At 39.4% G+C, this 57,671-nt stretch carries 50 protein-coding genes (1 of these 50 running past the window's edge); 35 read left to right on the forward strand and 15 right to left on the reverse strand.

Annotated elements, in window-relative coordinates; translation table 11 throughout:
• Positions 1 to 248 precede the first annotated feature (248 nt).
• Entirely contained in the window at positions 249 to 1,439 is a 1,191-nt protein-coding gene (locus AB4128_RS17610) for an amino acid aminotransferase (RefSeq protein WP_372038458.1), read from the reverse strand.
• A gap of 394 nt (positions 1,440 to 1,833) precedes the next feature.
• Between AB4128_RS17610 and aroA the strand changes: the two genes are divergently transcribed.
• The 11 genes from aroA (at position 1,834) to AB4128_RS17665 (ending at position 12,910) form a co-directional block, all read left to right on the forward strand.
• A complete protein-coding gene (gene aroA / locus AB4128_RS17615) occupies positions 1,834 to 3,114 on the forward strand; it encodes a 3-phosphoshikimate 1-carboxyvinyltransferase (RefSeq protein WP_119969203.1) in 1,281 nt (426 codons plus the stop codon).
• 180 nt (positions 3,115 to 3,294) lie between these two features.
• Positions 3,295 to 3,972 carry a (d)CMP kinase gene (cmk, locus tag AB4128_RS17620; protein ID WP_055024572.1) on the forward strand — a complete coding sequence of 226 codons (678 nt, stop codon included), beginning with the start codon at positions 3,295 to 3,297 and terminating at the stop codon, positions 3,970 to 3,972.
• A gap of 92 nt (positions 3,973 to 4,064) precedes the next feature.
• Positions 4,065 to 5,753, forward strand: coding sequence for a 30S ribosomal protein S1 (rpsA, locus tag AB4128_RS17625; RefSeq protein WP_263863673.1), 1,689 nt, complete (start codon positions 4,065 to 4,067; stop codon positions 5,751 to 5,753).
• A gap of 78 nt (positions 5,754 to 5,831) precedes the next feature.
• On the forward strand, positions 5,832 to 6,119 hold the full coding sequence (ihfB, locus tag AB4128_RS17630; RefSeq protein WP_055024570.1) for an integration host factor subunit beta: 288 nt from the start codon (positions 5,832 to 5,834) through the stop codon (positions 6,117 to 6,119).
• A 133-nt stretch (positions 6,120 to 6,252) separates the two neighbouring features.
• Positions 6,253 to 6,552, forward strand: coding sequence for a LapA family protein (locus AB4128_RS17635; protein ID WP_247663178.1), 300 nt, complete (start codon positions 6,253 to 6,255; stop codon positions 6,550 to 6,552).
• 1 nt (position 6,553) lies between these two features.
• Positions 6,554 to 7,714, forward strand: coding sequence for a lipopolysaccharide assembly protein LapB (gene lapB, locus AB4128_RS17640; protein ID WP_055024568.1), 1,161 nt, complete (start codon positions 6,554 to 6,556; stop codon positions 7,712 to 7,714).
• 96 nt (positions 7,715 to 7,810) lie between these two features.
• On the forward strand, positions 7,811 to 8,506 hold the full coding sequence (gene pyrF, locus AB4128_RS17645) for an orotidine-5'-phosphate decarboxylase (RefSeq protein WP_372038460.1): 696 nt from the start codon (positions 7,811 to 7,813) through the stop codon (positions 8,504 to 8,506).
• A 94-nt stretch (positions 8,507 to 8,600) separates the two neighbouring features.
• Positions 8,601 to 9,428: an SDR family oxidoreductase gene (locus AB4128_RS17650; protein ID WP_372038461.1), complete on the forward strand. Its 828-nt coding sequence runs from the start codon at positions 8,601 to 8,603 to the stop codon at positions 9,426 to 9,428.
• A gap of 23 nt (positions 9,429 to 9,451) precedes the next feature.
• Positions 9,452 to 10,003: a DUF2058 domain-containing protein gene (locus AB4128_RS17655; protein ID WP_065108039.1), complete on the forward strand. Its 552-nt coding sequence runs from the start codon at positions 9,452 to 9,454 to the stop codon at positions 10,001 to 10,003.
• 89 nt (positions 10,004 to 10,092) lie between these two features.
• Positions 10,093 to 10,881, forward strand: coding sequence for a CLCA_X family protein (locus tag AB4128_RS17660; protein WP_080915755.1), 789 nt, complete (start codon positions 10,093 to 10,095; stop codon positions 10,879 to 10,881).
• 271 nt (positions 10,882 to 11,152) lie between these two features.
• Positions 11,153 to 12,910, forward strand: coding sequence for an acyl-CoA dehydrogenase family protein (locus AB4128_RS17665; protein WP_372038463.1), 1,758 nt, complete (start codon positions 11,153 to 11,155; stop codon positions 12,908 to 12,910).
• Positions 12,911 to 13,029: 119 nt separating this feature from the next.
• On the opposite strand, the gene dacB is transcribed toward AB4128_RS17665, so the two are convergent.
• Complete coding sequence (gene dacB / locus AB4128_RS17670) at positions 13,030 to 14,472, reverse strand: D-alanyl-D-alanine carboxypeptidase/D-alanyl-D-alanine-endopeptidase (RefSeq protein WP_372038464.1); 1,443 nt, start codon at positions 14,470 to 14,472, stop codon at positions 13,030 to 13,032.
• 469 nt (positions 14,473 to 14,941) lie between these two features.
• On the opposite strand from dacB, the gene pssA reads away from it, so the two are divergent.
• The 5 genes from pssA (at position 14,942) to AB4128_RS17695 (ending at position 19,953) form a co-directional block, all read left to right on the forward strand.
• The gene (pssA, locus tag AB4128_RS17675; protein ID WP_119969210.1) at positions 14,942 to 16,255 is read left to right on the forward strand and encodes a CDP-diacylglycerol--serine O-phosphatidyltransferase; all 1,314 of its coding nucleotides are present in this window, start codon (positions 14,942 to 14,944) and stop codon (positions 16,253 to 16,255) included.
• 171 nt (positions 16,256 to 16,426) lie between these two features.
• Entirely contained in the window at positions 16,427 to 17,245 is an 819-nt protein-coding gene (locus AB4128_RS17680; protein ID WP_282166269.1) for a tRNA-uridine aminocarboxypropyltransferase, read from the forward strand.
• Positions 17,246 to 17,313: 68 nt separating this feature from the next.
• Positions 17,314 to 17,637 carry a hypothetical protein gene (locus AB4128_RS17685; protein ID WP_055024559.1) on the forward strand — a complete coding sequence of 108 codons (324 nt, stop codon included), beginning with the start codon at positions 17,314 to 17,316 and terminating at the stop codon, positions 17,635 to 17,637.
• 49 nt (positions 17,638 to 17,686) lie between these two features.
• Complete coding sequence (locus AB4128_RS17690; RefSeq protein WP_372038528.1) at positions 17,687 to 19,657, forward strand: ATP-dependent DNA helicase RecQ; 1,971 nt, start codon at positions 17,687 to 17,689, stop codon at positions 19,655 to 19,657.
• Between the two features lie 17 nt (positions 19,658 to 19,674).
• Positions 19,675 to 19,953 carry a hypothetical protein gene (locus AB4128_RS17695; protein ID WP_055024558.1) on the forward strand — a complete coding sequence of 93 codons (279 nt, stop codon included), beginning with the start codon at positions 19,675 to 19,677 and terminating at the stop codon, positions 19,951 to 19,953.
• A gap of 92 nt (positions 19,954 to 20,045) precedes the next feature.
• Here the strand turns inward: AB4128_RS17695 and eco are convergent, their stop codons facing one another.
• Positions 20,046 to 20,594: a serine protease inhibitor ecotin gene (gene eco / locus AB4128_RS17700; RefSeq protein ID WP_372038530.1), complete on the reverse strand. Its 549-nt coding sequence runs from the start codon at positions 20,592 to 20,594 to the stop codon at positions 20,046 to 20,048.
• Positions 20,595 to 20,962: 368 nt separating this feature from the next.
• Here eco and AB4128_RS17705 point away from each other — a divergent pair, with 368 nt between their 5' ends.
• A complete protein-coding gene (locus tag AB4128_RS17705; RefSeq protein ID WP_119969267.1) occupies positions 20,963 to 21,937 on the forward strand; it encodes a GGDEF domain-containing protein in 975 nt (324 codons plus the stop codon).
• A 175-nt stretch (positions 21,938 to 22,112) separates the two neighbouring features.
• Here AB4128_RS17705 and AB4128_RS17710 read toward each other — a convergent pair whose 3' ends face one another.
• Together AB4128_RS17710 and AB4128_RS17715 are read right to left on the reverse strand one after the other, a co-directional pair.
• Positions 22,113 to 24,821, reverse strand: coding sequence for a bifunctional acetate--CoA ligase family protein/GNAT family N-acetyltransferase (locus AB4128_RS17710; RefSeq protein WP_055024556.1), 2,709 nt, complete (start codon positions 24,819 to 24,821; stop codon positions 22,113 to 22,115).
• 60 nt (positions 24,822 to 24,881) lie between these two features.
• Entirely contained in the window at positions 24,882 to 25,688 is an 807-nt protein-coding gene (locus AB4128_RS17715) for a LysR family transcriptional regulator (RefSeq protein ID WP_055024555.1), read from the reverse strand.
• A 167-nt stretch (positions 25,689 to 25,855) separates the two neighbouring features.
• Here AB4128_RS17715 and AB4128_RS17720 point away from each other — a divergent pair, with 167 nt between their 5' ends.
• Entirely contained in the window at positions 25,856 to 26,338 is a 483-nt protein-coding gene (locus AB4128_RS17720) for a hypothetical protein (RefSeq protein WP_055024554.1), read from the forward strand.
• Positions 26,339 to 27,412 (forward strand): HlyD family secretion protein, encoded by a 1,074-nt coding sequence (locus AB4128_RS17725; RefSeq protein WP_372038468.1) that lies wholly within the window; start codon positions 26,339 to 26,341, stop codon positions 27,410 to 27,412.
• 124 nt (positions 27,413 to 27,536) lie between these two features.
• On the opposite strand, the gene AB4128_RS17730 is transcribed toward AB4128_RS17725, so the two are convergent.
• The 3 genes from AB4128_RS17730 to AB4128_RS17740 form a co-directional block, all read right to left on the reverse strand.
• Positions 27,537 to 28,118 carry a YgjV family protein gene (locus AB4128_RS17730; protein WP_225442233.1) on the reverse strand — a complete coding sequence of 194 codons (582 nt, stop codon included), beginning with the start codon at positions 28,116 to 28,118 and terminating at the stop codon, positions 27,537 to 27,539.
• Positions 28,119 to 28,402: 284 nt separating this feature from the next.
• The gene (locus AB4128_RS17735) at positions 28,403 to 29,659 is read right to left on the reverse strand and encodes a Y-family DNA polymerase (protein WP_080915747.1); all 1,257 of its coding nucleotides are present in this window, start codon (positions 29,657 to 29,659) and stop codon (positions 28,403 to 28,405) included.
• A 3-nt stretch (positions 29,660 to 29,662) separates the two neighbouring features.
• Positions 29,663 to 30,070 (reverse strand): LexA family transcriptional regulator, encoded by a 408-nt coding sequence (locus tag AB4128_RS17740; RefSeq protein ID WP_055024550.1) that lies wholly within the window; start codon positions 30,068 to 30,070, stop codon positions 29,663 to 29,665.
• 433 nt (positions 30,071 to 30,503) lie between these two features.
• Here AB4128_RS17740 and AB4128_RS17745 point away from each other — a divergent pair, with 433 nt between their 5' ends.
• Positions 30,504 to 30,923, forward strand: a complete 420-nt coding sequence (locus tag AB4128_RS17745; protein WP_055024549.1) for a hypothetical protein — start codon at positions 30,504 to 30,506, stop codon at positions 30,921 to 30,923.
• Positions 30,924 to 31,049: 126 nt separating this feature from the next.
• Here the strand turns inward: AB4128_RS17745 and AB4128_RS17750 are convergent, their stop codons facing one another.
• The gene (locus AB4128_RS17750) at positions 31,050 to 31,370 is read right to left on the reverse strand and encodes a glutaredoxin family protein (RefSeq protein ID WP_055024548.1); all 321 of its coding nucleotides are present in this window, start codon (positions 31,368 to 31,370) and stop codon (positions 31,050 to 31,052) included.
• A gap of 352 nt (positions 31,371 to 31,722) precedes the next feature.
• Here AB4128_RS17750 and AB4128_RS17755 point away from each other — a divergent pair, with 352 nt between their 5' ends.
• A complete protein-coding gene (locus AB4128_RS17755) occupies positions 31,723 to 33,717 on the forward strand; it encodes a TonB-dependent copper receptor (RefSeq protein ID WP_372038471.1) in 1,995 nt (664 codons plus the stop codon).
• 83 nt (positions 33,718 to 33,800) lie between these two features.
• Here AB4128_RS17755 and AB4128_RS17760 read toward each other — a convergent pair whose 3' ends face one another.
• A complete protein-coding gene (locus AB4128_RS17760; RefSeq protein WP_372038473.1) occupies positions 33,801 to 34,649 on the reverse strand; it encodes an enoyl-CoA hydratase/isomerase family protein in 849 nt (282 codons plus the stop codon).
• A gap of 268 nt (positions 34,650 to 34,917) precedes the next feature.
• Here AB4128_RS17760 and AB4128_RS17765 point away from each other — a divergent pair, with 268 nt between their 5' ends.
• A complete protein-coding gene (locus AB4128_RS17765) occupies positions 34,918 to 35,832 on the forward strand; it encodes a LysR family transcriptional regulator (RefSeq protein ID WP_372038475.1) in 915 nt (304 codons plus the stop codon).
• Between the two features lie 170 nt (positions 35,833 to 36,002).
• Here AB4128_RS17765 and AB4128_RS17770 read toward each other — a convergent pair whose 3' ends face one another.
• Positions 36,003 to 37,085, reverse strand: coding sequence for a 6-bladed beta-propeller (locus AB4128_RS17770; protein ID WP_372038477.1), 1,083 nt, complete (start codon positions 37,083 to 37,085; stop codon positions 36,003 to 36,005).
• Between the two features lie 151 nt (positions 37,086 to 37,236).
• On the opposite strand from AB4128_RS17770, the gene AB4128_RS17775 reads away from it, so the two are divergent.
• The 6 genes from AB4128_RS17775 (at position 37,237) to AB4128_RS17800 (ending at position 43,700) form a co-directional block, all read left to right on the forward strand.
• Positions 37,237 to 38,106, forward strand: coding sequence for a helix-turn-helix domain-containing protein (locus AB4128_RS17775; RefSeq protein WP_372038479.1), 870 nt, complete (start codon positions 37,237 to 37,239; stop codon positions 38,104 to 38,106).
• A gap of 239 nt (positions 38,107 to 38,345) precedes the next feature.
• On the forward strand, positions 38,346 to 39,455 hold the full coding sequence (locus tag AB4128_RS17780) for a mandelate racemase/muconate lactonizing enzyme family protein (protein ID WP_055024542.1): 1,110 nt from the start codon (positions 38,346 to 38,348) through the stop codon (positions 39,453 to 39,455).
• A gap of 10 nt (positions 39,456 to 39,465) precedes the next feature.
• On the forward strand, positions 39,466 to 40,488 hold the full coding sequence (locus AB4128_RS17785; RefSeq protein WP_372038481.1) for a zinc-binding dehydrogenase: 1,023 nt from the start codon (positions 39,466 to 39,468) through the stop codon (positions 40,486 to 40,488).
• Positions 40,489 to 40,503: 15 nt separating this feature from the next.
• Positions 40,504 to 41,280: an SDR family oxidoreductase gene (locus tag AB4128_RS17790; protein ID WP_055024540.1), complete on the forward strand. Its 777-nt coding sequence runs from the start codon at positions 40,504 to 40,506 to the stop codon at positions 41,278 to 41,280.
• A gap of 4 nt (positions 41,281 to 41,284) precedes the next feature.
• Positions 41,285 to 42,733, forward strand: coding sequence for an aldehyde dehydrogenase (gene aldA, locus AB4128_RS17795; protein ID WP_372038483.1), 1,449 nt, complete (start codon positions 41,285 to 41,287; stop codon positions 42,731 to 42,733).
• 331 nt (positions 42,734 to 43,064) lie between these two features.
• Positions 43,065 to 43,700: an HAD family hydrolase gene (locus AB4128_RS17800; protein WP_372038485.1), complete on the forward strand. Its 636-nt coding sequence runs from the start codon at positions 43,065 to 43,067 to the stop codon at positions 43,698 to 43,700.
• A gap of 84 nt (positions 43,701 to 43,784) precedes the next feature.
• Here the strand turns inward: AB4128_RS17800 and AB4128_RS17805 are convergent, their stop codons facing one another.
• The gene (locus AB4128_RS17805; protein WP_372038486.1) at positions 43,785 to 46,142 is read right to left on the reverse strand and encodes a CRTAC1 family protein; all 2,358 of its coding nucleotides are present in this window, start codon (positions 46,140 to 46,142) and stop codon (positions 43,785 to 43,787) included.
• A gap of 465 nt (positions 46,143 to 46,607) precedes the next feature.
• On the opposite strand from AB4128_RS17805, the gene AB4128_RS17810 reads away from it, so the two are divergent.
• The 3 genes from AB4128_RS17810 to AB4128_RS17820 all read left to right on the forward strand — a co-directional run bounded on the left by AB4128_RS17810 (position 46,608) and on the right by AB4128_RS17820 (position 51,967).
• Positions 46,608 to 49,382 carry a TonB-dependent receptor gene (locus AB4128_RS17810; protein WP_055024536.1) on the forward strand — a complete coding sequence of 925 codons (2,775 nt, stop codon included), beginning with the start codon at positions 46,608 to 46,610 and terminating at the stop codon, positions 49,380 to 49,382.
• A 206-nt stretch (positions 49,383 to 49,588) separates the two neighbouring features.
• Positions 49,589 to 51,190 (forward strand): tryptophan halogenase family protein, encoded by a 1,602-nt coding sequence (locus AB4128_RS17815; RefSeq protein WP_372038488.1) that lies wholly within the window; start codon positions 49,589 to 49,591, stop codon positions 51,188 to 51,190.
• 18 nt (positions 51,191 to 51,208) lie between these two features.
• Positions 51,209 to 51,967: a SapC family protein gene (locus tag AB4128_RS17820; protein WP_372038489.1), complete on the forward strand. Its 759-nt coding sequence runs from the start codon at positions 51,209 to 51,211 to the stop codon at positions 51,965 to 51,967.
• Positions 51,968 to 52,069: 102 nt separating this feature from the next.
• Here the strand turns inward: AB4128_RS17820 and AB4128_RS17825 are convergent, their stop codons facing one another.
• Complete coding sequence (locus AB4128_RS17825) at positions 52,070 to 52,498, reverse strand: hypothetical protein (RefSeq protein WP_080915734.1); 429 nt, start codon at positions 52,496 to 52,498, stop codon at positions 52,070 to 52,072.
• 364 nt (positions 52,499 to 52,862) lie between these two features.
• On the opposite strand from AB4128_RS17825, the gene AB4128_RS17830 reads away from it, so the two are divergent.
• The 4 genes from AB4128_RS17830 to AB4128_RS17845 all read left to right on the forward strand — a co-directional run bounded on the left by AB4128_RS17830 (position 52,863) and on the right by AB4128_RS17845 (position 55,475).
• A complete protein-coding gene (locus tag AB4128_RS17830; protein ID WP_192022716.1) occupies positions 52,863 to 53,609 on the forward strand; it encodes a hypothetical protein in 747 nt (248 codons plus the stop codon).
• Positions 53,610 to 53,705: 96 nt separating this feature from the next.
• Complete coding sequence (locus tag AB4128_RS17835; RefSeq protein ID WP_372038491.1) at positions 53,706 to 54,410, forward strand: pseudouridine synthase; 705 nt, start codon at positions 53,706 to 53,708, stop codon at positions 54,408 to 54,410.
• A gap of 109 nt (positions 54,411 to 54,519) precedes the next feature.
• Complete coding sequence (locus AB4128_RS17840) at positions 54,520 to 54,840, forward strand: YkgJ family cysteine cluster protein (RefSeq protein WP_055024530.1); 321 nt, start codon at positions 54,520 to 54,522, stop codon at positions 54,838 to 54,840.
• A gap of 68 nt (positions 54,841 to 54,908) precedes the next feature.
• The gene (locus AB4128_RS17845; protein ID WP_372038492.1) at positions 54,909 to 55,475 is read left to right on the forward strand and encodes a HEPN domain-containing protein; all 567 of its coding nucleotides are present in this window, start codon (positions 54,909 to 54,911) and stop codon (positions 55,473 to 55,475) included.
• Between the two features lie 136 nt (positions 55,476 to 55,611).
• Here AB4128_RS17845 and AB4128_RS17850 read toward each other — a convergent pair whose 3' ends face one another.
• Complete coding sequence (locus AB4128_RS17850) at positions 55,612 to 56,985, reverse strand: RICIN domain-containing protein (RefSeq protein ID WP_372038493.1); 1,374 nt, start codon at positions 56,983 to 56,985, stop codon at positions 55,612 to 55,614.
• A gap of 196 nt (positions 56,986 to 57,181) precedes the next feature.
• On the reverse strand, positions 57,182 to 57,671 hold the end of the coding sequence (locus AB4128_RS17855; RefSeq protein WP_372038494.1) for a hypothetical protein. It continues 1,910 nt past the right edge of the window; 490 of the gene's 2,400 nt are visible here — the last part of the coding sequence; its start codon lies beyond the right edge, outside the window; it ends in the stop codon at positions 57,182 to 57,184.

The raw sequence follows: 57,671 nt of genomic DNA on the forward strand, positions 1-57,671 counted from the left end.
TATCTCAGGACGGGACAAACCATTGCCTTAAAAAAGCCACTTTTATGAGTGGCTTTTTTATTATTGTTAGTTCGTTTGAGATGCAATCAAGTTGTAAGATTTAACCTTACGCTAGCTGATTAAAAACATGACTCATAATGCTAAGTTAACAAGTAAGGCTAACCAAATGTAAAACCCAAAAGTTTAAACTTAAAAAAAAGCGAATTGATGAAAACAATTCGCTTTTACATTTTTGAATAAGAGAAAGCTTACAGAATTTTAGCAATAGATTTAGCCAGATAATCTACATTTGATTCGCTAATACCAGCGATACTCATTCTGCTTGAATCGACCATATAGATACTGTGCTCTTGTTTCAATTGCTCCACTTGTGCAGGATTAATACCCAAGAATGAAAACATCCCTTTTTGTTTGGCAATGAAGCTAAAGTCCTGTGTTACGCCATTTTCAATTAGTTTATCCACTAACATTTGACGATTACCGTTTATGCGATCACGCATTACGGTCAGTTCATTTAGCCATTGCTGTTTAAGCTCTGCAGTCCCGAGAATGGTTTCAACTAGCGCTGCACCATGGGCAGGCGGCATTGAGTATATACAGCGAACTACATACAAAAGCACAGAAAAAGCGATGTTTGCAGTTTGGCTATTGTCAGCAACAAGCGTACACGCCCCAATTCTTTCGCGGTAAAGACCAAAGTTCTTAGAGCAAGAGCTACATAAAATCATTTCCTCTACTGCAGCAGCCATTTGGCGTACACCATAAGCGTCTTCTTCAACGCCATCCCCAAAACCTTGATATGCCATATCAATTAATGGAGTAAATCCTTGTTTTGCAGTAATTGAAATGACTTCATCCCACTGCTCGGTGGATAAATCCATACCACTAGGGTTATGGCAACAGGCATGAAGTAAAACGACATCATCCGGACCAATTTGACTAAGTGCTGCCTTCATTTCATCAAATTTTAAGGTTTTAGTATCGTAATCGTAATAAGGATAAGTGTTAACTGTTAAGCCTGCAGCTTCAAACAATCCAGTATGATTTGCCCATGTTGGGTCGCTTACCCAAATAACAGCATTTGGTTTACAGCTTTTAATAAACTCAGCTGCAACTCTTAATGCGCCTGTGCCACCTGGTGTGGAAACCGTTTTTACACGATTAGCGAGTAAAGCGGGGTGGGTTTGTCCGAATGCAAGTTCAGACATTAACTGATTAAAATCTTCAGAGCCTGTAGGGCCGATATAGACTTTGGTTGTTTCGGTGTCTGTGCGTTGTTGCTCTGCTATTTTTACGCAGTCTAAAATGGGCGTATGGCCAGCAGGATCTTTATAAACGCCAACACCTAAGTCGATTTTTTGTGGGTGAGAGTCTTGTCGATATTGTGTCAGCAAACCAAGAATTGGATCTGCTGGCATGGCTGTTAATGTTTTGAACATGGTCATTGACCTTATAAATATCAAATAATGGTAGGATTCGCTTTAGGATAACGTGGTTTAATTGCGGATTGAAATGTAAAAAAATAACTAATTTTAAAATTAACTGTTTTTTTAAATGAAGGTTTACAGTGCAAGGTTAATTTTTGTTAATTAAGCTAAATTAGTAAGCAAAATAGTGGTTTTTTCATTCATTTTATTCAAGTTCGACATAAATCCGTCTTTTTTTTATTAAAAGCCCTTGTATCGTGGGCTGCAATGAGTAAATTTGTAGTCAAGAATAATTATTATCTAACTATCAATCAGAATCGTATAGATAAATTGACATAGACGTCGCTTTGTCTTTAATCATATCCATTCTTGCATTTTGCTAGAACTCATTTAAGAAGAATTTTTCATGAAACAGTTGCGTCTTGAACCCGTAGAAAAAGTCAGTGGTGTTGTTAACATTCCAGGCTCAAAAAGTATCTCTAACAGAGCCTTACTATTGGCGACTCTTGCTAAAGGTAAAACAACCTTAACGAATTTACTGGACTCAGATGATATTCGATACATGTTAGCCTCGCTTAAACAGCTAGGCGTTCAATATGAGTTATCAGATAATAATACCGTTTGCGAACTTGAAGGTTTAGGAAACCCTATCACTGCAAAGCAAGCTGAAACGCTATTTTTAGGTAATGCTGGTACAGCAATGAGACCGCTTTGCGCAGCGTTAACACTTGGTTCAGGGGAATTTACATTAACAGGTGAGCCGAGAATGGAAGAAAGACCAATTGGCGATTTGGTTGATTCTCTGCGTCAGTTAGGCGCTAATGTGACTTACTTAAAAAACGATGGTTTTCCACCTTTAACCATTAATGCTGATGGATTAAATGGTGGAGAAGTTGAGATAGCTGGCGACTTGTCGAGCCAGTTCTTAACTGCATTACTCATGGTTGCGCCATTAACTAAAGACTCAGTCAATATTAATATTAAAGGTGAGTTAGTTTCTAAACCTTATATTGATATCACTATAGCCTTAATGGCTCAATTTGGGGTTGAAGTCATAAACCACGACTACCGCAGATTTGAAATTAAATCCGGCCAGCAATATGTATCACCAGGTAAAGTGTTAGTTGAAGGTGACGCTTCATCGGCATCTTATTTTCTTGCTGCAGGTGCGATTCAAGGCGGTGAAGTCAAAGTAACAGGTGTTGGTAAATTAAGCATACAAGGTGATGTCAAATTTGCAGATGTCCTTGAGAAAATGGGCGCTGATATCGAGTGGGGTGATGATTATATTATTTCACGTCAAGCGAAACTAACTGCGGTTGATTTAGATATGAATCATATTCCTGATGCTGCAATGACAATTGCAACAGCGGCATTATTTGCAGAAGGTACAACCAAAATAACCAATATTTACAATTGGCGTATTAAAGAAACCGATCGTTTAGCAGCTATGGCTACAGAACTTAGAAAGGTTGGAGCAACAGTAGAAGAGGGTCATGATTATATTTCAGTGACGCCTCCTGCTGTATTGAATACTGCTGATATCGATACCTATAACGACCATCGTATGGCGATGTGTTTTTCAATGATGGCCTTTGCGCCTTGTGGAATTACGATTAACGATCCTGATTGTACTTCTAAAACCTTCCCGACTTATTTCAGTGAGTTCGCACGTTTAGCTTGCTAATTTAATCTTACCAAGCATAAAAATAATGACGGCAGTCAATTAACTGCCGTTGTTATGATCTTCTTTATGAACTTACAAAATTCTCCAGTTTTTTGGTTCAAATTGTTATACAATGCCGCCCGCTCATTTTGATGAACCTTTTTTACATTCATGGAAGATTGTTTTTTTTCGGAGGAATTTATGTCTGAACGTGCTCCAGTAGTCACAATCGACGGACCAAGCGGTGCAGGAAAAGGGACAATATGCCAACTCGTTGCTGAACGATTAGATTGGCATTTACTAGATAGCGGCGCTATTTATCGTGTTTTAGCCCTTGCAGCCATTCATCACGATGTTGAATTAGAAAATGAAGAAGCCATTACCTTGTTAGCTTCTCATTTAGACGTGCAGTTTTTAGCCGGAAATGATTTAGTGAAAGTCATTTTAGAAGGCGAAGATGTATCAACCAGTATTCGTACTCAAGAATGTGGTAATGCAGCTTCTAAAATAGCCGCTTTTCCACGTGTTAGAGAAGCACTACTTAGACGCCAACGTGCTTTTAGTGCTGAACCTGGATTAGTAGCTGATGGCCGTGACATGGGAACCGTCGTTTTTCCTAATGCACCAGCTAAAATCTTCCTTACTGCATCAGCAGAGGAAAGGGCGCAGCGACGCTATAAACAGTTGCAGGACAAGGGGTTCGATGTTAATATCGATCGCCTTTTATCTGAAATCATTGAACGTGATGACCGCGATATTAATCGTTCAGTCTCGCCTTTAGTGCCTGCGGATGATGCGCTAGTGATTGATACTAGTGGCATAGGTATTAATGAAGTGCTTGAGCTAGTGCTTGAACACATCAATAAAAACTTAACGTAATTTCTTAATTCTGAGAAGTTATGAAACAACATTTATATCACGGATGATGTAAATAAATTAATTGACTCCACATCTAGGATGGATGGTGGTTTATAAAAGAAAGTAATCATAAAATGACTGAATCTTTTGCTGATCTATTTGAACAATCCCTAAATGAACTTGAGTTCCGTCCTGGTTCTATCGTACGTGGTGTAGTTGTTCGCATCGAAAACGGTACTGTACTAGTTGACGCTGGTCTTAAGTCTGAAAGCCCAATTTCTGCTGACGAATTCAAAAACGCTCAAGGTGTTTTAGAAATCGCTGTTGGCGACGAAGTTGATGTTGCACTTGACTCTGTTGAAGACGGTTTCGGTGAAACTCAATTATCTCGTGAGAAAGCGAAACGTCACGAAGCTTGGATTGTTCTAGAAAAAGCTTATGAAGATGCTGAAACTGTAATCGGTATCATCAATGGTAAAGTTAAAGGTGGTTTCACTGTTGAATTAAACGGTATCCGTGCCTTCTTACCAGGTTCTCTAGTAGACGTTCGCCCAGTTCGCGATACTGCTCACCTAGAGTACAAAGAATTAGAATTCAAAGTTATCAAACTTGACCAGAAGCGTAACAACGTTGTTGTTTCTCGTCGTGCTGTTATCGAATCAGAAAGCAGTGCAGAACGTGATGCTCTTCTTGAGAACCTTCAAGAAGGTCAAGCAGTTAAAGGTATCGTTAAGAACCTTACTGACTACGGTGCATTCGTAGACTTAGGTGGCGTTGACGGTCTTCTACATATCACTGATATGGCTTGGAAGCGCGTTAAGCACCCATCTGAAATCGTTAATGTTGGTGACGAAATCAACGTTAAAGTTCTTAAGTATGACCGTGAGCGTACTCGCGTATCACTAGGTCTTAAGCAACTTGGCGAAGATCCATGGTTAGAAATCAGCAAGCGCTACCCAGAAAACACACGTTTAACTGGTCGCGTAACGAACTTAACTGACTACGGTTGTTTCGTTGAAATCGAAGAAGGCGTTGAAGGTCTTGTTCACGTTTCTGAAATGGATTGGACTAACAAGAACATCCACCCATCTAAAGTTGTTAACTTAGGTGATGAAGTAGAAGTTCTAGTTCTAGACATCGATGAAGAACGTCGTCGTATTTCTCTAGGTCTTAAGCAATGTAAGACTAACCCATGGGATGATTTCGCTACTCGTTTCAACAAGGGCGATAAAGTTTCTGGTAAGATCAAGTCTATCACTGACTTCGGTATCTTCATTGGTCTTGACGGTGGCATCGACGGTCTTGTTCACTTATCTGACATTTCTTGGAACGGTACTGGCGAAGACGCTGTATCTGAGTACAAGAAAGGTGACGAAATCCACGCAGTAGTTCTTTCTGTTGACCCTGAGCGTGAGCGTATCAGCTTAGGCGTTAAGCAAACTGAAGACGATCCTTTCAATGCTTACTTGGCAGACAAGAAGAAAGGTACTATTGTAAATGGTGTAGTTACTGCTGTTGACGCTAAAGGCGTTACAATTGAACTAGCTGAAACTGTTGAAGGTTACCTTCGCGTTGCAGATATCTCTCGCGAGCGTATCGAAGACGCATCTACAGTATTCTCTGTAGGTGACAAAGTTGAATCTAAGTTCATGGGCGTAGATCGTAAGAACCGTTCTATCAGCTTATCTATCCGTGCGAAAGATGAAGCAGATGAGAAAGAAGCAATGGCAACTATTAACAAGCAAGATGATGCTGTTATTAGTAATGCTATGGCTGAAGCGTTTAAAGCAGCTCGTAAGTAATAAATCGCCTGTAGTGTGGGAAACACTTGGTGTTTCCCTTTAGGCGACTGTGTTTGGCTTGATAATAGAGGGTATAGGATGACAAAATCCGAACTGATCGAAAAACTTGCCACTAGGCAGTCGCAGTTGTCGGCAAAAGAAGTGGAAAGTGCTATTAAAGAAATGTTGGAGCAAATGGCAACAACATTAGAAGGCGGTGATCGTATTGAGATCCGTGGATTTGGTAGTTTTTCTCTTCACTATCGTGCACCGCGTGTTGGCCGTAATCCTAAAACTGGTACCTCAGTTGAATTGGAAGGCAAATACGTACCGCACTTTAAGCCTGGCAAAGAACTGCGCGAACGTGTCGATGCGGTTAATCATTGATTAACGCTTGATTAAAAAGCCTCCTTTTGGAGGCTTTTTTGTATCTATTGCTTTTCAAAGCTGGTTACTTGGCTAAATATCTTGGATAATCAGTTGTATTGATAAGATTGAATTTTTATCACTCACAGATTGAATGGAGCTGCATGTGAAATCGTTTATTGCCATTATCATTGTTGGATTATTTTTTGTTCTCGCCTTATTGTTTGGTGCCAAAAACGAACAAATTGTGACGGTCAGCTATTTTGTTGCAGAAGGCCAATATCGTTTACCTGTTGTTTTGGCCATTGTGTTTTTAGCAGGTTTTTTGATTAGCTGGTTATTTGCCGGTTACTATATTCTCAAAATGAAAATGGTCATTCGTAAGCGCAACAAAACCATTGCTCAGTTAACTGATAAAGTGTCTGATCCAATAGCACAGGATACCACTGCATAATATGCTAGAAATCCTCTTTCTGTTGTTACCTATAGCAGCCGGTTACGGTTGGTATATGGGGCGTAGAAGTATACGACAGAATCAAAAGCAACAAAGTAAGAAACTCAGTAGAGACTATTTCACTGGGCTTAATTTTTTGCTTTCAAATGAATCAGACAAAGCGGTTGATCTCTTTATTACTATGCTAGATGTCGATGATGAAACAATCGACACACATTTATCTTTAGGTTCATTATTTCGTAAACGTGGTGAAGTTGATCGCTCAATTCGTATCCATCAAAACCTCATCGCAAGGCCGAGTCTCACCACCGAGCAACGTGACATTGCCATGATGGAACTGGGAAAAGATTATTTAGCAGCGGGCTTTTATGATCGAGCAGAAGAAATTTTTCTCAATCTCGTTAGTCAAGATGAACATAGCGAAGAAGCAGAAAGTGAACTAATCTCGATTTACCAAGTGACCAAAGAATGGCAAAACGCCATTAACATCACTAAAGGCTTAAGTCGCAAACGTCAGCAAGCACTCAAATCCATCACTGCACATTTTTATTGCCAGTTATCTGATGAAGCGACTGAAAGCGATGAGAAAATCAAATTACTTCAACAAGCCATTAAGCTTGATGAGCATTGTGGCAGAGCTTGGTTAACCCTCGCAAAGATCTATCTTGATTCAAATCAAGTCTCCCAATGTAAAAAAGCCATCTTAGAATTAAAGCTTGCAGATATCGAATTGTTTGCCGACGCTATTGGTGTTGCTAGACAAGTTTACCGAGACAGTAATGACTTAGAAGGCTATCAATCTCTTTTACAGCAAGCACTGGAGTCCGGCGGTGGAGCCAGTGTTATTATTGCCCTTGCTAAACACAAAATTGAGCAAGGGAATACTAAGAATGCTGAAAAAATGGTGCTAGACCACTTGTATCGACATCCTACGATGAAGGGGTTTCAACATCTAATGCAGTTACATATCAAGCAGGCTGAAGATGGACAAGCAAAACAAAGCTTATCGATGCTTGAAAAGTTAGTAGAGCAACAAATTAAATTTAGACCAAGTTACCGCTGTTGTTCATGTGGGTTCCCTGCGCATAGCTTGTATTGGCATTGTCCATCTTGCAAAGAGTGGGGCAGCATTAAGCGTGTCAAAGGACTTGATGGTGAGTAAACCAAGACATCAACAATCTAGCGTTACAAAACGAACACCCATACGTCATTACGTATTCATTGTGAGTATGTTTAATGATTATCTTACGGAGTAAACATGACTGATAAACCAATTGTAGTAGCCTTAGATTACGATAATAAAAATGAAGCGTTATCGTTAATCGACAAGCTTGATCCAACGATGTGCCGTTTAAAAGTGGGTAAAGAAATGTTCACTTTATTTGGGCCTCAATTGGTTAAAGACATACATGACCGTGACTTTGATTTATTTCTAGATTTAAAATTTCATGATATTCCAAATACCGTTGCTAAGGCAGTGTCAGCTGCTGCAGATTTAGGGGTATGGATGACCAACGTTCATGCAAGTGGTGGGCTAGCCATGATGGAAGCTGCCAAGAAAGCACTTGTTAACTACGGCAATGATGCGCCATTACTTATCGCCGTAACCGTTTTAACATCGATGAGCGATGAAGATTTAGCGCTTTTGGGCATTAATGTGCCTGCACAAGAGCACGTTAAACGCTTAGCAGCGCTTACACATAGAGCTGGCCTTGACGGGGTTGTTTGTTCAGCCCAAGAAGCGACGATGTTAAAGTCATCTTTTGGCCAATCGTTTAATTTAGTGACTCCAGGTATTAGGCCTGTTGGCGCTGATGTAGGCGATCAGCATCGAGTGATGACACCACCTAAAGCAGTAGCGGCAGGCTCTGACTTTTTAGTGATTGGAAGGCCGATCACTAAAGCGGCAGATCCACTGGCTTCATTGCACCAAATTGTGGAATCACTTAAATAGAGTCGATTACAGCTGAGAGTAAAAGTAAACCTGTGATGCGTTTAGCTAGTGTCAATACGGTTTACTTTACAACACAACAAATCAGGAGCGTTTAATGTTTGATTATCAAGGAAAGAATGTTGTTGTTATAGGCGGAACTAGTGGAATTAACCTTAGCATAGCATGCGCTTTTGCTAAACAAGGAGCCAATGTTGCTGTAGCGAGTCGTAGTGTTGAAAAAGTTAACTCAGCTGTAAATGAACTTAAATTAGTAAACCCAAAAGGAAAGCATCTTGGGGTCAGTTTTGATGTCCGTGACATTGAGGCTGTTAGTCAAGGTTTTGCCAATATAGAACAAGCATTTGGCCATATAGATGTTCTGGTAAGCGGCGCCGCAGGGAATTTTCCTTCGCGCGCTAAAGATCTATCAGCGAATGGATTTAAATCAGTAATGGACATTGACCTGCTTGGAAGTTTCCAAGTTATTAAGCAAGCTTATCCACTGCTGAGAAAAGCAGTTAGTCAAGCTGACGGTAAAACCAGTGCCAATGTTATTCAGATTTCTGCGCCACAAGCTTATGTACCAATGGCGCTGCAAGTACATGTTTGTGCAGCCAAAGCCGGTGTAGATATGCTAACTCGCACGTTAGCAATAGAATGGGGCGTAGATGGAATTAGAGTCAATTCGATAGTACCAGGACCTATTGACGAAACAGAAGGTTTTGATCGCTTAGCACCAAGTAAAGCATTAAAATCAATGATAGCTGATAGTGTGCCATTGAAACGCAATGGAGTTAAATCAGATATTGCAAACGCAGCATTATTTTTAGCATCGGATATGGCGTCTTACATCACTGGAACAATCTTACCCGTTGATGGTGGTTGGTCATTAGGTGGTGCAGGCGCGGCAATGGATGCACTAGCGAAACACATGCCAGAATAGTAAATAATTTTAAGGTGATTTAAATGGCAAACGCATTACAAGAGCAATTGCTTAAAGCAGGATTAGCGAGCAAACAAAAAGCGCGTGATGTTAAAACTCAAAAACGTAAGCAGAAGAAAGCCAAGATAGATGATGGTAGTGCAGATTTAAAGCAACAAATTGCACAGCAAAAACTTGAGCAAGCTGAGAAAGATCGTGCATTAAATGAAAAACGTTTTGCAGAAGCTGAAGAAAAAGGCCAAGTGCGTGGACTCATCACTGAGTTTACCAAGTTCGCTATTTCAATTCCTACTGATGCTGAAATCAAATTTAACTTCACGGTTAATAATAAAATCTTATCAGTTTATGTGAATGAGAAATTACAAGGTCAGTTACTTTCTGGTGCAGTTGGTATTATCCGTTACGAAGATAAAAGCTATTTAGTACCGCATAAATTAGCTGAACGCGTCAATTTATTGGTTCCAGAATGGTGTGGTTATCTTTGGACTGATACTGATGATAACCAAACTGAGCAAGTGACTAAAGAAGATGATCCATATGCGGATTATGCTATCCCTGATGACCTTATGTGGTAATTCATTATCTTAAAAAATGCCTCATATTGAGGCATTTTTTATGACTGTTTTATCGTTTGTAAATTTAGCCACGAATAGGTTATTCAGTTTTGCTGCAACATACACAATATTTTCGCAATGGACTAGATTATCGCCTTGGCGAGCAAGCCAATTTCAATGATATCAAACAAACGTTTGGCTTAAGGCATATCAGTGTGGGTAAATGGGTGACTGCTGATGAGTCAAAAATTGCAGCAAATTTAGTTTTTGATTCTTTAGCAGATCTTTCTCAGATACTGAATGTTCCCGCTGAACTTATTGGTCTTAGAAAGACATTAAATATGCTATTTGGTCGTGGTGGCCAAAAAGGTGTGCAAGCACATTATTCCCCAAGCACAAGAGAGTTAGCATTAGCTAAAAATGCCGGTGCTGGTGCGTTAGCGCATGAGTTTTGGCATGCATTTGATCATTATATAGTGGCAAAAGCCTTTGAAGATCGTCACAGCAAGTATGCTTGTGCATCAGATTTATGGCTTAATGATCATCTATTAAAACCACATGCGCTTAACGATAAGCTATCTAACTTGTTTAAACTTGTTTTATTAAGTGAAGATGGTCAGTCTGCTAGTGAGTTTGTAACCAATGCAATTAAGGTTGATAAGGTACAAGGTAGTTATTATTTCTCTAAGCCTACAGAACTAATGGCACGTGCTTTTGAATCTTCAATAGAATCGTTTGGTTCATTAAGAAATAATTATCTTGTGTCAGGGACGACTAAATCAGATCAAGCCACTCGGTTAATATATCCAAATGTCGGCCATAGAGAGCAAATTATGGCTGCTATTTTAGATTACTTTTCTCTACTTGGTGCAGCATTCGAACGTTCATCGGCTCAATAACATGTTTAAGCCGTTATCTCACTCAACTGCGTTTTTAATTTCTTTAGCTAGTATGTAGTAGTTCTTTTATACTCACTTCGAATTCAAAACCTTGTCTAATTCCCGCTATTTTTAGGCGTATTTATGCGACTCATAACCAAGTAGTGAGTGGGTTGTTTATTTGTAAAATTTATTCATTATTTATGCTTTTTACTACAGATACAGCTTGTGTTTCATAGTCCTTTTGTATAAATTGAAACAACTGTTTTAATTATCTGTTTAAGAGTGTGATATGAATCCTTACCAAGCTCCTTTGAAAGACATGCAATTCTTATTAGAAAACGTCTTTGATGCCAATACCACATGGCAAAACATGCCAGCTATGGCTGAAATGGTCGATATGGACACCGCAGTCGCTATTCTAGATGAAGCTAGCAAGATTAGCCGTGACTTGATTCAACCTATTAACAGAAATGGTGATGAGCAAGAAGTAAGGCACGAAGGTAGCAAGGTTATTACGCCAGATGGATTTAAAGAAGCTTATCAACAATTTTCCGATGGTGGCTGGGTTGGCTTATGTGGTGAGCCGGATTTTGGCGGTATGGGTATGCCAAAAATGTTAGGCGTTTTAGTTGATGAAATGAACTACAGCGCATGTAACTCTTTCACTTTATACAGCTCACTGACTGCTGGTGCTGCTTTATGTATCAATGCTCATGCTACAGAAGAATTAAAAGAGAAATATTTACCAAACCTATATTCAGGGCAATGGTCTGGTGCCATGGACATGACAGAACCGCAAGCCGGTTCAGATCTTCGTAATATTCGTACTAAAGCTGAACCACAAGAAGATGGCAGTTACTTAATTTCTGGTAGTAAAATTTTCATTACTGGCGGCGATCATGATTTAACCGAAAACGTTATTCATTTAGTGCTTGCTAAACTGCCGAAGTCTAAAGGTATTTCGTTATTTTTAGTTCCAAAGATTTCAGTCAACGATGATGGGACTTTGGGCGAGCCTAACGGCGTATCTGTTGGCTCAATTGAACACAAAATGGGGCTTAAAGCGTCAGCGACTTGTGTTATGAATTATGATAATGCACAAGGCTACTTAGTTGGTAGAGTCGACCGTGGTTTAGTGTGTATGTTCACTATGATGAACTATGAGCGTCTTGCGATAGGTATTCAAGGCTTAGGCAGTGCTCAGGGTGCGTATCAAATGGCTGCTGATTATGCCAAAGAACGTGTTCAAGGGGTTGCTGCTGGCGGCTCACCTACAGGCGCTGCTGCTGACCCCATTATCGTTCACGGTGATGTCCGTAGAATGTTACTGACTATTAAATCAATCACAGATGCGGGTAGAGCACTTTCAGTTTTCACTGGCAAGCAATTAGATTTAGCCAAACATGGCGAAGGTGACGTTCAAACAAAGGCTGCAAAATACGTTGGACTACTCACGCCAGTATCTAAAGCATTTCTAACTGATCGTGGTTTAGATGCAACAATTATGGCTCAGCAAGTATTTGGTGGTCATGGTTATATTCGCGAAACAGGCATTGAGCAATTTGTGCGTGACACACGGATCGCACAAATTTATGAAGGGACTAATGGTATTCAAGCCATTGACTTCTTAGGCCGTAAAGTGACAGGTGATAACCTAGCAACATTGAGTCAATTTGTTGCAGAAATTACTGCTGAGCTAAATGAGTTACAACACGTTTCAGCTGAAGATAAATCTGCTATTAGCACTCGATTTGATAACCTACTTAGCATTGCGAGTCACATCAATGATAATAAGCTAACTCAGCCTGCATTAATCAATGCAAGCGCTGTAGATTTCTTAGATGCCTTTGGTTACATACTTTATGGTTACTATTCATTACTGCTAGCTGACAAAGCGGTAGGGCATGACGATGCAAACTTTACCGAACAAAAAAGCTACGTCGCTAAGTTTTATATGGAAAAAGTATTACCTAAAGCTGACTTCCATCTAGCGCAGGTTTCTCGAGGCGATAGCGCTATTATGGATATGCCAGCAGAGTTATTTTAGGGAACAATCTCGTCTGCTAAAACCGTTTGGCTTGTATGCGAGCAAATAAGAAAATTAAAAGCACTTTGAGTTATTCAAAGTGCTTTTTTATGTCGTTTTAAAAGGTTAAATCTTTATTGTTAATTTGGTAGGTCATTTAAGGTTTGCAGAAAAAGGGCACTAAATGGCGCCAGGCGAGCTTTTTTTGCCTTAGCACTTAGGCCATTTTCGATGATGACAAAAGCATATTGTTTCCCATTACTCGCAGTGATATAACCCGCTAAATTCTCAACCCCCATCATAGTCCCTGTTTTTGCTTGAACCACATTTTTAAGCGGTGGCTCATTATAATAAGCTTTATGTTTTAAAGTGCCAGAGCGACCTGATACTGGTAATAACTGCTCAATATACTGAGTGTCTTTATCTTGTTTAATGAACTGCAATAAGGACATCATTTGTTGCGCTGTCAATAAGTTATAGCGAGATAGACCCGAGCCGTCAGTTATGTTGGCTTCAATGAACGGGAGACCAAGCTCTAGCATGATACTTTCAATCGCTTTTGCGCCAAGAGTAAAGCTATCACTGCGAGCAGATTGAGTAATATCATCATGGTGATTAACTTTATGCTTTTGTTGATGGAAATAGCTTAGGCCTATTTGTTTTAATAAACTATCAGCGATTAAATTATCTGATTTTTGCAACATGATTTTAAGTAAATCAGGTAGAGGTTTTGAATAATGGGTTGCGATTACTGTTTGTGTAGTCGGGACATTCTCGGCCGTTTTGACCTCAGTAAACTGGATGCCTTTTTGGGTTAATAAATCACTGATGACCTGTTGGCTATATAATTTAGGGTTATTGACTGCGATAGCGAGTCTGATTGGTTTCTTCCCTGGATAACAACCCTCGATTTTATAATGGTTGTCGTCAAAGCGTTGCATGTGTAATTCACAAAAATGCATTTGCGCATCTTTTACCGGAATTGTTGGATCAAACTCTGCTGTCGTTTTGATGTTTATAGGGTAAATCGATTTTACTTTAACAGTTGAACGTTCTTCAGTTGGGCTTAATGTCGCTTTGGCACAGTTTCTATCAATAATAAAATTTGATACTGGCGCCGCATAACAAATACCTAAATCGTCCCACGTCCAACCAGGTGCTCTGGTTTGATTAGATGCATGAGCAATCAAGGTTACATCACCTGAGATCTGGCTGATTTTTAATTCAGTCAGTTGGTTGATTAACGTCGTTAAGTGGGCGCGTTTTAAGGTTGGATCACCTTGAAAGTGCAGATATAGATTCCCATTTAATGTGCCATCATTGATAGCGCCGTCGTAGGTAAGACTTGTTTCATATTGAAAAGATTTCCCTAACTGCTTACTTGCAGCAACGGCAGTGATTACCTTTTGAATGCTGGCAGGTAACATTAATGTTTGATCATTAATGCGATACACAGTTTTACCATTAGATACATCCCAAATATTCACGGCAATTTGAGATTGCGCAGGACTAATGATTTTCATCATGTTATCGATGTACTCATTAGCTTTGACAGGTAAACTCAAGCCAAGTAAGAGTATCATTGGCGTTGGCTTGAAGGAGGTTAGCCAAGATTTTTTTATAAAAGACATAAGCAGCTAAGGAAGGTTGTGTTATCGATAAAATACGCCATTTAGCTTAGGTTTACACCTAATGAATCTATAATCAGTTAAAATTTCGATTTTTTTAACCTTTGATACCTGTAAATACTTGCGTTATTTCGTGAGAAATTCGTTAGGTTTTATTCTTAATTGTATTAATTGCCTCTCATAAACTAACCAAACAGTTGTTTGAATGCAGAAAAACCTTGCCCCGCAGCCTATTAGTAGGTAATTTCTATTTCCAAATATTTTGTTAATTAGTTTTTACGACGCGTTATATTTACAAACAGAATGAGTACCACATCAATACGTTTAGTACTTCTTTAAAGAACTACTTTCTGTATTAGGTATTCGTAAAATTGCGCGTACGTTTGCTCAATGACGTCATTGAGGAACATTTAAGGAGGTTGCCTTGCTGGATAAGCTAGGTGGTATCGCATTACAAGCGGATTCATTAAAATGGTTGCTAGAACCGCTTCAGTTTAAAACTGAGTTATTATCACGTATTGCGACGGCAAAGAATGCCATTTATATCGCAGCCCTCTATCTTGAAGATGATGAGGCTGGCCGTGAAGTTTTAACTGCGTTACTTGCTGCCAAAGCAGCAAACCCCGATTTAGACATTGTCGTGTTAGTTGATTATCACCGCGCTCGCCGTGGACTTATTGGTCATAAAGGTGATAGTGGCAATTATATTATGTACCGAAAAGCTATGTTAGAGGCTGAGGTACCGTTCGATATCCTTGGGGTACCTGTAAAATCTCGCGAATTTATGGGGGTTCTGCACCTTAAAGGTTTTATTATCGATGATGCCGTAATTTTTAGTGGCGCCAGTATCAATAATATTTACTTCCAACAGTTTGAAAAATATCGTTTCGATCGCTATCACTTAATTGAGTCTGCTGAGTTAGCTCGAAGCATGCGTCAATATATTCATCAGTTCTTAGTCAGCGATCCCGCTGTATGTTCATTAACTCAAGATAAAGACGTTGAGCAATGTCCTGAGAAAAATGATGTTCGTACTTTTAAAGTGCGTTTAGGTCGTTCTAAATATGAATTTGAAAGCACACGTATTGGTAACCGGGTTACACCGCTAGTTGGCTTGGGCCGAAAAAAGAATAAGTTAAATGAGGTAGTAGTAAAGCTTGTTGACGAATCACAAGAGTCACTATTCATTTGTACGCCTTACTTTAATCCGCCGAATGCATTGGTTAGGGCACTTACTCGCCATTTAAGAAATGGCAAAAGTATTGATATTGTTGTCGGTGATAAAACGGCAAATGACTTTTATATTCCGCCAGAAAAAGAATTTTCAACCATTGGTGCGCTTCCGTATATGTATGAGCAATCATTACGAAAGTTTGTTAAACGCCAACAATGGGCAGTTGAAAGTGGTCAATTACGCATACACCTTTGGAAAAATGGTATTAATAGTTACCATTTAAAAGGGATAAGTGCTGATGGTAAAAAGCATCTGATTACTGGTTCAAATTTAAACCCAAGAGCTTGGGCGTTAGATTTAGAAAACGGTCTGTTGTTGCATGATGAATCTGGTGCTTGGAAAGATAAGTTTGAGCAAGAACAAGACTATATTCTGACGCATACTGAAAAGCTGTTCCATTATAGCCAAATTGAAACGTTACAGAAGTATCCTGTTCCTGTGAAAAAAATTATGACTAGAATTAAGCGGCTTAAAGCGGATTTCTTGCTTCGCAGAATACTTTAGTTCTAAGTTTATAATTCATCACCTTCGGGTGATGAATTATTTTAACAGCATTAATCGCGCGTTATAATCTGAATTAAGCCATAATGGCTATGTGATTGCTGTCCGTTATTCATTTCCAAATACTAGCTGACATCATCATGATGCTATAGTCATTTTTTAAGAGAGCCTTGCATGTTGGCGTTACCTAAAGAGCAGCAACATGCTGTTCATCGTCTTTATCAATATCGTAAATCCATTTCAACTAAACCTTTTGCAGCAAGAGGCAAAAAGTTAGTCCGCTGCCCATGGTGTTTATTAGGCGAACTTTTTTGCACTTGCTTGCATAGAGAGTATCTTAAAACGTCTGCTAACTTCATGTTGATAATGTACGATGATGAAGTACTAAAACCTACCAATAGTGGCAGGCTAATAGCTGATCTTGTTCCTAATACCAGTGCTTTTCTGTGGTCTCGTACTGAGCCGAGTAAGCAGATGGTCGATATGATAAATGATCCTAAATATCAACCTATGTTGATATTTCCAGAACAGTATGCCCAAGAGGGTCAGCCAGTGATTGAACATATTAATCAACTGAACTGCTCGACTGAGAATCCTCATATCATCAGCCCACAGGCTAACCATGGTTCATCTGCTCCAAAGATACCTCTATTGATTTTATTAGATGGTAGCTGGCGCCAAGCAATTAAAATGTTCAAAAAAAGCCCTTACCTTCATAAACTGCCATTGTTATCTTTCACACCGGAAACGTTAGCCACTTATGAGTTAAGAAAAGGCAGCCATGATTTTCAATTATCTACTGCAGAAGTAGCAGCATTAGCATTTCACGCAATTGATGAACCATTACAAGGCTTGGCATTATCAGCATGGTTTGATTTATTTGTTGAATCATCATTGCTTGGACGTAATCGCCGACTTAAAGAAGATATCGTTCCAATTCAGCACTATATTGATAACTTTAAACAGGCTATGATTAACGCCAATCAGCTATAAATTTATGATTGTTATTTTTCATAAATGTTATAAGAATTCTTGTTTACGCATAGGATGCGACGCTCAACATGTTTGATAATAAATTAATCGTGCTGTATCGCCTTGAGCCAGGATGCTTAGGGCCAGATGGTATAGAGCACATCGACACGTTCTGCCAACTAGCACAACAAACATTAGCGAATTTAGATACAGAAACATGCCAATGGTTTCTTGAACCGCGATTTGATAAAAAGCGCGATGAAATGGCTTATTGTTTAGCCAATAAGATGTTAACTCGTGCACAAGCCGCAAAGTATCTTCATCGTTTCGGACAAGATTTAGAGCTTGTACAGGAAACGTTTGAAGATAAATTAACGTTATTAATCAACCAGTATATTGCTCGAAAATCATAACAGTTTGACTGTTCTTCTTCTTTTTCCATAAGGTATTCAAATGAATCCTATGCATGACTCAACTCAAGTTTTACAAGCCGCTGATAGTGAATTTCTACATCAGCAACTTAAACAACAATTTGGGTTTGATGGATTTCGTGAAGGACAACAAGCTGTTATTGAACATATCCTTTTAGGACGTTCCTCTTTAGCTATTTTCCCTACTGGCTCTGGTAAATCTTTGTGTTATCAATTTAGTGCCTTACAGCTAGCTAACGTTACTTTGGTTATCTCACCTTTATTAGCATTAATGAAAGATCAAATTGCTTTCCTCAAGGATAAAGGGATCAATGCCGCCAGTATTGATTCGAGTCAGAGTTACGAGCAAAGTCAACAAGTGATGCGAGACGTTCGAAGTGGCCACACTAAAATTTTAATGGTATCAGTTGAACGATTCAAAAATGAACGTTTTAGACAATTTCTCGCTTCTATTCAGATTTCTTTATTAGTGGTCGATGAGGCGCACTGTATTTCTGAGTGGGGTCATAATTTTCGACCTGACTACTTAAAAATACCGGTTTACTGTCAATCCTTTGCTATCCCTCAGGTATTGCTACTTACCGCTACGGCAACGGCTAAAGTCAAACAGGATATTGCTCAACACTTTGCTATTTCAGCAGAGCAAATTGTACAGACGGGGTTTTATCGACCCAATCTTGATATCAGTGTTAAGGCAACATTAGAACAAGATAAAAACATCGAATTATTGAATGCCATTCGCCATCATCAAGGTGCTGGGATTATTTATGTGACATTGCAAAAAACGGCAGAAGATGTGGCGCAGTATCTACGCTCACAGGGAGTTAATTGTACTGCATACCATGCAGGGTTAGATGCTGAAACCCGCCATCGGATCCAACAGCAGTTTATGACAAGTCAAATCCCGATTATTGTCGCGACAATTGCATTTGGTATGGGAATAGACAAAAGCGATATTCGATTTGTCATTCACTACGATTTGCCAAAGTCTATTGAAAATTACAGCCAAGAGATTGGACGAGCAGGGCGAGATGGCCAGCTGTCTCATTGTGTCACTTTAGCCAACAAAGATGGTTTGAATACCATAGAAAATTTTGTTTATGGCGACACGCCTGAAGCTAGTGCAATACAAAAGCTTATCCAACATATTAGTCAAGAAACTGATAATGGTCAGTGGGAAATGCAAGAGTCTGCTATTTCAACCAGTACCAACATAAAGCTTTTACCGTTAAAGACCTTGCTTGTACAACTTGAGTTGGCGAATGTGTTAAAACCTAGCTTTGCTTACTTTGCTGAATTTAAATATCAATTTGTTCAAGATAAAGCGGCTGTCTTAGCGCAGTTTGATGAATCAAGACAAGCATTTTTAACTCAAATCTTTGCCCATACTCACTTTAAAAAAATATGGGGCCAGTTAAACTTTGACTCACTTTATCAAGAGTTTGGTGCTGAAAGACAACGAGTTGTAGCTGCATTAGATTATTTGGCTGACAAGCAGATGATTCTTCTTGAAACTAAAAAAATTACCCAAGTTTTTGAAGTTAACAGCAGTAGGCTAGTTCAAGCAGAGCTTGTTGCTCAACTCTCTCAATATTTTCAAAGCAATGAAGTAAAAGAAATCTCACGTCTTAATCAGTTGTTAGATTTTTTCGAATCAAAGACGTGTATCACAGCTCGTTTGAACCATTATTTTGATGATAATAGAGCCCCGCAGCAGTGTGGACATTGTAGCGTTTGTCGTGGTGAAGTCGCGATTCTGCCGCAAAAAAGTCTTATAGCGTTAAATCAGTTAGCGAACGTTGAGCAGTATCTATCTGAATTTGTGTCGCATATGAACGCAAAAGGGCACTCAAGTATCTCTACTGCTGTAAAAGCTAAATTTCTTGCTGGTATGACATTGCCAATATTCGCTCGTATACGAGTGAAACAATTACCAGGATTTGGCTATTGTGGCGAGTATCGTTATCAAGAAATCATTCAACTTATTGAAGAGTGTCGTTAATCTTAAAAGAAGCCAATATGAAAAATAAAGTCGTTGATGGTTTACTCAAAAAACACGAACAATTAAATCACCTAGAGGGGGTAAAAGTTGTTTCGCACACCCAACGCGATAAAGACGAATGGGTGTTACATACTTTAATGATTGACGGTTATGATGTGGCTTTCACTTTTAAGCGACCTAAAAAATATAAGTCGCTAAAAGATCAATTCGTTAGTTTAACGTATTATAAAGAAGAAAAGATGCTTGCAGGTTTTTCGATTGAAGTGATGCAAGTTGTTCGTGTCAAACGATTTTAACAACATAGCATCGTAGCCTGTTATACAGCTCCTGACTTAAAACATATATAACGCTAAGCTTATATAAATTAAAGTTACCATCACAGAGTCGATTACTGCCCTGAAAATTGATAAGTGTCATTAACTTGCCAAACTCGATAACGCAGTTCAGCACCTTCAGGTAAATAGAATACCTTTGGTAGTCTGCTGTCATAATCAATCATCAAACTTTTGCCCATAGTGACGAATTTCATGGTTTTAGGATCTGGGCACATCATCATAGTTGTTGGACCGTCCGTGAGTTGCTCAACGCTATAATATTGATAACCCCAACCTTGTAAGCTAATTTTGTCTAATTTGCCTGATAAATGATGGCGATTACAATCCACCAGCTTATTTTGGCCGATTTGTATTTCAATTTTATAGTCTGCTTCATTCTCAAGCGTGTCTAAAGACAGTATGTGTTGTACTTGATTAACTGAAGGTTTAGGAAACATTTTTGCGGCGTCAACCACTTGGTAATTGTCCTGATTATATTTATAGGTGGTTATCATTTGTGGTTTCTCAAATTGATTTGGTACAGGACTTGTTGCAGCTGCCGAGAAAGTCAGGGCTGTTAATAAACTGAGTGCAGAAAGTTTAGTTAGACTTTTTAATTTAATATTCAGAATATTTTTCATATGGATTCTCACCTCTAAAATGCTAATGTAATACGATAGATTGATTCGACTGTTATTGATATAAACGGATGCTTTTTCAAAAAGGGTTTTATTTTTTCAAATTTTTTTCAATAACGTTTCACTCTCTGCTTTTTATAATGTTATGGTTGAATAAATAGTCTTAATTTTCAATATCTTTTATGTAGGATTAGGCTGTTAAGTATGATGTTAATTTTATTAATATGCAGCATATAGCGTCATAATAAAGCGCACTTGCTAGGATGTCGGTTCACATTTAAGTATGTAAGACACTAATGACATAGGATGTTAAATTGAATACTAACCTTGAAAACTCAGCGCAAATTTTACGCATGGCTGTTCCACAAATGTCAGCGTTAAATATTCCTGTTACGCCTGAAAACTATGCTATTTGGTATCAATATTATGCTGAAACTAACCTCAGTTTAAAACGCGCTATTGACGGTTTATTGGCTAACGAAGTTGAGTTTACTGCGTCAGTGAATCAAGGTCTTTACAATAATTTTATTCAAGAGCAATCTCCAGAGGTGATTGAGAATGTTCAGATAGAAACTCAAATCTTAATTAACAGCTTGCTGAATAAAATGGGCCAAATCTCAACAGGCACAGATGACTTTTCTACTCACTTATCTGAGTTCAGTCATGAATTACAGTCTGAACCTACGCCACAATTACTCAATACATTAGTGAATAACATCAGTGCTGAAGTCGAAAAGGTCGTTAGCTTAAATCATTCAATGAAAGAAGACTTAGCAACCTTAGGTGATGAATTAACTCAATTAAAAATGGACATGGATAATTTAAGCAAGGTAGCGATGACAGACGAGTTAACCTCATTAAATAACCGTCGAGCTTATGAAATATTTTCTACTGAGCAAGTGAGCTTATTTACTCAAAGCCAAATTCCATGTTGTTTGTTAATGGTGGATATTGACCACTTTAAGTCTTTCAATGATACGCATGGACACTTAGTTGGTGATAAGGTTTTGGCTTTTGTTGGTTTTGCTTTAAAGCAATCCGTTAAAGGAAATGATTTTGTTGCACGTTACGGCGGGGAAGAGTTTGTAGTCATGCTTCCTAACACTGAATTTAAAGATGCAATGACAGTAGCAGAGAGTATCCGTGAACGTATTGCTATGAGGCAGCTCACCATAGGAAAAGAAAACAAACAGCAGTTAGGCCATATTACAGTGTCTATTGGTCTTGCTAATATTCAACCCGGTGATGACTCAGAAACGTTATTGAAACGTGCAGATGACATGCTTTATCAAGCTAAGTCATCAGGAAGGAATTGTGTAAAAGGTTAACTGTATGCATGCGTTTAAGCCGTATTCTTTTAACAAGCTTTCGGCAGTTTCTAAGCGATTATTTTGCTATCACTAGCGATCTATTGCGATCAACTAGTGATAGTCGGCCTTTACTTGGTTATAAACAGACAAGAGCAATGCGCTAACTGGTATATCGCCCAGTTTTTATTGTCTTCTATGTTTTATCATTTTCAGGCTTAAGTGCCATATGCATTTTTATTAAATGCTCCTCCATATCAAAAGACACGGTAAAGCCTAGGTTTTTCGCTAAATTCGCCATACTGCGATTTTCAAACATTGTAAAACCAGCAAGGACAGGGGTATCTGAATCCTTGTAATAATTCACTAGTTTTTCAAGTAATAATCTGCCAAGACCAATACCTTGATAGTCGCCTCTGACGGCCATAGCAAACTCTGCTTCTGTATTATCAGGATCCGTTGATGCTCTAACGGCCCCCAAGGTGATTGATTCTCCATTTTCATCCATTGCGGTTGCAATAAAGGCCATTTCTCGAGCGTAATCGATTTGAGTTAGCACAGCCATTTCTTCATGGGTCATACGTGAGCGCACCCCAAAGTAACGTTTATAGCGGTCTTCGTCACTTAATGAGTTATCAAAGGCTAAATGCTTTGGTTCATCCTCTGGTAATATTGGTCTTAGCATGACCTCTTGACCATTTTTTAGTATCGCGGTTTGTTCAAGCTCTTTAGGGTAAGGCATGATGGCTAAACGTGTTTTTGGATCAATATCCATACTATTTAGCTTCATGTTTACATCAAGTAAGGTAATGGTTTCACCTGCCGCTAATACAGGGTTCAAATCCAGTGAAGCGATTTCTGGGCAATCAATGATTAAATGTGAAATTTGCGTAAGCATGACACATAGTGCATGCATATCTAGACCGAGCGGAAGATGCCGATCACGCAGTTTATTGGTTTTTAACGCCTGAATAACCATATAACGAGCGAGTGTCATATTTAAAGGTGGTAGGGCAACTGCGGCATCACGGGTGGGATCCCACTCGGAGCCTCCTTCACCTAAACAAATAGCAGGGCCAAAAACGGGGTCATTGATCACTGACACTCTGACTTCTTGTGCGCCTGCTGTCAGTGCCATTTTCTGCACTATCATGCCATCAATTTTGGCATCAGGATTGATTTCTTTAACACGGCTAACGATAGACTGCGCTGCTTGACGGACCTCATCATCGTTAGTTAGGTTTAGCATGACACCATGAACATCTGACTTATACATGAGATCCGGTGACTGTACTTTCAATGCCACTGGATAACCCACGTCATTGGCTAATTTGACGGCTGATTCAGCATTGTCAGCAAAACAGGTTTTAATGGTGTTAAGCCCATAAGCTTTTAAAATATCGCGTGTTTCATGGGTTTCTAATATGAATCTTTGTTCTTGCTGCGCCTTTTGCAGTAATCCACGAGCCACATTAACATTTGCAGGAATATTATCAGGAATAGATTGAGGTACCTCTTGGAGTAATCGTTGGTTACGACGATACTCAACCATATGCATAAAGGCTTTCACTGCGCCTTCAGGTGTTCGATAAGTTGGAATTCCCGCTTTATTAAAGATCTTTCTTGCCACATAGGCAGAGTCTTCACCACTCCAGTTAGTTAAGATGTTTAATTTATTGCGGTTTGTATGATTGCTGATTGTTGTTACTAAACTTTGTGCTATTTCATCGCTTTCTTCTAATGCCGATGGCGAATGTAGTACTAAAATAGCATCCATTTCTTGACTATCCATCAAGACTTCTAACACCTGAGTGTACCGCTTGCTATTGGCATCGCCAACAATATCTATGGGGTTTTGGCCTGACCATGTTGTGGGTAATAATGTGTTCAGCTTATCAACTGTTTCAGGCGATAGCTTGGCAAGCTTGCCACCTTTAATAATTAACTCATCTGCAGCAAGGACTGCAGGTCCTCCGCCATTACTGATGATCGCAACACGCTCACCTTTAAGCGGGGTTGAATGAGCCAAGCTTTCAACTGCGGCAAATAATTCAATTAAGTCATTTACTCTTAACATACCCGCACGTCTAAACGCGGCTTCATATACAGCATCATTGCCTCCCATGCCTCCAGTATGAAGCATGGCTGCTTTTATGCCTTCTTGGCTGCGACCTGACTTAATCACAAATATTGGTTTATTACGTGCAGCGGCTCGCGCCGCGGAAAGAAAGTGTCTTTTTTCACTGATAGAGTCGATATAGAGCATGATGGCACTGGTACGGCTATCTCGTCCTAGATAATCGAGTAATTCGTCAAAATCAATATCTGTCGCATCACCAAGGGAGATAAATGATGAAAAGCCAATATCTTTATTGTTGGCCCAATCCAGTACAGTGGTACATATTGCAGCGGACTGAGAGACAAAGGCTATTTTACCTTTTTTAGCACCACTGTGGGCTAAACTTGCATTTAACCCTATTGTAGGGATGATCATACCTAGGCTATTTGAGCCTAATATGCGCATGCCAAACCGTTTCGCATTTTGTAATGTGACTGAAAGTAAGCTTTCGCCATTTTCATCATATTCATCAGCCATGCCAGAAGCCATGATGATGACGACTTTACAGCCGAATTGGGCTAAGGTTTCAACGATATTAGGTACTCTGCTTGCCCTAGTACAGATAATGGCAAGATCAGGTTTTATCGGTAAGGATTCAATATTAGGGTAAGCCAAAACGCCCATAACAGCGTCATATTTTGGGGTGACAGGCATTATCGGCCCAGAAAAACCGCTTCCGAGTAAGTTTTTCATTAATACTCGACCAGCACGTTTTTCGGTATTGGAGGCACCTATGACAGCGATTGATTTAGGCTTAAACAAGGTGTGAATACTTCGTTGACTCATATTGCCTCACTATCGAATTTATTGGCTAACGTAACCCTAAAGCTGAATGGCGATTAGGCGTTAAATTTTGTTTTTATTATTTACCGCTTCTAATATCACTTTTTGACAAAGCTCAGACAGCCAGACAATTTTTGCTTCATGTCTTCTTGCTGCACTGGTAATGATAGCTAAGTCAACGGCCAAATTCTTATGTGCACCGTTCGATTCTAAATTAAATTGATACGAGTAATTATTTTTCAATAATTCCTGCTGAACCATATAGTTATCTACAATTATAGTAGGGTTACGTTTCTCATCAAAGGCACGATATAGCTCTACGTATTCGTTTAAGTCATCGACGATTAACTTAACGAACTCACCCTCTAAATTTCCACCTAATGATCCATAACCTGAAGCTATTTTTTTCTGATATAGCTGCTGGGGGCGATCTTTCAGTGTTTGTATACCAATATCGATTGAGCCTTCAATCAAACCATCATTACTGGTTTTACGCCATTGCCTTAATTCAATTACTGCGTTGGTTTCTCGGCGAATGGCTTCGATTAACGCTTTACCCATCATCACGGCTAATGGCTCTCCGATATGGACTGTGATGTATTGCAGGTTTTTGGGATCAAAATATTCAGGCTCTAAAGCAATATTGATTTGTTCTATTGAGCTTTGAATCTTAGGCGCAATTTTATCGGCGTAACTGGTGGGCTGCAGACCGTTTGCTGTTCGGATAAACAAAGGGTCGTTTAGTTCTTCACGTAATTGTGCAAGTACTTTTGAAACAAACGACTGTGATCGTCCAAGTAGTTTGGCAGCACGTTGGGTTGAACCTGATTTATACAGGGTAATAAACACATTAAGTGCATTAAGATCCATAATATACCGATAAATAAGAACATCTTAATTTCATATTACATCATTAAAACGTCAAACACAGTAATGGCATTCGCTAATTTGCACATATGGAATATGCCTTATTCCAAATTTACATATAGAGGTTGTTAATATTCCATTTAGTTATCTTATTACCCCTTGGAGAATACATGTCAGAACAGCACGAACTTGCCACCATCCCAGAAGAAAAACCAAGCATAGCGCTTGTTATTGCCAAAAAAAGTATGTGGTTCATTATCGCCGTAACAACAATCGGTTTGTTGAGTTATCTGTTTTCATTATTAACAGCTATTCACGGGAAATCATTACCCGAAAGTTACTTTGTTAATGGTTATCCATCCATTTTAGCGCTTCTGGATTCTGAGTTATTTATGGGGTTTGTGTTTGTCGTGACCGTCTCGATCATTTGCTACACATTACTTTTATTTTGGCGATTGCATGAAGTGGCAGTACACAAGGCTGAAGCCATGTCGAGTGCACACACGCAAATTGTATTTGCTTTGTCACTGTGTGGATTATTCATCGATAAAGCCTGGTGGGTTCTTGCCATAATCATTGCATTTGGTCGTTGGGATGTACTTGCCAATAGACTTTCAAGCATTATCAGCAACGGCATTAAAGGAGATAAGTAAATGAAAGAGATTATGCTCCCTTATGTACTAATCATTTGGTTACTGGTTAAACTTGGTGTTATACAGTGGAATCTAGCGAATGCTGTTCGCTCAGTTGGTTTAGGGTTATTTATTGCCTTCATGCTATTTACGGCTCATCGTTTTTGGTCTCCAGCAGACTTAACTGACAGCTCAACGGTTAAAGCTCCTCATGCGGTGCTTAGCCCTTTGTTTGGTCAAGAAATCGAAGAGATTTTTGTTACTCATAACCAAATGGTTAAAAAAGGCGATTTGATTTACAAATTGGTGTCAGTCGACAGTGAAAAAGAAATCAGATCGTTAAAAGCGCAAAAAGCTGCTGAGCTTGCTAAGAAAGAAGCACTTAAACTGCGTATGGAAGCGCTAGAAGTGACGCTTAACAATGACAAACGTAACTTTGTTCGTGTCACAGACTTACGTGATTATGCCAGTGAAATGACACGAGATGACTTAGAAGCAAAAATACAATCTACCGAAGCTGAAATCGCATCAGTGGTTGCTGAGCTTGAAACTCATCGTGCGCAGTTACGCGCGTTTGATGCACAGATTGGTTCTGCTCAGTGGAATGATGAACGTCGTGAAATTAGAGCTCAATTTGACGGTCAACTTTCTATTACGAATGTAGCAGTAGGTAGTCGTATTGGTAACATGCACCTTTATGATACCTCTAAGAAGTTTTTAGAAATGCGAATTGCAGATCAATCGTATCGTTATATTAAGCCTGGCCAATTTGCCGAGTTTTACGTTGATGCTTTTCCTGGTGAGATATTTCGAGGTCGAGTGCACAGTGTGACTTCAGGTACAGGTGAATCGATGATCAGCCCATTAGCAGGAACTCAGCAAGTTAGGCAACATGTTGGTAATAACGCTGGAAGTCATGGGCGTACAGTGGTTATTGAATTTGAAGAGCCAGAAGGCTATTCAATCCCGATTGGCGCGACAGGTTCAGGCTGGATATCGGCTGAAAAGCCAGCGAGTTTCTTAGGCTTCATGGATATTATTGGCGCTGCAACAGTCAGACTTAAAGCCCTTAAAGCTTACCTAAGCGCTTTGTAATAAGAAGTAATAGATAGTTGCGGAAATATAAAAGGGAGCTTTGGCTCCCTTTTTTATGTGTTTTATGTGTATCACTTAGCGTGCTTACAATAAGATTCCCTAGAGCGTTAAAACAAATAACTCCTTATTGACTTAACGCTTGATTTGAGGAAATGGTGTCATTATTAGTCGCCAATTTAATTTGCTTGTATTGCTGAAACACACTTTGAGCTAGAATCGTTATTGTCATCACTTGATATAAAATTCCAGACCATGACATCAAATATATTGAAAGCATTAAGTTCAATGCATTACTCACTAGCATAGCGGCGCGAAGTGCCATTCCTTTACAATAAAATAGACTTATACTCATTACCACTGCTGCAAAAACTGCGCACCATTCACTCCAATGTTCTGCCCACATTACTCCCTGTAAAATCGCTACAGTAGAGAAGGTAACACTCATCATTAATGGCACGAATTCCGATTTCGTTGTATGGCCGAGTTGCTGGCAACAACGGAATCGAACCACATTTACAAGTTGATTCGCCATCCCAAGAAAGCTGCCTAGTAAGCCTAAGTGAATGGCTGTAAGAATGGATGCAAGCATATTGCCATGAATAAATTTGCAATCTTGTTTTTGGCTATTTGCCCACCAGCCGATAGCCATTGAAATGAAGCCTAGTAATTGCACAAAGAACAGTTGATTAAACGCAAACTCAGACACGCAGATGATACTCACTAAAAAATCGAAGGGCGTATTGTCTATATTTTCAGCAGCATTAATTTGATCTGAACGAGGTTTTCAGCTTTAGCCTTAATATTCAGCCTAAAAATAGTTATTTTCTGATTTAGTGTGCTTCAAAGGTGTAAGGTTTGTTCTTGATGGGTAATGGCTTTGTTTGTTATTTGTTGCACCTGTCAAGTTTGTGGTCGCTGTATACTATCCCGTTTTAATAACTACTCACATCACTTCTCAATCGTTTTTCAACATTTCATTTAAACACTCACTTAACGACAACTGACCTTTGGGATATCTTGCCAACAGGTTGTGTATTGTGGGGTCAGTAGCTCTCTGCGCATATGCCACTTTCCAGTAATCCCTTGGGCGGCAACAAATATTGAGTCAGTGCCATAGCGCTGGTTAAGCTTATCGCAAACCTGCATGAGTGTCGGATCTTTGGCCGGAGTAAATAAGTCTCCCTGTAAATGCTGTACCGGAGAAAGGTCAATAAGACCAATGCCAATTTTATAATACCGTGTATTTGGATTAAATAACTGACTCCCTATGGCTGTTGCATAACTAATGAGTTCGCATGTGTCATTGGTCGGAAATGCACAACGATAATGGTATTTAAAACCGGAAGGTTGCTCATCGTATGGAGAGTTTTTGGCAAAAATAAGTAGACTACTGGCTGCTGAACCTTGCTGCCTTGCTTTGGCGGCAGCGATGGCTGCATGTTTACTCAGGGCTTGCAGCAAAGATTCTCTATCAGTGATCCGCTGGCCAACACTGCGGGTGGAAAAAATTTGCTGCTTATCAGCTCTTGCGCTATCCCATCCTTTACATTGCTCGCCATTGAGCTCTCGCACCGTACGTTCTATTTCAATACTAAAATTTTTACGGGCGATCCCAGGCTGTAAGTTCGCTAATGCTAAAGCAGTATGAACCCCCATTGCCTGGAGTTTTTTACCTATTCTTGAGCCGATCCCCCAGACATCGGTGGCTTTCATGTTTGCTAGAATAGCGCGGCGCTCTTCATCGGACTCGATGCAGCAAACACCGTCATACCCAGCAAGCTTTTTGGCTGCGTGGTTGGCCACTTTAGCGAGTGTTAAGGTTTCGCCAATGCCAACACAAACCGCTAAACGCGTTTCTTTCCATACTGCTCTGCGAATAAGAGAGGCGTGATGGCTTAAACATGGAATTGCTGGGTAACTACGCTTAAAAGAGAGAAAAGATTCATCAATACTGTATATGTGCTGTTCGGGGGCGAAGCGACCAATGACATCCATCATGTTATGAGACAAAGAGGCATAAAGCTCATAATTAGAAGAAAGTGCAATAACCCCTAGTTTTTCACATTGATGTTTAACTTCAAAGTAAGGGCCAAATTTACCAATGCCTAATGCTTTAGCTTGACGGTTGGCCGCAACAATACAGCCGTCATTATTGGATAGGACAACAATAGGGCGTCCACGCCATTCAGGCCTAAACACTTGCTCTGCGCTGCAATAAAAAGAGTTGGCATCGACTAAGGCATACATGGGTTAACGACCCGACAATATTGGGCTTTGACGGTGACAACGTATTGAACGGATCACCACACCTTCAACAGTAAAGCTGTCATGTTCTTGAATCAGTACACTATGGTGATTGTCATTCGCTGATAATAATAATCGCCGCTGAGTATCAATTAATTTGCAGACGAAGCAGCCATTATAATTCGCCACAATAACATCGTGATTTTCCACATTAACATGGCGATCGACTATCAAAATGTCTTTATCAAAAATCCCTATCTTTTCCATTGAGTCGCCGCTGGCTTGACCAATAAATGTTGCGCTTGGGTGTTCAATCAGTAGCTCATCTAAACTGAGTGGTAGCTGTCGATATTCAGCAGCTGGGGACTCAAAACCTGTAATGCCAGCACTGGCAAAAATAGGGATCACATTCATAAATCTCACATCATAAAAAAATAACTGTATATTTATACAGTATTATAGTGCTCCCCGTAAAATTGGCAATAATTTATCTGGTTTTGGCGGCTTTTTGAACGAAGTGTGCGTTTTGCGAACGGATTTTAGCTAGGAGCGACAGAGGTCATATTGATAAGTGACTAATAGGTATAGCTACTTGATAAATAAACAGGTCAAGTTGTAGAAAATACTGCCAGCTTGAGAAGTTAACTTTCTGTTCAGCTTAGGTTTAGCAAAATTCATTACTATAACAGTCAGATAATGATTATTTACTGTCGCTTAATAATATGAAATATGTGCCTTCTAGTTGTTCTTTGTCTCAATGAGGCGCGAAATGGTAACTAATGCGTCAGTGAGATGGATAAGATAGTGTCAATTAACCGGGCACATAATTGATTAAATCGGAGTGAGTATGAAAAAATTAAAAACGATTACTGCATTTATTGCATTCAGTTTATTTTCAGTGGCTGCTAATGCCAGTTTTTCAACTCAGCAATCTGTGGTCATTCAAATAGACCAATCTATTGCCAACATCGATAGCGCTGTAAGCTGCTCAATAATTTACTCGCATACGCCGTTAGCGTCAGAAGCAGATTTTTATAAAGGCATGGTTTACGAGAACTATTCTAACCTAGTTGAGCAATTAGTATTAACAGGTCAGACAGAACAACAAGCAAGGCAAATTGCGATGGAAAAGGTTGTGAGCCAAGCTACGCATATGGAAACCTTAATAAAAGAGCAAAAAGCCGATGGCAACAAGGCGCAATTCACTCAGTTATTAAAAACCACAGCAGTGCAAAACCAGTGTGTTCACTATGCTAGTAATAACTAGTTAACGGTTTATTATCAATATCGGTAGTAATAACCATACGAATAAAAATATACCCGGTCACCACAATTGATGACCGGGTATATTTATTTAGCAGTGCCCATATTTAACAGGGTGCTAAGTAAATCGTTAATGCAGTGAAGAGACTATTTTATCCTGATTAAAGCCCCTGATAAGCGTGCCATTAACTTGCAATAAAGGGATCCCTTGGCCGTTTAATGCTTGATAACGTTCATTAGCAGCGAAAGATTTCTCAATATCAAACTCTTGATAAGCAATGCCATTATCGTCAAAAAAGATACGTGCCTTTTGGCAGTACTTGCACCAAGCTGTTGCATACATAATAACTTCATTACTGGCGGCATAGGTGGCACGGATAGGCTCGACCGGTGATTGATTCCAGTGTTGGTAAGCGGCGTAAAGGACCAACAACACAAATAGCTTTTTCAATGAATACCTTCCATGGGCTCAATGGGCTTAAAAAATAATCGTAATTATATAAACATCGGGATGAAAATTAAACCGCTATTTCAATATGTCTAAATAAGCGATTACGAATAAATAAAGTGGGGATAAGGCAGTATTTATCTAGTGAATGTGAGCAATTAAATCATGCCGGTTTCATATCTCTTTTAAGGATATTTTTTGCGGCAACGATATCAAATAAAAGCACTTTAAAATCAGTAGTGTGATTCGCATCAAATTAGCCTGTGACAGATTGTCGCACTGTCTACGCTTCTGATTGAGCAAAGCGAATTAATCTGCGAAAACGTTCATAGATAAATAATAAATGGACGTTGTAATGAAATTTAATACTTCAATTTTAGCTGCGCTGATTGCGGCATCTTTAACGCCAAACTTGGCAATAGCAGATCATACTACAAAGACCTGTGATGGTGAGCAATGCGATGATTATATCGTTGTCACGGGTGAATTAATGAAAGAGCCATCTAAGGTTACTACCGATCCAAAAAAACCTCGCTTACCTTTACCTGCATACGATGGCGCAGGTTTCTTGAAAACGATACCAGGCTTTAGCATTAGTCGTAAGGGCGGCGCTGGTGGCGACCCTTCTTTGCGAGGAATGGGGGGATCACGGGTCAGTATTGTTGATGACGGCCAACATGTTTACGGTACCTGCGGTGGCCGAATGGATCCTCCAACCGCATATATTTATCCTGAAGCCTATGACGCCATTACTGTCATTAAAGGACCGCAAACGGTTAAATATGGTCCAGTGGGCTCAGCCGGAACCGTTTTATTTGAAAAAGAGCGCCATAGCTTTGTAGAAAAAGACATGGAAGGCCGATTGAGTATGACAGGCGGCAGCTTTGGCCGAGAAGACTATTTGGTTGAAATGAAAGCCGGCACTGAGACGCATTATATTGACTTTGATATGAATAAATCCAAAAGCGATCACTATGAAGATGGCGATGGAAACACAATACAATCAAGTTATGATCGCAGTAATGTCAATGTGGCGCTTGGATGGACACCAGATGAAGATACCGTTGTTGAATTGGCCTATGGCAGTTCAAGTGGTGAAGCTGAATATGCAGACAGAGCAAATAAAGCACGCCAAATTGACAATGAAAACCTAACACTTTTGGCGAAACGAGACGTTAACTCATCATGGTTAAACAACGTCGAATTTCAATTTTATTCCAATGAAAACGATCACATCATGGATCAATTTGATCAAGGAGTAAATGCTGGTACCAATGTGCGCCGTGAGACCACAGGAGGGCATCTTTGGTTGGATCTAGCGTTGAGTGATAAGTGGGAAACCCTAATCGGTATCGATTATATGGACAGTGCGCATGAAGGCAGAAGCATAGACAAGGAGTTAGATAACGGCCTTGATGATCTATTGGCTAAGCCTTTTAACAAAAACATGAGCTATGAAAATATCGGCGTGTTTGTTGAAGCCAATTACCATATCAATTATGCGACAAGCCAAGGGAAAATTTTAACAGGGTTAAGATTGGATCAATGGGATACCGAGTTACATGTGGGCCAAAAAGGTCAGCGAGAGGATGATCTTGTCAGTGGTTTTATTCGTTACGAGCACATGTCTGGTCACAGTCAGTACTATGCAGGTGTTGGTCGTGCTGAGCGCATTCCTGATTACTGGGAGTTTATGAAAGCTGATGATAGCAATATGGCCATTAAGGCATTTGATTTAGAACCTGAAAAAACAACCCAGCTTGATGTCGGTTGGATATATCAAAATGATTATGAAATCTCGACGGCATTTTATTATGGCAAGGTCGACGATTATATTTTAATTGATTCAAATGGGGCTAAAACATCTGCCTACAATGTTGATGCGACCATTTGGGGTGGTGAACTTGGTGTAATGTACCCCTTTAATGAACAATGGTCTGCACAAACGACGGTTAGCTACAGCCATGGCGACAATGATACCGCCGATACACCTCTTGGACAAATCTCGCCATTAGAAGGGCGTATATCAGTTAACTATGAATCGAATAATTGGACTGCTGGGCTATTTTGGCGTCTTGTTGCAGCGCAAGATAGAGTTGCAGTAGGACAAGGCAATATATCGGGCCAAGATTTGGGGGAAAGTAGTGGCTTTGGCACCTTGTCGGTAAATGGATCGTGGAAGCATGATGACCTATTAGTCAGCTTTGGTGTTGAGAACCTGTTTGATCTAACCTACGCAGAACATATTAGTCGCTCAGGTGCAGGTAATGATATTCCCGGCAGTGAACCATTGTTTCAAGTTAATGAACCAGGTCGGACAGCTTGGGTTAAAGTGGATTACACTTTTTAAACGAAAGTCGCCTTAACCAAAGATAAAAAAGGTTCAGCATAAGCTGAACCTTTTTGTTACCACATCTATTATTGAGTCATTGTTTAGTCATTCACTTCTTGGACATTAATAACAAGTTGCTCCCAGTTACGTTGGTTATCAATGTCAAACTGTGCGCCTTGTTCATCAGCCCAAGTAAATCGTGTAATTGCAGAAGTTTTACTGGTTGCTTGATATAACCAATAAGCTTCGGCCTTGAGTGCGTCTTCAATCGGTTTATCAATAGACTCATACACAGTTTGCTTACATGCATTGATAGACTCTGCAGGAAACTGTGCAATACGTCTTGCAAGATTTTCTACGTATTCACCTATCTCATCTGGCTCAAGCGCTTTATTGATAGTGCCGTATGCTTCTGCTTCATCTGCAGTAAAATCACGTGCGCTAAGAATGATTTCAAGGGCTCTGCCAAGTCCTGCTTGCCTTGCCATTCGAGAAGCGCCACCACCACAAGGCAAAATACCCATGCCAACTTCCATTTGCATAAACTTGTATTTGCCGCGGGCAGCAAAACGCATATCACAAGCTAATGCAAACTCATGACCACCACCACGAGCAAAACCTTCTAATTTCGCGATGGTTGCTTGTGGTAAACGACTGATACGCTCTAATACAGATTGTAGGTCGAGTAATTTCGCTTCGACACGCGATACAGCATCCTTAGACATGTCTCTAAGTAAGTTGGTATCGTAATGACATACCCAAATTTCAGGGTGAGCGGATTGAAACACCACGACTTTTATTTCTCTATCACGTTCAAGACGCAACGCTAAACTGTTTAAATCTGCTAGCATCTCTTGCCCTTGAACATTCACAGGGGGAAAATCGATAGTAACCCATGCAATTCCATTGTCTTTTTTCACATTAAAAGTTGTAAAGTTCTTATATTCCATTGTTGATGTCCTTGTAATGTCCTAGCATGAATGAATTATGTGGCTGGATAACACTTGGTTATCATCTGGTTCACATTCATAAAAAGTAGGTGATTGACTCTGCTAAGTGAATCCGAATTATTGATAAAGAGAATTTAGTATTTCTATTAACTAAATTAGGGCTATCTGGTGTTGTATTTGCTTAATCGGTCATTTAAGAATAAAAGTTTGGGATGGGCAGCTGTCATATGGCGACTTGTAGAAGAAGGTTAAATAGGAACAAATAAATATGGACACAGAGAGCTTACGTCTATTTGTTAAGGTTGCAGAGTCATTAAGTATTAGTGCTGCTGGCAGAACCTTAGGAATATCCCCAGCCATTGCGTCTGCAAGGTTATCAAAACTTGAGAATCAATTAGGTACAGACCTATTACATCGCTCTACAAGGAAAGTGTCGTTATCAACAGAAGGCGAAGGCTTCTTGCCATATGCGAAAGAGATTTTAGTACAGCAAGATGCAGCCATGGCTGCCATTGGCAGTGAAATTAATGAAGTGAAAGGGCTACTAAGATTTACCGCATCAAATACCTTTGCACAATTGTATATTTTACCGGTTCTACCTGAGTTTTTAGCTAAGTACCCGGAGTTAGATTTAGAGCTGAGGTTGAGTGATACGGAAGTGAATCTGATAGAGCATGGCATAGACTTAGCGCTAAGAAACACAGAGGCGAAAGACAGTGGTTTAAGAGCACGCAAATTAGCCAATGATCAACGTATTTTATGTGCATCACCCGACTATATCGCGGCGCACGGCACATTAGACACGCCTAAAGATTTAGTAGACCATCAACTAATTGTATTTAAAGATGCAAAAGGGCGTAAACTGATTAGTACCGCACAAGACGACCAGAACGAATATGTGTTTCCGCCGGTAAATGGCCGAATTAGATTGAATTGCGATGACGGTACCAGCATGAAGTTAGCGACTGTGGCAGGAGCTGGGATATCAATGAATTCTTATTGGAGCGTGGCTGAAGATTTAAAGCAAGGAAGCTTGATTAGAATATTGCCCGATTATAACGTCGATGATCATACTGCTATATGGCTGGTATACCCTAAGGCTAATGCGTTAAGCGCTAAGGTGAGGGTATTTATTGACTTTTTAGTTGAAAAAATAGGAGCTGCGGACTGGGATAATAGTTAATACAGATCCTATCTCTGCAATTACGACAGCGACTAAGTCAACGCTAACCTAACCTCAGTCAAAACCAGTACACCGCTTGTAAAAAGCGGTGCCGACCTATTTTAACGAAAGTGTCATTAATCGTTTTTTATAAAATCAAAAATGTTTTCATTAAACCTTTAAAACGGTTATTACACTCTGACTAATTGTATTGGAAAACTTTGATTTGCATTCCATTGTCCAACATAAATATTGTCATCATCGTCGATACATAAGCCATGACAATGACGAAACACATCCCAACTGGTATGCATAGGTTGAAGTTCACCGTTTACATACTCAGGCTGAGCCCCCCCAAGATTAGCGACGACTTGATTGTGTTTATCAAATACACTGATGAACCCTGAGTTATCTGCATTTGTACCATTAATATGTGACCAACATACAGGCGCGAAAAAATGCTCTCCCTTAAAAACGGGTCCGCCTATATAGGCACCTGGAACACTGATAGTATTAAGGTAATCTCCAGATAGAGAATATTGTTTTAATGCATGTTCAGCCCTAGAACTTATCAGCAGTGTCGGGGAAGCATCAGTATGAGAGCTTGATACGAGTCGCTTATCAATGGCAATGCCATGGGTGTTTTGTAAATTTAAACGTGTATCAAGATTATCATGTCCGCCCCAATACCGAATAAACTGACCATTGCTGTCATATTGCAGTACATAATCAGAGCCATAGCCGTCAGTAATATATAAATCGCCATTATCAGCGATCGCGATATCAGTGGGACGAAAGGCTTGGTTAGGCTGATAAACGCCAATGGTTTGAGGATGGCTAATGGTATAAACGACTTGGCCTGTTAACGTCAGTTTGGCAATAAAACCAGTCTGAGGGATCACTCTTTCTAAGCCATTGGTTGGCGTCCATTGACGGTTAATGACCCAGCCACAATCAACAACATATAAAAAGTCTTCACCATTTTCATGGTTGATCTTTATTGCATGTGCTCCCGGAAATTGTCCGCCCCAAGCATCAATTAATTTGCCGTCTTTATTGTAAATAATAATATTATTTTGCGGATGATCGCTGACCATAATAATTCTGCCTTGTGAGTCAAACGCTAAGTCATGGCAGTTCTCAATAGGTAACTGTGAAGCGGTCATTTTATTCCATTGAGTATTAACTCGATAAGTGAACTCCCCTTGACCAATGATTAACCCATGAGGGTCAAACCTTGCATTATCACGAGAAGTTGGAATAGCTGTATTCATATTTTATCCTTGTAATCTGCACTATAATTTTAGTTAATTGTTAACAATGATAAATATGTATAAGATAAAAACTGTTAGATATTTGCACTTATGTGTGCAGGACATTTGTTGAATAGTACGATCTATATAGCCAGATAAAACAGGGAGTCAAATGCACACGCGTAATAAAGCAGGCATATATTGCGAACCAATTTCCATTAAACCGGGATATCAATTTGAAGTTCATCGTGTGGCTTACCAACGAAATGAAGTGTATGCATGTATGATGCATTTTCATCAAGTTCATGAGTTTATTATTTTTGAAGATGTACAAGGAATATATTATTACTCACAAGGTCAGTCAGCGATCCAAAAAGGTGATGTGGTATTTACCCCAGCACTCGAGACCCATGACTATGAGTTAACGGATCATGTAAAAGCTTGGTATATTATCCAGTTTTTGCCGCAATTTTTAATTGATAATGGCTTACTGTATGAAGAGGAGATACTAAGGCGTGGTTTACAACTACGTTTTAGTCAGCAAGATTGGCAAAGCATTCAACAACAAGTTAATTGGCTAGAGCAAAGCTATTTAGACGACCCACACAGCGTAAAAAGCGCAACCTTATTAAAATTAATCATTATTTGGCTTGTCGCCCAAGGTAAAGCGGTTTTACCCAATGCAGAGCGTGCTTTAGTGACCGACGCCTCGTACAAAAAACTCAGTCCTATTTTAAGCTTATTTAGAGAACAAGATGTGGTAGAGCTTACTTTAGTTGAAGCCGCAGCAATGTGTCACATTTCTACCTCGTACTTTTCTAGATTGTTTAAACGCACCTTTAACTGTAACTACTCGCAGTTTGTTGTACAGCATAAGCTGTATACCAGCGCACGTTGGTTAGGACAAAGTGAAAAAAGCATTACCCAAATAAGTTACGATCTTAACTTTTCAAACCCATCTCATTTTATTTCTATGTTTAAACGCTACTTCTCAAAGACGCCAAATCAATATCGAAAAGCGCTCAGGAAACAGCTTAGTTAACAGCGATACTGACAAAATTAAACATAGTGTCAATTGTCACTTAAATGGTAAGTGTTGGATATTAGGGCATGTAACCGCTGTCATTGTCAGATAATTTAAACAGGTAGAGCATTCGATTTTTGCAAACTTGAGTTTGACTCAATAAACAAATTAGCGCTAACAATTACTTTACATTTAAAAACCTCTTGTGTAGATTGTTAACAATAAACTGTTTGTAAGCTTCATTTAAAGGTGAGTCAATGACAAAGGAAGCCAATAAGATTGAGTCGGTTAAGGTTGAGTACTATCAAGTCCCTTTGGCTGAAGTCTTGTCTGATGCTAAGCATGGTGATCACACTCATTTTGAGTTGATTTTGACACGCATTAAAACGTCGAATGGTATAGAGGGCGTGGGATACACATATACAGGAGGCAAGGGCGGAAGAGCTATCTATTCTTTACTAAATGATGAAATGAAGCCATTACTCATAGGTAAAGATGCTTCAGATATTATGGCGATATGGGATGAGCTTCAATGGCACTTTCACTATGTTGGCCGAGGAGGGTTATTAAGCTTTGCTATTTCTGCTGTAGATATTGCACTGTGGGACATTAAATGTAAAAACCTAGGTTTACCTCTGTGGAAAGTTGCTGGTGGCGCGAGTAACCAAGTTAATTGCTACGCTGGTGGCATTGATCTTAATTTTGACCATCAAAAGTTACTGAGCAATATTCAAACTTATCTAGATCGTGGCTTTGAAGCGGTAAAAATTAAAGTTGGTAAAAGCGATTACAAAGAAGACGTCAGACGTGTTGAAGCTGTACGGGAATTAATTGGACCCGATCGTATCTTCATGGTTGATGCAAATTATTCGATGACCAAAGAGCAAGCTATTCGTTTTGCTAATGCAATTGCCCATTGCGATATTAAGTGGTTTGAAGAGCCAACAATTCCAGATGACTATTTAGGCTATGCAGATATTGCAGATGCTATTGATATTCCATTGGCTATGGGTGAAAACCTACATACCATTCATGAGTTTACCTATGCAATTTCGCAATCTAAGTTAGGTTTTTTGCAACCTGACGCCTCAAATATTGGTGGCATAACGGGCTTTTTAATGGTGGCGCAACTGGCATACGCTAATAACATTCCAGTGTGTAGCCATGGTATGCATGAATTACACGTTAGTTTACTTGCCTCGCAGCCACATTCTGGTTACCTCGAAGTACATTCGTTTCCAATTGATGAATACACCACAACCCCTTTAAAAATCATTAATGGCAAAGCGGTCGCACCTGATATTCCAGGTACTGGCGTTGTTTTTGATGATGCATTATTAACTCCTCATTTAAAAATGAGCTCATAAGGTCAAGATTATGCAAGCTGCTCAATATATAGGTAATAAATCGTTTAGAGTTGTTGAATCACAAGCAATTAGTCCTGGTGATGATGAGGTACGTTTAAACGTAGGCTATGTTGGTATTTGTGGCACAGATATGCACATATACCATGGTGTAATGGACACTCGAGTGAATCCGCCGCACACGATAGGCCATGAAATTTCAGGCACCATTGCTGAAATTGGCAAAAATGTAACGGGTTATGAGATTGGCGAGCGTGTTGTAGTGAGACCATTAGACTGGTGCGGAGAATGTCCAGCCTGTGATGCAGGGCATTCGCATGTTTGTCAAAACCTTAAATTTATGGGGATTGATACACCAGGCGCCTTTCAAAACTCGTGGACTGTAAAGTCTCGCACTTTACATAAACTGCCCGCAAACGTTAGCTTACAACAAGGTGCTTTGATAGAGCCTTTGTCTGTTGCTTGCCATGATGTCGCACGTTCACGTTTAACTGCAGGTGAAAAAGCCGTTGTTATTGGTGGCGGGCCTATTGGCCAGCTAGTTGCTTTAGTTGCAAAATCAGTTGGGGCAGAAGTGATTATTTCTGAACCAAATGAAAGCCGTCGTGATTTTTCCAATAAGTTTGCTATTCCAACGGTTAACCCTATTGAGCAAGATCTTAAGGAATTTGTAGATACATGGACGCAAGGTAAAGGGGCTGATGTGGTGTTTGAAGTCTCTGGGGTACAACCTGCAGTTGATGCAATGGTCGATATCGCCTCAGTTCGTGGCCGTATATGTATGGTCGCAATACATGCTCAAAAACCACAAGTCGATTTGTTTCAATTTTTTTGGAAAGAACTCGAGTTACTCGGTGCGAGAGTTTACGAACACGCAGATTTCGATATGGCAATTGATTTAGTTGCTTCAGGTAGCATAGATCTCGCGCCATTTATTACCTCTGTGAGCAAGTTAAGTCATATCAGTAATGCATTCGAGAATATGGATAACAACCCAACAGGAATGAAAGCACTTGTGTCATGTGCAGTAGAGTAGAGTAAAGGAAGCATCATGCAAAATAATGTACTAAGTAAATTCGATTTAACTGGCAAGCTGGCCTTAGTGACCGGTTGTAGTCGTGGTATTGGTAAAGCCATGGCGGTAGCCTTAGCAGAAGCTGGTGCTGACATCATTGGTGTATCTGCTTCTTTAGCGGCGTCAGGTTCCGATGTTGAATCTGAAGTTACCGCTTTAGGACGTCAATTCTATGCCTACCAGTGTGACTTTTCAGACCGAAAAAGCCTGTATCAATTTGTAGAAACCGTTAACGGCCAACATGACACCATTGATATTCTTGTGAATAATGCAGGTTCGATATTGCGTGAGCCAGCCATTGAACATCGCGATCAATACTGGGATAAAATCATGGAGATAAACTTAAACTCTCAGTTTATCCTCAGTCGTGAAATCGGCAAAAAAATGGTAGCACGTGGTGAAGGGAAGATTATTTTTACGGCTTCATTGCTCACATTTCAGGGTGGAATTACTGTTCCTGGTTACGCAGCGAGTAAGGGCGCAATTGGGCAACTGGCTAAGGCGCTTGCAAATGAATGGGCTGGCAAAGGTGTCAATGTAAATGCAATAGCTCCTGGGTATATTGCCACTGATAATACAGAAGCACTCAGAGATGATCCCGTTCGTTCAAAATCAATCTTAGAGCGAATCCCACAAGGCCGTTGGGGTACACCTGAAGACTTTAAAGGGCCAACGGTATTTTTAGCGTCCGCTGCATCAGATTATATGAATGGCGGTATTTTATTGGTTGATGGCGGTTGGATGGGGAGATAGTCCAATGGAAATTAGAAATAAGGTAAACTTTATTAACGGTGAGTATGTGCCATCAAAAGCGGATGGCACTATTTCAGTGTTTTCACCGAGTACCGGTGAGCTTGTTGGTGTAATTCCCAAAGGCTGCGTTGATGATGCACAAGATGCATTAGAAATTGCCCAGCAAGCACAAAAAGGCTGGGCTAAAAAAACACCAAGAGCCCGGGCAACCATTCTAAGAAAATTTGCCAGTGGTATTCGCCAAAGTGCCGAAGCGTTAGCGGTGTTACTTGTAAAAGAGCAAGGCAAATTAATTGATGTTGCACGCATGGAAGTTGAAGCAACAGCCACATTCGTTGAATATGCTTGCGATAATGCTTTGACGCTACAAGGTGATATTTTACCGTCAGATAATGAAAACGAAAAAATTTATATTCATAAAGTTCCCAAAGGGGTTGTGGTCGCAATTACAGCGTGGAATTTTCCATTAGCATTAGCGGGTCGCAAAATCGGTCCTGCATTAATTACTGGTAATGCCATTGTTGTTAAGCCTACACAAGAAACACCATTGGCTACGATGGAACTTGGCCGTATTGCTAACGAAGCAGGGATCCCCGCTGGCGTGCTGAATATTATAAATGGGAGTGGTTCCATTGTTGGTCAGCATTTATGTGAAAGCCCGATTACAGAGTTAATTACAATGACTGGCAGTACTCGAGCTGGGCAAATTATTTATCAAGCCAGTGGTAAGCACTTAACGCCAGTGATGCTAGAACTCGGCGGTAAAGCTCCCTTTATTGTGATGGAAGATGCTGATTTAGATAAAGCGGTAGATGATGCGCTGATTGCTCGCTTTGCTAATTGTGGTCAAGTGTGCACGTGTGCTGAACGTTTATATGTGCATGCGGATGTGTACGATACATTTATTGAAAAGTTTGTACCAAAGGTGAATGCGCTGAAAGTTGGTGATCCTATGGATTCAAATTCAGATATGGGACCAAAAGTTAACCAGAGTGAAATCAAAAATATTCATACATTGGTAGAAAAGAGTATTGAACAAGGAGCAAAGCTGGTGACAGGTGGCCAAGTCGCATCAGTTGCAGGTTTCGAAGGTGGCAATTGGTATGAGCCAACTGTGTTAGTGGATGTAGAGCAAGACAATATTTTAGTGCATGAAGAAACCTTTGGACCAGTACTTCCTATCATTAAAATTCACAGTATTGAAGATGCTATTACTTATACTAACGATAGTGAGTATGGATTATCAGCTTACTTGTACACCAAAAACCTTGATTATATTCATCAATCTATTTCAGAAATGGAAGTAGGCGAAGTGTATGTAAACCGTGGTTTGGGTGAGCAGCACCAGGGGTTTCACAATGGCTGGAAAATGAGTGGTGTCGGCGGTGAAGATGGTAAATATGGTCTTGAGCAATATGTAGAGAAAAAGACGGTATATTTTAACGAAGCCTAATATCTTCTATATCAGAGTCCTAGTATTGAGATTCAACAGAAATTATAGTGTTAACCAAAGCCAACTGTATCCCCTCCAGCAGTTGGTTTTTTTTGGGCTAGGTAAAGGTGTTAGAGCCTGTTATCTTGGTTTTCGTAAATCTAGCCGTGTTTACCCACAACCTAAGACCGTAAGCAGTATAATTAATAAAATAACTGATTAAATAGTTATTGAATATCAAATCAAACCAACAGTTAGCGCCCAAATCAACGCCAAATCAACCCAATATCAACGTGCGTATAAGGGATTAATCGTAGTAAAGTAATCAAAAGCAGTCACCGCTGGAGAAAACGTGAAAGATTATCAACTATTTCTATTTGATATGGATGGCACCTTAGTCAACTCTGAGCCACTCAAAGGTCAAGCTATAGCGAAGGCCTGTGCTGTATACGGTGCAAAAGTTGATTATCATCATTATCAAGAAGTGATGGGACAGAACTGGGGGATTGTGACTCAGTTCTTCTTCGATAAAGCGAATATTTCTCCAGATATTAATGAATTCAATCAGATATTTAAAAAACACTATCAAGCTTTGCTACTGCAGGCGTTGCAGTTAACTCCTGGTGCACTTCAATATTTAACCTATCTACAATTACAAGGTAGAACTTGTGGGCTAGTGACGTCAGCTGCCAAGTGGATGGTCAATGATATTCTTCAAGCCCTCAATTTAACTGCCATGTTTGAAGTTATTATTACTAAAGAAGATGTTAGTAAGCATAAACCTGATCCTGCTGCTTATTTATTAGCCCTTAATAAATTATCAATGTCGCCAAACAATACCGTGATATTTGAAGATTCATTCGCCGGTATTAGTGCTGGAATCGCCAGTGGGTGTGATGTTATCGCGATACAACATGAATTTAATATTAACAATAATTTATTGGTGGCAAGCAAAGTGATAAGTGACTTTAGAGAATTGATTTTATAGCTTTTATAATTCATACAGATTTTTTAAATAGAGTGTGCAGCTGGACTGATATAACCAAACTGCACCTGAACTTAAACTTTCACATTAACGTTTCATTTTACCCATTGTAATTAATTGGTTTGCGTTAACGTTATTCATTGTTTGCTCCGAACCATCTCGCCAGCGCACTTGTATCTTATCAATACGATCTTGGTTACCTAAACCAAAATGCACAATATTTTTCAAACTTTGTGAATGACTCGCACTGTCAGAACCGATCCATTTAAACTGAACTGTATTTGCGCTTGTCATGGTTTTGTTGTTTGAGAAGCGCTGCGGCGTGTCTTTGTTGCTTGTAAATATCCTTACCTCAGCTGCATGCGGGTCAATTCCAGACTTTGAATAGCCAACATGCATGAGTAAATATTGATGATGAATAGAATGAGTTGTTTGTTCGGTGTGATTGTCAGTAAGGAGTTGAGCATTTAAACGGTTTTGATAAAGGTACCAACGGCCATTGTCATCGTCACCACTGAGTATATCGACATAACCATCTTGATTGTGATCAAATGCACTCCCCATATCGCCATGAGCATGACGGTTTACCATGGTTGCGTTGTGACTTTCATGTGCAACAAAGCCCCTTGATGGTGTTGCGTTATCGTCTATAGCTTGTATATGAGCCTTGTGGTGAGTGGGTGAATTGTTTTCGCTACGGTTACTGCTTGGGATGTTATCCAGTTCACTGAGATGAAGCGTGTTGAGCAACATAACATCATTGACTCGTTGTGTTAGCTCGCCAAAGCGATAAATAAAGAAATCATTGTAGCTATCGTTATTAAAATCAGCTGTGATAACGCCCCAATTGTTGTCATGGTGCTGCGCAGGAAGTAGGTGGCTTAGGTAAGTAAAGTGATCGCCATCGTTTCTAAGTAAAATATCGCTGACGCCTAAATCTTGTGGTATCCAATCAAGTTCAACACTATCGACACCTATGATAGATGCTCGTAAATCCCAAGCAAGATTATCAGTTAATAACCATTCTAATCGCCATTGATCATCACCTAAATAACCTAAGTACCAGCCACTTTGAGATACAGATGAAGGAAACCCTAACGCTTGCTGAGGAGAAACGCTAATTTGCTTGTCAGGAAACCCTGTTGTGAGTCTTTCTGATGGGGTTTTATCTGCGCCTAAAAATAATGGAATAGTGATTTTATCTGCGCCACGGGGAAAATGATAAAAATCCGTTAATAAGATTTCACTGCTTGCTTTAAAGCTTAATCCATCATGGCTTTTATTACCTTCATCACGTAAATCTAATCGTTGTTTTTGTTCGTTAAAAGACACCGCATTATTGGCAATTTGATAATGAACTTTACCTCTGGATAAGTAGTAATCCATATCGCCGTCATTATCGATATCAGCTTGTGCAATTGCCGTTACATGTGTCGTATCTGGATCTTTCCCTAAGTATTGGCTGGTGACATCTTTAAACGAAAAATCTATTTGTCCTAAAAGAACTGTTACAGGAGAATAGGGTGAAAATGCTATTAAATCAGCGATATGATCTTTGTTGATGTCAGTAACAATGACTCGTTCAGCATCAACTTGTTCAAAAGTAGGGCTAGATTTATAGATAAACTGGCCGTTGCCAATGTTTTCAAAAATAATGTTTCTGGGGATAGTTTCTCCCATTATTTGCGCCGCGTTAATTTGTAAAAAATCTAAATCACCGTCTAAATCCAGATCAACCCAACGTACTGAGCGGCCTCTAGCCCCCATTTTACTTAACCCTGATTGCTCAGTGACATCAACAAACAAACCGTTATCGTTTCGAAGCAGTCGCTGCGGCTGTGGTTGTGTTCCATTACCGCCACCTAAAGCTAATAACAGGTCATTGTCACCATCATTATCATAATCACCTAATGCAACACCATGGGCGTCAGCTTTTGCAAAAGGACTTGGCTGTTTGGCATATTGAACATGCGCTATCGGATCTTTATAAGCAGGTGTTGCTGTGAGGCTTGATGTGAAAATTACTATGGGCGTCGTATCATGGTTAGTTAATACCATGTCGTAAAAGCCATCGTTATTGATATCTGCAATACTGGGGCCGCCATATTTCCAAGCATCAGTGGTATGTAAATTAACCGCTTGGGTGACATTACTGAACCTGGGTTTGGTTAAGGTAATTGGAACAGGTAAGCCCGAGACTAAGTCAGTGTCTCTGTTATTCATAATGCCTAAGTTATTATCCAGTTGATTGGTGGAGGATGTCTGAGCAGGAAGATGTGCAACATCATTATTAGTATTTTTAAATGAACCCGTTTCTGTTACTTGCTGACATCCCGTAATGAAAATAAAAGCCATAGAGTAGAGATAAGGCTTAATTGTCGCGCTAATAGTATTCAGTTGTTCCCAAGAATTACCGATAAGGTATTCTTCGTTTTGTGCAAACATATTCCATCCTTAGTGTTTATTTGTCATCAAAAAGTACGATTCAACACAGCAAAAAGTAGGTAACCAATTAGTCTAATAAACCTTAAAGATAGTTTTCTGTTCAGAATAATACTTAAAAGCAAAAAATTGTTATCTTGACTGTCAGGTATTTCAGCCTTTTTATCTCGAATCATTCGTAAGTGTCTGTATATAAGACTAAAAAAGTTCATTTCAGTAGAATTTATTAGATAATTAGTTGTATTAATTGCTCACTTTTTTGTGTGTAAATTCACCACTTACGAACACCATATTTCACGCAATTGATAATTGTCAACAATTAACTAACTCCAAAAAACAGTTGACACAATGTTTAAAAAGTAGCTAGATTGTTAACAGGGTCAGGCTTCGCTATGCCGTTGACAATGTCATTTACATTGTTCTTGTGAGCAAGACACCTTTTAAACCAAATAATAAGAAGGTTTTAAGATGAAACAGTGTAAGTTCAAACTCAACGCGTTATCTGCAGCAATGATCATTGCTACCAGTACAGGCGTACAGGCTGATGACCTAGCCGCTGACACACAAGCACAAGAAACTGAAGTCATTCAGGTCAAAGGGATCAGAAGCTCGTTGACCAAATCCGCGTCAACTAAACGTTATTCAGATGGTGTTGTAGATGCCATTAGTGCAGAAGATATAGGTAAGTTACCCGATACTAACTTAGCTGAATCTTTACAACGGATAGCGGGTGTATCTATTGACCGAGCAAACAACGAAGGTAACAAGGTTACGGTTCGTGGTTTTGGTCCAGAATTTAATTTGGTGACATTAAATGGTCGTCAAATGCCAAACTCGTCAGCATTACAATCAGAAGGGGTGTCTCGTAGCTTTAACTTCCGTGAAATCGCAGCTGAAAGCGTTTCTGGAGTAAATGTTTATAAGACAGGTAAAGCTGATATTACGTCAGGTGGTATTGGGGCAACAATTGATATTACCACTGCAAGACCGTTTGATTATGACGGCTTTAAAGCATTTGTGAGTGCGAAAGGTATTTACGATACTAGTGTTGAAACTGGTGATTCTGTGACGCCCGAAATTTCGGGCATGATTAGCCAAACCTTTGCAGATGACAAGGTTGGCTTTTTATTATCTGCCTCTCATGCTGAGCGTGACAGTCATACTGATATAGTGGGTACAGATGGCTGGGTAAGAAACCGCAGCAGAGATAATGTTGATTTGTCTGCAATTGATACCAATAAAAACCCAGAACAAGCCATTTGGACACCTTGGACAGCTAAAACTGAACTACTAGATACAGAGCGTACTCGCCAAAATGCACAAGCTGTGCTGCAAATTCAGCCTGTAGATTCTGTCATTGCGACTGTTGATTACACTATTTCTCGATTCGAGCAAACCAGTTATACCAATCGTTCAGCATTTTGGTTTGATAACCCAAGTGGGGCAGCAAATGCAAATGGCACACTTTGGAACCCTCGAGATCAAGACGATGAATTAAACTTCTGGGCTTGGGAATATTATGAAGAAAAAGAAAATGATTCGTTAGGTCTAAACATAGAATGGCAAGCAACAGATACATTAAAGTTTGAACTTGATGTTCATGATTCAACATCTAAATCAAATCCAGATGGTCAAACAGCTGAAACCCTTGCGAACCTTAAAAACCCTTCGGGTTCAGTTGCATTAATTGGTGCAAACTTCATTGGTGATATTCCAGAAGTCATTGTTGATGATTCTAATTTACCAGGCGGCGCATATAACAAAGACAATATTGTCTCTGATTTATATCAAAAGCGTGGTTATTCTATGGATAACAACATTAAGCAATATCGTTTTTCTGGTACATGGGAAAACGAAGCGTCTGACAGTGCGTTAACCAAAATCAACTTTGGTATCATGAATACGGACTATACGATTGATACACGCTTAAGTGAGGTATTTTCTTTTGTTGATGTTCCACTTGACGACCTTGATTTAGGTTTCATTCCTTTAGGTGACACTGCTGATCAATTCCCTGGGGCGAATAACCTTTTCCCATATATCTCTCAATACGATGTTCACCAATTTATCGATATTGTCAAAGCAGAAGGTTTATTTGCTGAACCGAATATCAAAACAAACGGGGTAAATGAAGAAACGTTAGCTGCATATTTATCATTTGATTTTGATACTGAATTTAATGATATGCCTGTCAAAATGAATGTAGGTGTACGTTACGAAGATACTGACGTTACAGCGTACTCAGTACAAAATGGCATCATTGCAATGAATTATCGCCATGCACAGGAGTTGCGACCTGTATATGATGATACGCCTACGGCTGAAGAGCTAACCGGTAGCTATACTCGTATTTTGCCGAATTTTGACTTTAATATGTCAGTCACAGATGAACTCGTAACACGCTTCTCATATAGCCGAACCTTATCTCGTGCTGGTATCAGTGCAATGTTCCCTGCGACCAATGTATCAGCAAGACCTGGTGGGCCATTTAATGCCTCACAAGGTAACCCTAATTTGCTGCCAATTACCTCTGACAACTTTGATTTGTCGTTGGAGTGGTACTTTGATGATGGCAGTTTTGCCTCTGCGGGTTACTTTAAAAAATACGTAGAAAACTTCATCGGTGCTGGCACAGAAAACAGATCGATCAATGACGTTAACGGTCAAGCGTTAACAGATCCAAGTGTTAACCCTAGAGCGGGTTGTCCTGATGCGTCCGATACGCCGAACCCTAACTGTTTAGGTCAGGCTACCGATCCAGTGATTACTTGGGAAGTGGCAACACCAGATAACCTACAAAATCGTGAAGTAGACGGTTGGGAGCTTAATGCTCAATACATGTTCTGGGATAGTGGTTTTGGCGCAGTTGCTAACTACACCATTGTTAACAGTGATGAATCGTTTGACCCTTATAATTTTGATCAAACCATTGCATTAACAGGTTTAAGTGACTCGGGTAACTTGGTCGCATTTTATGAAAATGATAGTTTCCAAGCGCGTATCGCTTATAACTGGCGTGATGAATTCTTACTCGCTTTGGGTAATGAGCCAACATTTACTGAGGCGTATGGTCAACTTGATTTAAGTCTCAGCTACGATATCAATGATACATTCACTGTATCGTTTGATGGCTTAAACTTAACTGACGAAACAGTAAGACGCTATGGTCGTTTTGAAGAGCAGTTATTAGCTGCAGAGCAATACGGTCCACGTTATACCGTTGGCATCAGTGCTAAGTTTTAGTCAGTATCTCAACGCTTATGTCTATTTTATATAAGCAAGGTATCAGTCCAAATCATCAAGACAACATCTTGCTGACTTGGGCTAGTATTCTAAGTCTGATGATTAAAATTGTTCGCTAAAATCTAATGTGGTTGCCATATGTATGGTAACCACATTTTTATTTAAAAAAACAGTTAAAAGTTTTCACAACAAGAATTGGAGTTAATATGCCTAATCCAATCGACTCGGGTAACACCGCGAATGCGGCCAAAGAACAGTCTAAAAATATTCAACATATTGTCGTTGTTGGTGGTGGTAGTGCTGGTTGGATAACCGCTGGAACCATAGCTGCTAAACTTAACAATACCTTTGCTGGTCAGTACTCTGTCACCTTGGTTGAATCTGCCAACGTTGCGCCAATTGGGGTCGGCGAGGGAACGTGGCCAACAATGAGAACGACGTTAAAAAAAATGGGGATCCGAGAAACAGACTTTATTAAACAATGTCATGTATCTTTCAAACAGGGAGCAAAATTTGCTAAGTGGGTGACAGGTAAACAGGATGACTATTATTATCATCCCTTGATGTTGCCAGAAGGGAATAACAGTGAAACCTCGATTCGTCAGTGGTTTACTACCGATTATAATCATTCACTTTCTTCATCCTTGAGTCCTCAAGAATCACTGTGCGAAGCCGGCCTTGCTCCTAAATACATAACAACGGCTGAATATGATGCTGAAGCTAATTATGCCTATCATTTGGATGCTGGTAGGTTTTCTGAGTTTTTAAAAAACCATTGTGTGAATAAACTGGATGTACGTCACCTTATAACAGATGTGGTTGCCATAAATAATGATGATTATGGTTATATTGATTCGTTAACCACTGAAGACGAAGGTGATATTCATGGCGATTTGTTCATTGATTGTACAGGTTTTAACTCATTATTACTGGGTAAGCATTTTGATGTGCCATTTAAAAGCTGCAAAGACATTTTGTTTGTGGATTCTGCTATAGCAGTTCAAGTTCCTTATGAAAGTGAGCAATCGTCTATTGCTTCACATACCATTTCAACTGCGCAGTCTTGTGGCTGGATTTGGGATATTGGTCTGTCAAATAGACGTGGGGTTGGTCATGTTTATGCTAGTCAGTACATTAGCGAGCAAGAAGCTTTAAATGAATTAAAAACGTATTTAGCTGACTCAGTAGATGACGTTGAGTCATTATCGTTTCGAAAAATTCCAATCAACCCTGGTCATAGGGAAAAGTTCTGGCATAAAAACTGTGTCGCTGTGGGTTTATCTGCTGGTTTTTTAGAACCGTTAGAGGCGTCAGCATTATTATTAGTAGAAATATCAGCGGCAATGATTGCAGAACAATTACCTGCTAACCGTGAATCGATGAAAATTGTTGCCCAACGTTTTAATGATACATTTTTATATCGATGGGAACGAATCATTGATTTTCTAAAATTGCATTACATGTTGAATCAGCGCAATGACAGTGCTTTTTGGATAGATCATCGAAAGGCTGCGTCAATTCCAAACAGTTTACAGACCCTATTAACGTTATGGCAGACACAAGTGCCGTCTGATAATGATTTTATTCATGCTACAGAGGTTTTTCCTGCAGCGAGTTATCAATATGTGCTTTATGGAATGGGCTTTAATACTCGCAGTGCTCCCTGGGCACTTAATGAAAAACAACAAGACTTAGCGCGAACTCAATTCAACCTTACAAAGCAAAAAACGCAGCAGTTAATGAATACATTACCGAGTAATCGGGCACTGCTTAATTTAATTCATCAGTATGGTTTACAAAAAATATAATAAGCCTGAGGGATCATAATGAATAATGTAATAGTCGACCCTAAACAACATCTTAATACCGCCGTGCTAACCCAATATGGCAAACAATTTGGCGATAATGTCCATTATGTGCCAGTTATTGCTGATGAATTAAGAAAGCTAGTGATTGAATACCCCTGTTGTTTACTTAAAAACAATCAAACAGGTCAATTTGGATTACATGCTTTATTGGGGTTTGAGCCAGGTGAAAATCTGTTTCTAACTAAAGATAATTGGGATGCAACTATGATCCCTATGCATGTGAAACGACAGCCTTTCATGCTTGCCCGATTACGTGGCGCTGACAACGAGTCACTAAACACCGACAATACCGCATTAACTATCGATATGAACGCGAAACGCGTTGTTGAAATCCCTTGCTCTAATGTCGATGCGAAGCGATTGTTTGAGAATGATGGTTCAGCCAGTGCCTATTTAAAGGACATGCATCAGCTAGTGTATCAATTGGCACAAGGGATCATAAAAACAGATGCGTTTATTACAACACTGATTGAACTCGACTTAATTGAGGCTGTTGAAGTTTCTGTAAAACTCATTGATGGACAACAGCATACGTTTAATGGCTTATATGTCATTAATGAGACTAAGTTAATCAACTTAACACCCGCAGCATTGACTGAGTTAACTAAGCAAGGGTATTTGCAAGCATGTTATTTAATGATTGCGTCGATGGGAAATATACAAAAGTTGATAAAGTTAAAAAACCAACAATTACAACAGGCTAAATCTGAAGGATAGTTTTCAGTAACAGCTGACAAAAGGCTATTAAAAAGAGCTGAACACCTTGTGTCAGCTCTGTAGTAAATTCCTATTCAAACTTATCATTAACAAGCGTAATGATTATTTATACTCTATAACACGGGCTATGAAGGTAAATTTACCAGAGTCATTACGATAATCACGATATAAATCAACAGAAAAAGCGGTTGGTTTGTCAGCATCTATCCTTGCCGCTATTTTATGACTCAATGCATCAATATCAACTTCATTATAGATATAGAATTTTTTAACTTTTTCTAAACCGTGTTCTTTGGCCTCGTGGCTAGTTACGTAGATTTCACTGTAGATGTCAGTAATAAATCCCTGATAAGTGACGCTTTCAAAACTTGCATCTTCATCTACCGTAATAAAAATATCCGTTTGCTCATCGACAACGGTAAGTTGTTCCATAGCAGAATTAAGTTTATCGGTTGATACTTGATTAGATTCTGCTTGCGCACCTGCACTTAACGTCATCATAGTCAGCGCTATTATTGTTTTCTTCATCATTTATATACCTAGTCATTCAGCTTCAAAAGTGCTGTAGTTCGAATACTGGTATGTTATAAACAATAAAGGGCTTAGCAGAATCGGTTATGTAGGATTGAACCCATCAAAAAGCAACATGTAATCAACTAAAATAGTTTAGCCGTCTGTTGTCTTATTTGTTAACCGAGGTTAAACGAGAACAGCAACTTTAAAATATTGTCATGTTTTTTAAAAATAGGTTTGTATCTGGTTTTACTTTGACAGTGACCGATTAATGATTTTGTAGCGACGGTCAAAGGCCTAATAATTAGCCAATAATCTCCATTGACTAAGATTTTTATTTAGCCTACGGTGTACTCTTATTTTGTAAGGGTGGGGCGTTTAAATGTATAAAGCAGTGGCTATTTGTATCATTGGGTTAAGTTTATCCGGTTGTGATATTTTAGAAGAGTTAGTTCATCCATCGCCTACAGATCCAGAAGCCAAAATTGATTCTGGCTTTAAAGACCAAGCTGCACAACTCGGTTTAAGTGAAGCTGTTATTAATCGCCTATGTACTGCAACTAAAAAAATAGAAACTCATTGTATAAATGTCGTTAATGCGAATAACGTGAGAGAAGTAAAAGTTGAGTACACCATGGAAGAAGCCGTTATCAGTAATGGTAATGCTAAATCGTATAATGTCAGTCGTGTTGTTTTTCACCTTGAAACAGATGACAGTGCTTCGAAAGTCTTTTTTGAAAATAGCCGTACTTACAAACAAGATGATGGTTACAGCTACACATGGTCAGAGCCTGAAGGTTATGACGTAGCGAACTTAGTACTCAGTAGTGATTCAGAGAATCCAATTGCATTAGCAAACATGACAACAATCGACGCCATCTCAAATTCTGAACTATCAGAAATCGCCTATACTGAGTTAAGTAATGATGAGTATAAATTAGTGGCTGGTGCTGAGATTATGGATGATATCAGTATCGTAGAGTTTCCTTCATTGACCTATGTGTTAACAGCTGATGGTGAAACCGAAGAGGAAGATACAAGCTTCGCTATGTACACTGGTGGTCACTCGAATATACTTGGTAATTTCGCGCCAGTAATTGCAGATGCAATTGAACAAGTTTGGTATTAACTTAGTTAGCATAGTTGTTTTTATCATTTTAAGCGGCCGCAAGGCCGTTTTTCATTTTCATCAATGCCCGAAAATAAATAAGGCTATATAAGTCCGATGCGGTTAGATAAGTTTGTGCTTCGTAGTACACAATTGAATAAACAACAGGTAGTGAAAGTCATAGAGTCGGGATTAGTCTCGGTTAATCAACAAATCATTACCGACTGTGCTATTCAAGTACACGAAAACAATCATATAACTTACAATAGTAACCAGTTAACACCACGGCCTTTTAGGTATCTTTTACTGCACAAAACCCCTGATACACTGTGCTCAAATGTTGATGGTGAATACCCGTCTGTATTTAATGACATCGATATCGAAAATAAAGATGAGCTACACATTGTGGGTCGCTTGGATGCTGACACATCTGGTTTGATATTAATTACTGACGATGGCCGTTGGTCCTTCAATATTACTCGTCCAGATATGGATTGCCCCAAAGTGTATCGGGTTACATTAGCAAAACCGATCACTGAAGATGCGATAACTAAATTAGAACAAGGACTGTTATTACAGGGGGAGTCAACTAGCACAAGACCCGCTAAGATAATTAAAATTGATGACTTACACGTGCTATTAACGATTACTGAAGGGCGCTACCATCAAGTTAAACGAATGTTTTTTGCTGTAGGAAACAGAGTCAATCAACTACATCGTGAAAAAATTGGTGCTGTATCATTGGATCTTGATTCAAAGCAATGGCGTCATTTAACGGCCTCTGAAATTAGTTCCTTCGGAATGTATAGCCTACAAGCATAATGCGTCAATATGGGTTTATTAAAGTCTCCGTTATCTAATATCTACCCAATCAGTTATTATGGTGTTCTTCTTATCCAGGTGTTGATGCTAATCAATATCAAGTGAGCACATGAAAATAGACATCAACGAAATTCCGAGCCAAACCCTAAATGAGATTGATCCCAACGCAACGTGCATAACTTGTAAGGCTTGCTGCTGTAAATTAGAAGTAATGATTATTTCTGATACCGGCGTACCCGATGAATACATCAGTGAAGATAGTTGGGGAGGGCAAGTAATGAAGCGTCTTGATGATGGTTGGTGCGCGGCTGTTGATCGAGGCACATTGATGTGCACGATTTATGAAAATAGACCTTGGATATGCAGAGAATTTGAAATGGGTTCTTTTGAATGTGTTGAAGAGCGAAAACAGTTAACAGTTGAAGATTAAAAGCGTTTTAGGCTATTCTCTTGCTGCGCCAAACTTAATAACAAAGGATATGTATCTTAATGAATGGTATGCAATTTATTATAGAGTTATTGGATAAACTCGCTTGGCCTTTAGTGTTTGTATTTTGCGTTTTGATGTTACAAAAACCCATCGCTCGTTTAATCCCTTTGGCTAGAAAACTAAAGTTTAAAGACTTTGAAGTTGAATTTGGCCAAGAATTAAAGGCTGTATCAAAACATGCACAAGGGGCTTTTCCTGAGCTTAAACAAAATAAAAAAGCAATTTTGATTGCCTCTGTAGGTAACTTACCTAGCTCCTCAATTCTAGAAGCTTGGCGAGAGGTTGATGATGCAGCTGAAAACCTGATAGTAGCAAAGCTCGATAACGTGGATCTTGAATCTAGTACTCGCTACAAATTAATTGAAGAAACCCTGATTTCACAGCATTTAGTTGATACTAAAAAAGCTAAGCTATTTAATGAATTACGTCAGTTACGTAACAAAGTTGCCCATGCAAAAGATTATCAGGTTGGTAAATTAGAAGCGGTACAGTATATCGAGCTGTGTTTTGTATTGGTTGATCACTTTAATCAACTATTAAACCAAGAATCACGAGCTCATAATAACGTTAAATAACCCCTTCATATTAATGGCACTTAACACTCATGATTTAAAAGCGCCCATACTTCGCTAACCTGTGATTGTTATGCTTTTAGCATGGCAGTCACGACCTTGTTAGCATTGGGTGCTGTCGGTTAAATCACTTTTGCTATTACTCTACTTTAAATTGTTGATTGGTTCCGTTATAGCAGCTCCACTGAGTCAGAGAAGCGCCATCATTGGTGGATTTACCGGCGATATCAAGACACTTATTACTGACTTTGCTGATTATCTCGTAATATCCATCACCTTTATCTGCTAAATTCCACATTTGGTTTTGATTATTACTATTACACACCCACTGTTGAATTTTAGCGCCGTTACTTGTGCTACCGGCAGATAAATCTAAACATAAATTGCTAACGTTTGATTTTATCGTATAAAAGCCGTTACTTAATTGGTTAAGAGTGAATTTCTGAGCATTGGTGTTAGTACATGATGCTTGCTGATACTGAGAGCCGTTATAGGTTTGACTATTGATAACATCAATACACTTATTACTGTGCTTAGCGACAAGGTTGTACTGAGTATTTGGTTCTATACTGCCATCATTGCCACCATTATCGCCTCCAGAGCCGCCATTACTTACTGGTTGATAAACTCGTATCCAATCAACATACATTTTGTTTTTGCTTTGATCGGCAAGATCAGCATCCGTTGCCACATTGCCAGCTTCAGAACGCCATGAATGATCTTCAGTATCCAATATAATGAACATCTCTTCATTCATCGTATATTGGTTTTTGTCCATGATGGCACCAGTATAATCTTTATCCTTCATTACGACTTCAGCCCATGAGCCTTGAGGGGTTTCTTGTCCATCAATATAAAAAGTCACATCGGTAGGGCTTTTCCAATAAGCGCCAAAGCGATGAAACCCTTCACGCCAATAGTTTCCCCAAGTGGGAGTATTATGGGTTTGGTCGTTAAAGTCACTTCGTATGCTGTTATCACTATTGCGTAAAAAGACATGAAAGTTGGTTGACATATTTTGAGTAAACCAGGTTTCACGAGACCCACCATATACTTCTAGAATATCAATTTCCCGTTCGTCATTTTCACTCAGGAGCCAGAAATTGGAAGATAACTCTAAGTTACTAACCTTGATGTTAGCTTCAAGGAATATAGGATACTTAACTTTTGTTTTAGAGGTAATGACACCCGCATTAACTAGATTTGGCGCTTTACGTGAGGCACTAATAATTAAATTACCATCGGAAACCCATGATTCGTTTTGGCTCCATCGAGTTAAACCGGGGCCTTCCCAATTATTAAAGTAGGTATCATTCCATTTACTGTTAAAAGTGGCATTTTTACCTTGATAATTAAATGAATCAGAATATTGTTCATTTAGTTGCCAAACTAAACCGTTACCAGGATCCGCAGGTAATGGAATATTATCCCAATCAGCTGCAAAACAAACACTGGTTAATGCACTGGTGGTTATTAAAGTAGTAGCATAGATAACATTCATACTAGGTTTCATAAATTTCCCTTTCTTATGAAGAACACTTTTTGTAAAAAGTGTTTAACTAATGGCTATTTTTGATTAAACAAAAATAGATCCAGCCAGATTGAATACCACTTACAAACTGACAAGATGTGTTCAGCTCCTGCTTGCTATACAAGCAAGAGCATGATTGTTCGGAAATAAACTGAACGAATAAAAATAGTCTTATCAGTTATTCAAAATGATTCAGTGGTTTTGATTGAGCAAAATATTGCATTGAAATTGAGGTAATGAACCCGCCGTCATCTTCGAACTTAACGTCGATATCATTGTTTATATCTAGGTAGGTATTTGGGATTGGGATTTCAATAACCCCAAAATATTGCAGTCTTCCTTGACCTTGATTGTATTGATCATACCCGCGGTAATCGGGGTTTACACTGATAGGGTTGCCATTCACGGTTACCGTTGGTTGTAATGATTTACCATGCTCACGACCAAGTCCTAGGCGAAGTAAGGCTTCACCTGTTTCAGCAATCACAACATTATTAATTGAAAATATTTCAGCCTTGTTAGCCGTAATCGACCGCTTATAAGTCTCAGCATAATATTTGGTTTCAATTTGCTGGTGAGCTAACTCAACGGCGTCAAGTAGTTCGAGTTTTATGATTACCGTGCTTTCACTCTCAATCGTATATTCGGCTAATTCATCAAGTGTTATT

Origin of the sequence: Shewanella sp. 10N.286.52.A9 (assembly GCF_041468985.1) — a bacterium.
Lineage (GTDB): Bacteria > Pseudomonadota > Gammaproteobacteria > Enterobacterales > Shewanellaceae > Shewanella > Shewanella japonica.

Bases quoted from the DNA above. Each gene is read 5' to 3' on its own strand.
- AB4128_RS17825 (WP_080915734.1), bottom strand. From the start codon at position 52,498: ATGATGAAGAAAACAATAATAGCGCTGACTATGATGACGTTAAGTGCA.
- AB4128_RS17835 (WP_372038491.1), top strand. From the start codon at position 53,706: ATGCGGTTAGATAAGTTTGTGCTTCGTAGTACACAATTGAATAAACAA.
- AB4128_RS17785 (WP_372038481.1), top strand. From the start codon at position 39,466: ATGCAAGCTGCTCAATATATAGGTAATAAATCGTTTAGAGTTGTTGAA.
- aroA (WP_119969203.1), top strand. From the start codon at position 1,834: ATGAAACAGTTGCGTCTTGAACCCGTAGAAAAAGTCAGTGGTGTTGTT.
- lapB (WP_055024568.1), top strand. From the start codon at position 6,554: ATGCTAGAAATCCTCTTTCTGTTGTTACCTATAGCAGCCGGTTACGGT.
- AB4128_RS17705 (WP_119969267.1), top strand. From the start codon at position 20,963: ATGGCTGTTCCACAAATGTCAGCGTTAAATATTCCTGTTACGCCTGAA.
- AB4128_RS17780 (WP_055024542.1), top strand. From the start codon at position 38,346: ATGACAAAGGAAGCCAATAAGATTGAGTCGGTTAAGGTTGAGTACTAT.
- AB4128_RS17720 (WP_055024554.1), top strand. From the start codon at position 25,856: ATGTCAGAACAGCACGAACTTGCCACCATCCCAGAAGAAAAACCAAGC.
- AB4128_RS17655 (WP_065108039.1), top strand. From the start codon at position 9,452: ATGGCAAACGCATTACAAGAGCAATTGCTTAAAGCAGGATTAGCGAGC.
- dacB (WP_372038464.1), bottom strand. From the start codon at position 14,472: ATGATACTCTTACTTGGCTTGAGTTTACCTGTCAAAGCTAATGAGTAC.
- AB4128_RS17695 (WP_055024558.1), top strand. From the start codon at position 19,675: ATGAAAAATAAAGTCGTTGATGGTTTACTCAAAAAACACGAACAATTA.
- AB4128_RS17810 (WP_055024536.1), top strand. From the start codon at position 46,608: ATGAAACAGTGTAAGTTCAAACTCAACGCGTTATCTGCAGCAATGATC.
- AB4128_RS17805 (WP_372038486.1), bottom strand. From the start codon at position 46,142: ATGTTTGCACAAAACGAAGAATACCTTATCGGTAATTCTTGGGAACAA.
- AB4128_RS17820 (WP_372038489.1), top strand. From the start codon at position 51,209: ATGAATAATGTAATAGTCGACCCTAAACAACATCTTAATACCGCCGTG.
- AB4128_RS17775 (WP_372038479.1), top strand. From the start codon at position 37,237: ATGCACACGCGTAATAAAGCAGGCATATATTGCGAACCAATTTCCATT.
- AB4128_RS17830 (WP_192022716.1), top strand. From the start codon at position 52,863: ATGTATAAAGCAGTGGCTATTTGTATCATTGGGTTAAGTTTATCCGGT.
- AB4128_RS17685 (WP_055024559.1), top strand. From the start codon at position 17,314: ATGTTTGATAATAAATTAATCGTGCTGTATCGCCTTGAGCCAGGATGC.
- AB4128_RS17680 (WP_282166269.1), top strand. From the start codon at position 16,427: ATGTTGGCGTTACCTAAAGAGCAGCAACATGCTGTTCATCGTCTTTAT.
- AB4128_RS17745 (WP_055024549.1), top strand. From the start codon at position 30,504: ATGAAAAAATTAAAAACGATTACTGCATTTATTGCATTCAGTTTATTT.
- AB4128_RS17740 (WP_055024550.1), bottom strand. From the start codon at position 30,070: ATGAATGTGATCCCTATTTTTGCCAGTGCTGGCATTACAGGTTTTGAG.
- AB4128_RS17735 (WP_080915747.1), bottom strand. From the start codon at position 29,659: ATGTATGCCTTAGTCGATGCCAACTCTTTTTATTGCAGCGCAGAGCAA.
- AB4128_RS17770 (WP_372038477.1), bottom strand. From the start codon at position 37,085: ATGAATACAGCTATTCCAACTTCTCGTGATAATGCAAGGTTTGACCCT.
- AB4128_RS17665 (WP_372038463.1), top strand. From the start codon at position 11,153: ATGAATCCTTACCAAGCTCCTTTGAAAGACATGCAATTCTTATTAGAA.
- AB4128_RS17710 (WP_055024556.1), bottom strand. From the start codon at position 24,821: ATGAGTCAACGAAGTATTCACACCTTGTTTAAGCCTAAATCAATCGCT.
- AB4128_RS17715 (WP_055024555.1), bottom strand. From the start codon at position 25,688: ATGGATCTTAATGCACTTAATGTGTTTATTACCCTGTATAAATCAGGT.
- AB4128_RS17760 (WP_372038473.1), bottom strand. From the start codon at position 34,649: ATGGAATATAAGAACTTTACAACTTTTAATGTGAAAAAAGACAATGGA.
- AB4128_RS17850 (WP_372038493.1), bottom strand. From the start codon at position 56,985: ATGAAACCTAGTATGAATGTTATCTATGCTACTACTTTAATAACCACC.
- AB4128_RS17790 (WP_055024540.1), top strand. From the start codon at position 40,504: ATGCAAAATAATGTACTAAGTAAATTCGATTTAACTGGCAAGCTGGCC.
- ihfB (WP_055024570.1), top strand. From the start codon at position 5,832: ATGACAAAATCCGAACTGATCGAAAAACTTGCCACTAGGCAGTCGCAG.
- AB4128_RS17840 (WP_055024530.1), top strand. From the start codon at position 54,520: ATGAAAATAGACATCAACGAAATTCCGAGCCAAACCCTAAATGAGATT.
- AB4128_RS17635 (WP_247663178.1), top strand. From the start codon at position 6,253: ATGGAGCTGCATGTGAAATCGTTTATTGCCATTATCATTGTTGGATTA.
- AB4128_RS17845 (WP_372038492.1), top strand. From the start codon at position 54,909: ATGCAATTTATTATAGAGTTATTGGATAAACTCGCTTGGCCTTTAGTG.
- AB4128_RS17725 (WP_372038468.1), top strand. From the start codon at position 26,339: ATGAAAGAGATTATGCTCCCTTATGTACTAATCATTTGGTTACTGGTT.
- AB4128_RS17755 (WP_372038471.1), top strand. From the start codon at position 31,723: ATGAAATTTAATACTTCAATTTTAGCTGCGCTGATTGCGGCATCTTTA.
- AB4128_RS17690 (WP_372038528.1), top strand. From the start codon at position 17,687: ATGCATGACTCAACTCAAGTTTTACAAGCCGCTGATAGTGAATTTCTA.
- aldA (WP_372038483.1), top strand. From the start codon at position 41,285: ATGGAAATTAGAAATAAGGTAAACTTTATTAACGGTGAGTATGTGCCA.
- AB4128_RS17610 (WP_372038458.1), bottom strand. From the start codon at position 1,439: ATGTTCAAAACATTAACAGCCATGCCAGCAGATCCAATTCTTGGTTTG.
- AB4128_RS17650 (WP_372038461.1), top strand. From the start codon at position 8,601: ATGTTTGATTATCAAGGAAAGAATGTTGTTGTTATAGGCGGAACTAGT.
- pyrF (WP_372038460.1), top strand. From the start codon at position 7,811: ATGACTGATAAACCAATTGTAGTAGCCTTAGATTACGATAATAAAAAT.
- AB4128_RS17815 (WP_372038488.1), top strand. From the start codon at position 49,589: ATGCCTAATCCAATCGACTCGGGTAACACCGCGAATGCGGCCAAAGAA.
- AB4128_RS17765 (WP_372038475.1), top strand. From the start codon at position 34,918: ATGGACACAGAGAGCTTACGTCTATTTGTTAAGGTTGCAGAGTCATTA.
- cmk (WP_055024572.1), top strand. From the start codon at position 3,295: ATGTCTGAACGTGCTCCAGTAGTCACAATCGACGGACCAAGCGGTGCA.